Below are 46,429 nucleotides of genomic sequence, written 5' to 3'. Positions count from 1 at the left end.
TATTGCTTGCGATGTGGAGAACGAAAGCCGGAAGAGAAATCTTGCTGCCACGATGATGGCTGCTTTGATTGCGGCCCATGCACTTGTTCCAATGTATGACCCTAGCCCACTCAATTGAGTGGGCTTTTTTTTATGCCCGCATTCACCTATAAGTGAGAGCACCTAGCGAGAATGAAAAGGTGCGCTGCATGGAATTTCCGGCGCCCAGAGGGTGAGGGACAATGAAGCTCAAAAAGGCCTGGCTCATCACATTGGATGACGGGTACGAATACATTGTGTTCGGCCGATTCACAACCGATGCTCTGAATTGGGCGAAGAAGCGCAATTACAAAATCACGCGAATCAAATTGCTTCTCCCAAATTGATTCACCCATATGGGTGATACCTACCCCTAACGGGTGAAGCGTGACTTTCGCGCCTCTATCCGACTTTCGTGCAAAATCGGACATTTACACCCCCATGTCAACATCCCTGGACCTCACAGACAGACCGACTGAAAGGAGTGTCAGTCTGACTGTGAGTCCGATGACTTTTACAGTTGATCAAGCTCTGACCTGCGACTTTTACACTTTTCCAAAATGACAACGGGTAGGGTAGACTACCCGTTGACACCCTTACGAGATACCCGGAGAATGGACATATAGTGCACACCGGCCATGGGTCCGGCTCAGTTTCAACTTTGACAGGGAGGTGATTTCAAATGGCAACGCCCTCACAAATCGCTTTGTCCAACCAAAGCCTTGTGTTTGAAATGTTTGACGAAAGTGAAAAGCTCACCATTCGCGAGGCAACTGATCGGGTGAACGTAAAACTTCGGGAACTTCAGCAGCCAACTTTGAGTGAGCAAACGGTTCGTCGAGCTATCACCGGTTTGGTGAAAAGTGGCTTCCTGCGTGAATATGGGAAGCAGCACAATGCAATGCTCTATGGACGATTGAGCGCAAGTTGGGCCGCTTCAGAAGAAGGTCAGCCGCTTGTTCCGCTGGCTGGAAATTTGGTGAGCGTGCCTGATTTTCTGCGCCTCATGGTAGACGAGGAAGCTGAGCCGTATCCGTTCATTGTCAAAGTGAAGCCTGAGAATTGGGCGATCACTGATGAATTCCAGCGCAAGCTTCGCAAGCGCATGGCGCACGTAATTCTGAACACGTCGCCTGGCTACAGCGACGCTCTGGAAACTCAGCGAAACTTTCTCAACAACCACATCACTGAATTGCGACACATGATTCAGGTGATGGAGAGTTTTCTCGATAGCCCAATTTGGTACGCTCAATACAGGGATCGCATGGCGTACGAAGTTCGACGTACGCAAGAAAAGAATCCTGAGCTTTTCAAGCTGGCTGTGGAATATGTTACCGGAGGAGATAAGTGAGCGACGAAACCAACACAACCAACATCGACAAACTTAACGAGGGAATCAATTGCGCATGTAACCCAAATGAGGGCGTGGTGTGCACGTTCCATTACGATCTGGACAAGCACATCATTGAGGCCGCCCTTTCCGTTAAGGATGTTCACTCGAACGAGTGAACCCTAAGTTTCACCCTACTGATCTAGTGGCCTGGTTTGGTAGGGTGAAAAGTCACCCCCCACGTTCATGTCACAACTCACGAACCTAAGGCGGTTAAAAGTGACTGAACTTTCTGACAATAAGGTGTCGGTGGGCACGACAAGCATTTCGCTTGCGAAGCCCACTAATTTTGCGGTCAATGCAATTCAGCCCGGCCGGTCAAAGTGGTTCGAGGCTCACATTCACGAAATGAGCATGCAGGTTCTCAAGCGGCACCTGATCGAATACGAAAACATGCTCAACTCTTACCGTGAGGGCAATCTCCCACTGACGGTTTCTGACCGCATGGAAATTGACGCTATCGTCACTCTGCTTCAGGACCGGCTTGACGAAATCATGCCGAAGATGCCTGCGGACATTGCCGACCACGATTCTACACGCGGCTGGCGTACGGCCTTGGATTGGCCTGCGCATCTTCCCCAGCACACGCTGAAGATTCACTACCATTTCTGTGAGCTTCTTACGGCGTGGAACCTCAATCCCAATCGACGTGACACGTCGACGGTTACGATCGATGAGAGCGCTGAAGCCCTGGGTATCACGCGTTTCGTGTTCTGCTCCAATAAGGGCAGGGATGATTTCCTCGATTTCTTCAGCCTCGATGACTTTGTCGTTCGACTTTGGGACGACGGCACTTACGCGTGGCTTGAGCTGACCAACAAGTTCAATAAGGCGGAAGCAGAGCAATTCCTCACTACGCTGCGTGAGTGCGTGAACATGCTCTCTGTCATTCAGGAGGAACGTAATCGCGCCATAAGGAATGACAATGGAAAGATCGGCTACGTCTTGGTCGAGCATTTCACCTCACGCGAATTCGACGTCCTACTCCGAATTAAGCAGGCGCGATCCATGCTCGGAATGGGGGTTGAATCTCGTGGAGGAAAGTAGTGGGGCGGGGCAAGCATCGGAAGCCGAAATCGAGGTCAGAAAAGCGAAGCGGCGAACGAGTCATTTCAATCGTGCCATTCGGACGCAAAGTTTTTTCGCGAGTGTTCGTGCTGGTCGCGTTTCTGCTTGGCGCTTGCATGATTGGTTTCGCGGTTCGTGATGTGCACGTTGAGATAACAATGGAGCCATGATGCGATGCGCAAGCTGTAAGGAAAAGGTCAGGTTCGATTCGCGGCGTCACAAGTGGGTTCACGGAAACGGTAAGCCCGCAGCGATTGTCATTTCGAGCTAGCCTTTGAAGGGACGGGCATCTAGCAAAATGTTAGGTGCCCGGCCTTGAAAGACTAGACGAGGAGGGGAAAGTAAGTGACTGACGAAAACGAAGAGCCTTGCTGCGCAGGTCAATTGATGATGGGTGAATGCGATTCGAGCTGCGAGAACTTTATCAGCGAGGCTGACCTAGGGGGATGACATGGAAACTTGCGAGCGTACCGGCTGCAATAGAAAGCCATTCGCCTCCAAGGATCAATTCTGGTTCTGCTGCATTGGATGCCAGAACGGAAATGAGCACACGGTAAGGTGTGATCAGCGTCAGGAAATGTTGCCTGCCATTTGGTTGGACGACGATTATGCGGACGCCGTCCTGGTTAAGTACAACGGAAAGGACCAGACTCTAGACATTGGTCCTAACAATTACACCAAGACTGAAGCGTTGAAGCTTCGCGACTTCATCAATGCACATTTCGAGGATGATGAATGAACGTTGAGCAGGTCGTCGAAATGATCGACGCGATTACCGAGGGTCGGGATTACGAATTGGACGTGCCCGTACTCGTCGAAGAAGATTCACTTACCCTAAAGTTCAATGAGGATGAAATCTCGATCCTCGGTTCACTAGGTTTCGCCACTGCGATTCGCGACACCCGCACGGCTCGTGAAATCTGCGCCGCTCTTCTCACGTGGGCGGATCGTAAGGACGGAAAGCCTCACTACAACGTTTTCAACACGACCGAAAAGCTCGACTACCAGAACGTCACCGACCCCACAAAGGAGGGCGAGTAATTTGTTCGAGTACCATCTACATGGTGTAGAGGATGGTGATGGGCCACCTTTCACACATAGTGGGGTGACAGCTGACTTTCTGGAACTTTGCTGCCAGATAGCAAAGTGCTTCAGTACTGAAATCGCAGGTAGGTTTGTTCAGGCTTTGCTCGATAAGCATAACGACAAGCTTGATTTCCTGCGGATTGACGCTGGCTGGAATTTCGAGGGTGAGTTTGCTGAGTTTCCCACCCCCGAAAGTTCGTTCATTATCAAGCGCATCGAACTGAGAAAGGTTGCCTAGGCGTGTCAGATGAAATGTGGGTAGACAGTATTTCAGGTCCGCCGAGAAGGGTTTTCGCCAGCACGGATCCTGATCCTGAGCCGGATCCGACGTGGCCGACAGTCATCTACATTCTCCCTAATGGGGATGTAGTCGCACGCCGTGAAAGGCCGCAGCCCCCCGAGTGCGTTCCTTTCGCGTCGACTCATTTGGCGCAGCGCAGTGAAATGGTCCTGCGCATCTGGCCGAAGACGGATGAGCACGAATTCCGCTTCGAGATTCTGAAGCGACGCGTCCCGCTCGATGTTCTCCTGAAGCAGATTGTTGCTGGGTTTGTCATGGAGGACGACCCGGAAATGTCGGCTAAGCTCAAGTACCTGATGGGGCACTAAATGAGTGACGAGTGGGCAACAATCGAGGTCACCGCAAACGAGGGCGAAGACAACTTCGGCTCGATTCACATTCCGGCGCGACTTTTCGATGAAGCGCAAAGCGTCGGTAGTTGCACGGTGACGTGGGGGGAGGAGGGGAATCACATTACCCTAAACTTCGCTCACTTTGATGGGCTTGAAATTCGCATCACAAAGAACTGACCTCAAACACCAGGCTGGGGTGAACCCTACAGAATAGCACACGCTTCGCGTGCGCCTTTCTTACAGGCGTCACCCCAGCCTTTGAGGCCAAAACAACGCGGAGGGGAAAAATGGAAAGTCACGACGCAGAATTCAGCAGCGCTTTCACGAGCGCCGAAAGCAAGGAGCCTGAAAAGGTCATGTTTCGGGTGTTCGTGAAGTACCGCAACAACGTAGCGAATGACGGGAGCAACGGTCATTCGTACATTGTGGAAGCAGTAAACGAAAACGACGCAGTCACTAAGGTGCTGGAATACGGTGACGCGCCAATCAATTTTGGCAGTATTCATGTCGAAGCCATGCACGATGTGACGATTGTCGCGTAAGGGGAAAACTAAATGCATATCAAGCCGCCGACGAGTCAGATCAACGTCGAGTTCTCCTGCGATGCGCGGGAGGCGGGAGAAATTGCCGCTGACGCAGCAAGGGTTTTTCACTCGGTGAACAGCGACACCTTTTCTGAGCCTTTCAAGAAGCTGCTCGAAGTTCTTTCCATGCTGGGGGATTAAAGTGCCCAGAAAGTTCTACGACGACACAAACCGAGACGACAGCCTTCCCGACGAAGAGCTTTGCCTTGATGAGGTTGAAATGTGGGATGGTCCTGGCGTTTGCATGCGGCGAAAGGGTCACGAGGTAGACGAAAGCAAGGAAGCCCACAGTAATCCTGAAAGCGAATTGCATCAGGAAGCTTTTGAAGGCTGGACGTGGAATGCAGTCGGAATCAGCTGACGAAGAAACTCACGAGGAGGATTGCGACTGCTTCTCTTGCGTGCCGTTTGACTGGGCGCGCGATTCCCCCGGCTATTGGAGGTGGTGAAAATGAATTACAACTACGACCTTGTGGCTTTCGGTGGCTGCGGTCTAGGAAACAAGCCGTGCGCTAATTGCGAAACAGAGCCGGTCGAAGACAAATCTGGTGAAGAAGGAGACCCGATGTTTTGCTCGGCTGAATGTCGGGCGGAATTTGAGGGCGTCGAGGACGAAAGCACGGCGCCGGAAAAGTTCAGCGAAAGCGATAGCGCAAGTTAAACTTTCGAGTGGTCGGACAACCCGGTAAGGAAAAGTGGCAGGGCGCATTTGAAGCAGGCTAGGACGGCAAATCTAAATGGCTGTTTCAAAGGGTTGGTTGGGCGCCTTCACTCTGCCAGGCTGCCACTTTTCACCCTCACCTCAAAACTAAGGAGAGGCCAAAATGATTGCTTACACCGGTGACGACATTCATCTTATGAGTCGACTGAACCGAGTTAAGACGCTTAATGGTAAGTCGCGGCTGCATCATTACTACGCTCAGAATGGTGTGCGTCGTTTGACGCCTGCGCAGAAGCGACGTGACCGTAAGAAGGTCAACAAGTTCATGAAGAACTGGCGTTAAGTAACAAGGCCCCGCATGCGGTGCAAATTGAAGCGGAAACCACCCCTCCCAACTTCATTTTGTTTCGGGTTCGACTCCCGACGGGGCCACTCCACGCTAAAAGAAAGGGTTCAAAGTGGCCTTGAACAAAGACGAAAAGGAACTTCTGGCGCTAGTTCGCTACTACCACACGCAGGTCCAAAAGAAGAAGGTGATTAGGCTCGTCGGAAAGCTTTTCAGTCAGTCGGGTGGGGGATTGGATGTGCCTGACATTTCGGCTGTCACCGGTATTCCCGAGCCTGAAGTTCGGGCGATGTTGAATGAGCATCTTGCGCCTAAGTCGAAGCCGAAGCTGAAGAAGTTTGAGCCGAGCGCTGAAAAGGTGAAGGCTGAAATTATGCAGCCTGACACTTTCCCTGAACTGGACGAACCGACTGGGCCCGAACTTCCTGAGCAGCCGAAGGAAATCAAGTTCGGCTCAATGCTGGCCGATCGCGTAGCGAAGGACATTTACCACAAGCACGTTGAACCGATGGCGCCTGGCATGCCGCTTCCTTCGGGGCGTGAATTGGCTGCTGAGTTTCAGTGCGGCAGCAGGTCAATTCGTGACGCTATCAAGATTCTTGTGGGCTACAATCTTATTAAGCCCATTAACCCGGACAATCTTCGCCTTGGTTATGAAGTCGCGTGAAAATTGAAGGCCTGACGAACGGTGAAAGGGAGCTTCTTTTCGCCGTTCGGACGGCACATCAAAACAAACAGCGAACGCCTCGACTGAAAGAATTTGAGCGGCTCGTTGTGAAGCTGGTGAAGCGTCGCAACATTTCACCCGGTGATGTGGCGGAACTTTTTGGCATCACAGTTGGTCGGGTGAATGGAATTGTACGGCGCAAAGGTTTCCTGTCCGAGTTCCTGTGAGGGTGTGGCGTAATGTTTCTGGTCTTTCAGAAGGAGCTTTCTAATGGGAAAGTCCATCTTCACGCAGAAGAAAGCTGGGACCATCTAAAGATTCAGCTCATCGATGACGATAGTTTCCCAACCGAAGAATGGGAAGCAGCCAGATACGCGTGGGAAAAACTTCGCGACGGTCACATCGTGAGCGACGGTACAAGCCTTTGGCAGCTCATTGAGCATTCTTACGAGGGCGCTCAATTTTCTCTCTTCGAGGGAAGTGTTGTGCTTTTGAGCGAGATTGACCCGATTTTTGACTAGCTAGTAAAACATCGGGCGCGACCTTGACAAATGGTGGTAGGCTCACGAAAAGGTAGGCTCAGCCGACGAAGGAGGTTGGGCCTGCCGGTGAGCCTACCAAGCCACCATTTGTCAGGGGAGTGGGGACCCGATGTTTTACGGAGGGAAGTGAAATGAAGTTCAAGAGGGGTCACAGGGTCCGTTACATTGGCGGCCGAATTCCAGCAACGGTTGTCAGCATTGACGATACGGCAAAGCGGGCAAATATTCGGTACGACAATGAGACTTATGAGGTAGAGGACGATTGGTATTACGAGGACGAGCTAGTGTTTTATGAGAAGGAGATGCACCCTGGAGACATTTTCTCCAGCGACAGCATGGACATGGTTCGTGTGGTAGGTTTCGGGGATGACAATATTCTCTGGGAGTACATTGGTACTCACGGAACGCACATGACAAGCAAGGATAACTTTCTAACGAATTTCCCCAACAAGACAACCTGCGGTCTCAAGGCTGAATCGGAGTAGTTTTCAAAATGGCCGACGAACTCGACATGTCCGCGTTTGAGGCACAGTTCGATCCTGAGCCCGAGGGACCCTGGACATTCTACGCCAAGTTTTCGAGCTTGATGTCGAACGAGGATTTCGAGCGTTTGGCTTTCCTGAGGGATGCAATTGCTGATCTCAACGAAATGGGCGACATTCGAAAGCTCATTGGGTACGACCTTGAATTTGGTCGGCTTGAAGTCCAGGACGTTTTGGATCGCGTTCGCGCTGTCATCAATGCTTTGCGCGTGCTAGAAAGTGTTCTGCTCAATCGGCGACGGCCAATTGACGAAAAGATCGCTCACAACGATCAACTTATCCGTGAGGACAGAAAGAAAAAGGAAGCTTACGAACGTGAGCTAGCTAGACTTTTGGAAGAGCTGGCTTCGCGTAGGCGGCTTCAACTCGAAAGAGAGCGCCTCACAAATCTGGCGGAAGATTACCCTTGGCGAAGGGGTGTTGACGGAAAGAAGGCCCTTCCTCACCAGGTTGAGGGCGCATTTCGTCTGGTGTCGGCAGAACGTGCATTGCTTGGCGACAAGCCGGGTCTCGGTAAAACGCTTCAGGCAATCATGACGATCGACATGCTGCGTGCAACAGGGAAGGGCAAGAAGGTTCTCATTTTCACGCCCAAGCCTGTCATTGCAGATTTCAAGCGGGCTTTCGAGCGCTGGACTAACAAAACTTTCGTGCATGTTCTGAATCAAGCCGTCAAGGGCGTAAGTATCAAGACGGAGATTCTTGAAGTTATCCGTCACATGCCTGAGGCTATCGTCATTACCAACTATGAGGTGTGGCGAAAGGATCGAACGATCCTTGAAAAGCTCAAGGACTGCGCTTTCGACACCGTGATTTTTGATGAGGCGCATGTCCTAAAGGGCGCCAAATCAAAGACGACGCAGGACATTCAGGAACTTGTTTACGCCGAGAATCTTTGCCCGAAGTGCGGCAGTCAGGATTTCGTAAGCACTGTCTACGGCACATTGTGCAAGCAGTGCGAGCATCGCCCTGATGAATTTGGCGAGTTCTGCTCGGTGAAGAATGTGTATCCTATGACGGGTACGCCAATCCTGAATAAGCCTCAGGAACTTTGGCCGCTGCTTCACATGATCGACCGTGTCGGTTTTCCGTCGGAGAAGGATTTCCTCGACGACTACTGCGAAAAGCGATACGACTACGAAAACGAGCGCTGGTACTACACTTTTGGTTCGGGTGGTTCCGAGCGACTTTTGAAGAAGCTCGGCATGAAGTACACGGCGCGTACGCGTGATAGTGCTGGCGTGAAAATGCCGCCGCAGGAAGTCAAGCACCATTGGCTTGAGCTGGATCCGGAAAAGTATCCGCGCCAAAGCAATTTCATTCAGCAGCTGCGCGATAGGGCTCGACTCGCTTTCTCCGAGACCGAGCAAATGACGACTGACGCCATTCTTGCTTGGTATACGCGAATGCGTCAGGCCGCCTCATGGCCGGATGGAATTCGAATCCTTGGCTGCAATCACGATCCGGTTTGTACGGATGAATTGGGGCTGCCCGGGGTCTGCATTAAGCCGTCTGTTGTTTTCCCGAAGCCGGGGACTCCGCCAATTGGTGAGTCGGTAATGATGGACGCGGCCGAGGAAATTGTTTCTGAGGCTGTTGAAGAGGGCGACAGAATTGTCGTCTTTTCGATGTACCGTCCCGTGATTGAGGAATTGGAGCGCCGCGCCAAGGAAAAGAATCTCAGGGTCGGTAAGATTTACGGTGGCGTTCCGGACAAGCTCCGTCAGGAATACATCGACGATTTCAACACCAACCACACAAAGGTTGGCGAGCATAAGTACGACGTGCTCATTTGCCAGTATCAAACGGCGAGCGTCGGCCTGAACCTTAACGGTGCGCAGCAGGTTCTATGCATTGAGCGGGAATGGAATCCAGGCAAGGAAGAGCAGACGTTTGACCGTGTGCGTCGAATTGACTCAGAGTACGAGTCGATTGTGCACGTCCTCCATTGCGCTGGCACAGCAACAGAACTTATCGACGCCATCATTGACCAGAAGGAAAGAATGCTCAAGGGCTTCGAGGATGACGTGAATCTGGTAGAGGCTATGCGAAAGTTCCTGGAGGGTTAAATGTTTGTGTATCAGGATGGCAGAAAAGTATGCGCAATCCATCCTGATACACCTATAACCAAAAGGCCAGTCCGCTTCAAAAAAGGCTGGCGCGCCGCCGATGGATGCGAAACGTGCGACAAGTTGGTTGAAGAACTCCGCAAAACTAACGTGACGAAAGACAGGTACATAAAGTGAGCGACATTCATTCCACCGAAGAAGCATATGAGCGCATTGCCGAGGCGCTAAATTATCTCGAAGGGCATGGCGCTGAAATTATGGACGTTTCCGTTTACGGAGCAATTGACGGCCAGGTTCACAGAGTTTTGAAGGACCTTGATTCTGGAAAGTGGTTCGTAAATAAGTACCCGCAGCGAATTCGAGAAAGTTAGAAGCTTTTACCTTTGATCACCTAGCGTACTGGTGGCCGGTGCGCAAGGTGACTACTCTGGCCGAGTGATCTACTCCGCTTGACTTCTGTCTGGTTTCTGACGGTCTGACAGGCTTGTCAGGGGTTTCTATAGGCACTCGGTAGGCTATACTGATGGTGAGCGGCTGAGGGGTGCGTGAGTCCCTGAAGTTGCTTCCCCCTATGTTCCCGCCAGTCGCTTTTCAGACACCTTTCGGCGCTGGCGGGAAAAAGGGGAAAACCTAAGTTAGCGGCTGTTTTTGGCAAGTGCGAGCGCGGGTTGAAATTGGGAAGGCCACCCCGATTTCCCCACGCTGGAAGTTTCAGGTTCGCCCTCGATCCTGAAAATTTCAGCAAGCGTGTCGCAGACTCCCAAAGGCAGCCGCTAATTTTTGTATCGGGACATATAGGGGGCGTGGCCAAATGGACGAAGCGCAAATCGAAAAGCTTCAGTGGATCACTTTTAACATTTCCTTGCTCTGGCGAGTCGTCACCATTCTTTCTGCATCTGCTTCAATTGCTTGGTTCGTCATTGAGTCTTTCATGGGGGGGCTGTGAAATGACCACCTGGCTGGATTTTCGGACGGAGCCAATGAGTAAGGTGCCTGAGGTTCACATTGTTGCACCATCGTTTGGGGATTGCGGCTTTCTCGTCGATTGTTGGGACCTCAAGTGCGGTTTCAATGACGTGGTGAACACAAAGGAAGAGGCTGAGGAATTGAAGACTCAGCATGAAGAGTGGCACGAGGATGGAATGCCGGAATGACAAAGTACCCCATCATTGAAATCAAGAAGAAGCGAGCCCTGATTTATCGTGGGTTCGTAATCTTTAGGGCCAAGCCAAATGGTGGCCCATATCTGAAGCATGAGGCGAAGTGGTGGAAGGGGATCAATGGCTGTATGATTCAATTCCGCAATACTCGTATCACCTTTCTTTTTAGGCGTCGCAGCCTGAAGGGTTAGTCAAGCGTAAAGAGGAGGATTTTGAAGTGCATCGCTCACCTTCTAGGGCTCACGTGGGAATGTCGGGATCCGGAATCATGCACGGAGGACGATTCTGATGGACGCAGTGAGCCTACTCTTTCTGATTCTGTTTTGGGGGATAGTTTTGTTCCTGATTCTGAAACGGAGGAAGAAGGGGAAGTAGAGCGACAAACTTACAAAGATGACTCCACTTTGCGCGATCAGCAAAGTACCGGTCGAAAGCGTGCCGCACGTTGGTACCCGCTAGACGACACAAAACTTTGCGAGTGGGCAGGTAAGAAGAATTGTGGTGGTGGGAAGCATCCAATTACCGGCTGCGTAAACAATTTGCAGCAGGCCCGCCACCACGGCCCAGATAAAAACACGCTCAACAATGAGCAGGGAAATGTTCACCGCATTTGCCACTCGTGCCACAATCGTTGGCACACTTTGAACGATCCTGATTACGTTTGGAATGACGTCTACAACCCGCATTCACCAGTTGAGGCGGAGCTGGACGATTTCGTAAAGAGCGAACAGTTCTGGGAGGGAAGAAAGGTTGTCAAGGCAAAAGACTGAATGCGCGAAGAGTCCAATTCCAAGTAAGAGGTTTGCTGAAGAAATCGCTAAGAGTCTTTCAGAGAAGTATGGTAGGCGATTTCGCGTTTACCCCTGCGCTTTCCATAAGGCTTGGCACACGACAAAAAGAATTGGAAGTGAGTCGTCCAAAGGGAACCCGGAAACAATCAGGTTTAATAAGCTGAAGAATCTGCGCCGCAAGCGCCTCCCGCTCGAAACTTGGGAGAATGAAGGCGGCGCCATTCACCCGAACGGAGATTAAAAATGGATCAGGACGTCATGTCGGAGTTCCTTTTGATTTGCACAAACGAGGGAATTCTTGAAATTGCTCACGAAGCTTGCGGTAAGCGCGTGAGGGATAGGAAGCAACGTATTGAGACCCCTATCAATTTGGCTGAGGCGTATCGAGCGGCTCAGAGGCACATTGATGGTGGTTGTTCTACCTGGGAAAGCTATTAGTTCACCCGAACGGGTGACGAAATATGATAGCCCTGTAACAGAACCATGGATAAATCGTGATGATCGTTTCAGAACCCCTTTTCCGGTTACGCGCACCCTGTCACAATAGGGTGCGATGGAAGGGGACGAGAAATGCAACGCGGGGATGTCAAAGTTAATCGACACGAAAGAAGGATTCGGCATCTCAAAGCCGTTTCAGATCTTATCGAAACATTGATTGCTGATGAAGTTCGCATCGCAACTTCAAAGCCCGAAGATGACCCCACGCGACTTTCGTGGAACGACATAGCTCGCATCTTTGAAAAGTCGAAGACGGCGGTTTACACAAAGTACGGAGCAAAAAAGTGAGCAATGGAGGGATTGAGCTTGAAAAGCTTGCAGCTCAAATCGCTGCTCTTGAAAGTGACCGAGATCAATTGAAGGAACTCATTAGAGAAACGATGGACATGAACAACAATCAAGTTTCCCTTGTACAACTTTGGGAAGTTGTTCAGGTCCTCGCAAAGTGGGCAAATGGTGACGACTAGCCCAAAGCGCCTAACCCTGGAGGAACGCCTACAAGTCGCCTGCTATCACTCATCTGGCTCAAAGCATCCCCTATGGGTGGTAGACCCGGAGCATGGGCATCCTGTATGCTCTTACTGTGGCAAACCCTCACCGAGTTTCGTCCTGAGAACTTGCTATGTATGTGGCGATGAATTCACGATAAAACTCGATGCAAATTGGCTCTCAAAATACTTTGTCGTCGATGACAAAGTCTATGAGCGCGAATTTGTTTGTGGCAAGCCAGCCTGCTTCTAATTGAAACCCTGTGGCCGGGAATTTCATTTAGTGGCAAAACTCACGATGTGCTATTGTTGTGGCCAGCGATAGCACGTGCACAACAAACGAAAAGGTGTCGACATGTCGCATCAAATTGGCGTGTCCAACACTGAAGCTTCTAACGCCGACTCGTGTGAATTGGCGTGGGGTTTCGGTTTTCATCCGGACATGAATTTCCAGCTGCGTGATATGGGTGAAGCCCGTGTGCGCGGAATCATTGGGCACGAAGCTCTGGAGATTTTCTACAAGAGTCTTCAGCAGGGAGAAAGTTACGACGTCTCCAAGGCGAATGCCCTCGCCCACATTCAGCAGCTGCGGGTAAAGGAATTGCTGGCTGGCGAATTCGCGGATCTCAAGCGAATCACCATCCTCAATTACCTGTACGACATTCTCAAGCTCTACTTTGAGACCAATCGGTCGGACGTAGAGAATTGGGAAATTCTCGAAGTTGAGGGCTTTCACGCTCAGGAACAGACCGGTGAGGTTGATTTCTACCTCCCGAGTCGATTGGACTTGGTGGTCTACCACAAGCGTGGTCCATTTGCCGGTGAAACTTCCCCGGTTGACCACAAGTTCACGTATGACTTTTGGAATGAGTGGAAGCTGAAGCTCAACGCTCAATTCCCCCTCTACATTCTCGCCCTGCGTGCAACACGCTATGCCGGAAAGCCTGAGCCGGTCGTACGTCGCGTCATTGTGAATCAGTTCCGAACGCGAAAGCTGAAGGATCCTCAGGTTGAGGATTTGCTGAAGCGCGATGTTCAGGCTTACGAGTCTGATTTCATCGAGTCGGTTTTCGCAAACCACATGAAGAAGGCGGTTCGCCTCGCTTATTTGAAGCGACTTCCGTGGGATGAAGCGGTGACCGAAATGAAGGCATCGCTCGGTTCGATGAACTGTCAGTATTGTGACTTCAAGGAATTGTGTCTCGCTACTTTCGAGGGACGCGATCCGAAGAACGCGATTGACGCAATGTACAAGCGAAACGAATACGGCTATCCGCCACTTGAAGAGATCAGGCGCGAACGTGGCTGACAGAATCGTTTTCGACCTACCGCTCTGGTCTGCCGAGATTTACCATTCGGAACGCGGAACAGTCGGGGTCTGGAATCGAGTCTTCAATTTGGTAGAAGTTGAGGACGAGGAAGAAAACGAGAAGCAGGCCGTCAAGGAAGCCGTGAGACTTTTCGTAGACGATGGTTTGGACGCCATCACTATCTACCGAATCGAAGTCTCAAAACTAATGACTTTGGAGGGGGGCGAGGATGCCGACCTATCCTAAAGAGGATTTGCTGAAGTGGCTCGAAAAGAAGTCACGGAAGCCCGAGGAGATTACCGCTAAGGTAATTTCAATCTTCTCTGAAGCTGGCGTAGGCAAGACGGTTCTTGCCTGTCGACTCGGCAAGAGGGTTTGCCTGATCACGGATGAATTGCAGGGCTCTTCTTCCCTCGCAAATCACCCTGAGGTCCAAAAGAACGTCCGTGTGGTCCCGTGGCGAGATTGGGATTTCACGGCGCAGATCATTCCGGTGATCGAAGCAGGGGAGTTCCGTCATTACGATGGTGAACCCTTCGACGTGATTGTGCTCGACACAATCTCCGGAATGATCGCCGAAGAACTCCAGTCAATCGTAAAGACTGGAGCCGCAACTCAGCAAGGAAAGGTGTCCGCTGAAGTTGCTGGCCGCCCCGACTATCTTGTGTCGGAGCAAAGAATCATCCCCGTAATGAAGGCCATTGCAAATCTCGAAAGGTGCATGGTCGTCCTGTTGTCGCATCAGCGGCTAGGGGATAAGCTCACGCCCGGAGCAAATACGCGAATGGATGCGCACGCCGCAGCATTCCGAGTCATCAACAAATATGTCTCGGTAATGGCGTATCTCCGAATGGCCGGACCAAAAAAGCGTGAGCTAAAGGTGTTGCCGACAGGTGACGGTATCGCCGTGAAATCTCGGTACCATTTTCCGAGTGAAGTCGTTTCCGATGACGACTTTGTGGCCCACATCGAAAAGTGGAAGGAAAGCAAGTAAATGTCTGACGAGAACGAGATTGAGTTCGAGGGCGGCTTTTTCGAAGAGGCCGACGTCAAGGTCAACGACATTCCTGACGACCCGTTCGGTTTCGGCAACGACTTCTGGCCGATCTATGTTGTGGAGGTCGGCCCGGCAAAGCTGACCGCCAACAAGGACAAGGTCGGAATGATGGTGAAGTTTGCCATTGACCACCCCCGATTCGAGGGGAGCGCTTTTGCGGAGAAGCTCGGAAATGGTCACTGGTACCGTCTCCCGGTTCCGCTCGCCCTCCGTTCTCAGGTTCCGTGGGACCCGAATGGTGACCAGGAAAAGCGCACCCTGTTCCAGCTGAAGCAGCTTTACAGCGCGCTCGGATTCAAGGCTGACGAAATGCCGAAGGTCAACGGCGCAATGCTCGTCGGCCGAAAGATGATGGCGAAGATTAAGCCGGTTCAGGACGACATGGGCTTTTACCAGTTCCGTCTGAATTCGATGAAGCCGTACGTTCCGGATTCCGGTGACGGTGCAAGTGAATTCACCAAGTCGGGAACTTCCAACCCTTCGCCGCAGGATCTTCTGAAGGCGGAGCTTGAGGACTAAGTCCTCACCAAAATCGAGAGGGGGGAATTGTCCCCCCGGTTCCCCCCTCTCTTCTTTTCAAAATCTACCAGACGCAAAGGTGTGAAAGAAAATGACGAACATCATCCGTTTCGAAATCGCGACCGACGCTCCCTACAGCGAGGATGAGAAGGACGCTCTTCTTGAGGACTTTCTTGACTTCATGAAGGGTGCCGACGGCGACGTCATTGAGGGCACCGAGAGCGTAAAGATTGTTTCTAAGGATGACGCAAAGAAGCCCGTGATTTCGGACGAGCAGCGCAAGGAAATCATTGGCGAGTTTCTCGCTGACACCACCATTTCTGTTTCGGTGGTTCTTCAGGATGGCGACGGGCTTGTCGTCGGCAAGGCGAACTTCAACGACTAAAGTCTGACACCCCAAAGTCTGACCCCAGAACCAAATCCCGCGCCGACAATTGGTTCTGGGGTCACTCTTTTAGGTTCAGCCTTTCGGGTAAAAGAGGGGACCTGATTTGTTTGATGAGGAAATCCTGATGGGTTCAATTGGACCTGAAGATGAAGAAGACCCACAAGTCCCCTTCATTCCAGCGCCGTCACCGCCGGTAGATGACCAGATCATCGAAAAGGCGAAGCTGTCAAAGGAGGTGGGAAACCGAAAGACAATGTCATTCGTCGACGTTTTCGACGATGACGAGAAGCTTGAATTCATCATCCAGGATCTTTTGCCTACCACGGGCATGATGTATCTGGGGGGAATTTCTGGATCCGGAAAGACAATTCTCGCCACTCAGCTTTCCGTCGGCATTACTTTGGGTCAGCCAACAATGACGTGGCAATTTGGCGGCGGATGGCATGATCAAATGAACGTCGGCATGCTTTCACTTGAAATGGGCAAGAAGCAGCTTCAGCGTCGACTACACGACATGTACCCAAACCTTTCGGAAGAGGATCGAAAAGCTCTCGATGACAGGTTCACCGTTTATTGTGAACCTGAACCTTTCAAGCTTTGGGACCCAATCCACGCTGCGGAACTTGCTCGACTTATCAAGGCTCACAGCATCGACGTTTTGATGATTGACTCTGCTTCGGTAAGTTTTGGCGCCAGTCTTAAAGACGACGCTCAGGTAAACGAATCAACGCACAACTTGTACATGATTCGAAATCGCCTGGACGTCGCCATGATTGTGGTTGCACATACACGAAAGCCACCTGTGGGGATTGCGTCAAACCCGGAAGATGTGACCCTGAATGAACTGTTCGGTCATTCGGGAGTTGCGCAGACTGGTGACTCCATCATTATCATGATGGAGGATGAGAAGCAGCGAAAAGCGACAATCAAAAATGGAGAAGAAAAGAAGACCGAAAAGCTCGTTCACATCATCAATGCCAAGTCCCGCTTTGGTGCAAACGCTGGGGCCTTCAAGGCTCATTTGACTTCGAAGCACGACGTCGAAAATGGCGAACCTCTTATGTTCCGTCGCAACGCCATTCCGATTGAAATGACGGAAGAGGCGCGGCGCGAAATCAACAAGAAGCTGAAGCGTGATGATGTTCTCGCCGAGGCGTTCAGGGATATTTCATTGGATGGTGACGAATAATGCCACCACAACACCTCCTCTTTCTCGAACTAGACGAAATGATGAGTCTACAAATCTTGACCAAAATGTTGGTCGAGGCGAAAGGGGAGGTTCCACCTGTCCTGGAAAAGCTTCCGCTTTCGCCACTTTTTGTAGAGCATCTCGCAAGCATTGAGAGAAAGCTCAGTCAGAAAATTGAAGAGGTTTCCGATTGACTGGAAATGAGCTGACCTACGATTGTGAAGGCTGCGGTCTGGAAAAGTTCCTGGATCAGCTTTCACAGACTGACTTGAAATGCATCTCGTGCATTAGGAGAGAACTTTGGTCGTTCGGCACATCATCTCAGTTGACCCCGGAGATGTTCACAACGGTTTCTGCTACTTCAAGCACAACGACGAAACCGGAAAGGCTGACCTGAAGATTAGGGAAGTTCTTTCAGGTAAGCAATTGAGCGACATGCTCAAGGTGATTTGGGGCATGGCTCAGGTGAAGGAACCTGGGGAGAACGAAAAGAACCCGTTCAATATGTTCTTCGTCGTTGAGAATTTTCGGGTTGACACCAAGTCTCGGGGCGCCATTTTCCAATGGAAGGAAATGCTCACATCCGAGGCAATTGGCCGTGTGAAGCTGTGCGCAGAATGGGCTGGCGCTCCCGTCATTATGCAGGAACCTTCAATTCTTCCCATGGGCCGAAAGTACAGCCCTTGGCCAGTTCCGAAGGGTCACATTCCTGACGACATTTCAGCCTTCATTCATGGCACGCATTTCATGATTACCAAGAGGCTGATTCGAACCACGGACGATATCACACTCTTCGGGCAGGACAGGCTGTGAAAGACAAGCGTGACGAATGCGGATGCCACAAAGAGTGCACCACGCTAGAGCACGCATGTAAAAATAAATGCGTCTGGCCGACATGCTTGACAGCGGACGAACAGAAGGAACTTCTGGACAGCATTTCCCCTGAAGACTTCGTCTAAAACCAAAAACCCCCTTGTGTCGGCAAGGGGGTTTTTCTATTTTAAGTTAGATTTCCTGCGACGCTGAGGCCACTTCAGCTATGACCGTATAGGGGCTCATAAGTCCCCATCTCTTCCAAGTCATCTCGCATTTCGAATCTCTCTTCTTTTGGATACCGACGGGAACGTTTCCGATCCGTGGTATTCCCCCATATGCCTTCGGCGTCGTGCAGCACCGAAAACTCTAGGCATATTTCTCGTACCGGGCAATTGGCGCAGTAGTCCGCTGCCTTTTTTCCGATGAAAAGCGGATTCTCTTTGAATCCTTCTTGCTTCATCTCTTCAGGGAAAAAGAGATAACTCGGGACACCTTTGCACGCTGCGCCTGCTTGCCACCTGAATTGGCTAGGCACGTATTCAATGTACGGTCTGTGACCCTCTTGTGCAAGCCTGCGACACGTGTTGCGACCACTTTTTTTCGGGAATGAACTTTACCCAGGTTTGCCTGATATAAGGTTCAGTTAAGGGCTAAACCAAAGGGTTGCAGAAGCTTCCCGTTCTATTTTTGGAACACCCAACCCAGGATCCCGCCTACCACAAGGGAAGAAACCATACCAGCAACCCACCAAATCACTTTCTGCTGGCCTTGTTTGATTTCGCGAATTCCTTCACGGAACTCACTTCGTGACTCCGTCATTTCGTCGCGCAGGTTCGCCAACATAATTCCGACTTCACGAAATGTTCGCGGGTGTTCGTCGCTAATGATCCCACCTTTTACTTTGCCCTGTTTAGAACGCTCATAACGTAATCATACATCGAAGGGTAACCGGCCTGAGGCTTTCGATCGTACATGTGCTTGTAGCCCCAATCGCCGCCGTACCAAGTTGCGGCAGCTCCAGCCATTCCACGTGAGGCCAAATACTGGCCCAACTTATATTTTGCAATCTGATCCTGAATCTGAGGTGAACTCATGAATTGTGCATAGGTAATGTCGCGGCCCAAAGCTTCGCGATCCCAACCACCCGCACCCTCGAAATTACTCCTGAGAATTTGATACGCTCCCGAGGCCCCTGAGGGGTTGGTGGCTCCGTAGTTGCCCCCGGACTCTTGCCCTCGGATGGCACGCATGAGGCGCCCGATATCGCCACCCACGGCCCCTGTACCGGCGGTAACCTGTGAGTTGGCACCAAGGCCCTGAGGCAGCCCCGCGAAGCCCTGTAGGACGCTCTGAGGCTTCGGCTTCGGAAGCTTCATTTCGGGGGTGTATGTCCCACTTTGTCCGATCTGTTCCAGCCGGTTCAAAAAGGAATTCAGTGGACTGTTCTGTGAAAAACTTACCGCCATCTTCACAACCTTTTCAGTAAGGCCTCAAAACTAGAATAGGTGCACCGTTGCTATTGTTCAAGTTCGACTGAATTACGCCGAGCTTTGAATTGGCCGCGTGAACGATTTTCCCGTTACCCACGTAAAGTCCAACGTGGCCCATATTGTTGTAGAACACCAAATCGCCGGGGCGGATTTCGGAAACGGGAACCTGCTTACCGCTTTTAGCCTGCTCATAAGTGGTGCGAGGGACGTTCACGCCGAGCTGACGGTAGATTTGCTGAACAAGTCCAGAACAATCTACGCCAGTCGAAAGTGAGTTACCGCCCCAAACATAGGCCGTATGGTTTTTGGCAACCTGCATTGCTTTCGCTGCTGCTTGAGCCCCAATGTTCCCGGATTTTGCGCCGGGAATGTCGGAACCTGAGTAGCTCGAACCTGCGTAGCTGCTGAATCCGTACGACCCAATGTTTTGCATGTCGGTGGCCTGCTGAAAAGCTTTCTTGGCCTCTTCAGTCTGGGTAGCCAAATTGCCTCGCTGGGTAATGTTGTCCAGTCTAGGCTTTGAGGCTGCCCCGAAATCAGCTAGCTGAATATTCGGCTTTCCGAATTCGTCAAACTTCAGACCGGCCGATTTGTTGATCAAATCTGTGGCCAGACGGTTTGTGTTTTCTTGACGACCCGAGGCGTAAAGTTGCTGCCCCGTTTCCTTTCGGTTGCTGAGCTTGTCTAGGAAGTCCTGTCCGACGTCATTTCCCTGCTGGAGAATGGTGGGGGCATAGCTGTAGCCCACGCCCTTTTGCGTCGGATTTCCGATGCCTAGCTTGGCTCTGAACTGTTCAAAAGGCGAAGCCATACAACCCCTTCTTCAAAGCCGTTTGCAAATTCACAATCAGGGTCTTGACAGGCATGGACGTTTTGAGCTTGATTGTAAAACAATGGATTCATATCTACAGGGCAGACACATTCATCTCCACATACATGCCTTGGTTTCATCGTCCCTGCTGCTCCTTTTTCTGCTTCAGATAATCCCGCAAATCGAACTGAGCGCTCTTCTGATACTTCCCAGTGTCCACCTTTTTGGCACCAGTCAGCAAGTTCAGAATGTTAGTCCAGTTCGGGAAACCTTCAGCCTTAGTTGATTCCGAAACGCCAAACTGCCCCGAGGCCCGTCCAGCTTGAGAGACGATAGGAATTTGCTTAGCGAAATAGTCCGGGTAGTTGTCAATTGGAATGCTTCGGCCAAGGGTAGTACCTTGATTGGTTTCAATTGGTACCTTAATCATCGGGTTCAACATGTCAATTGAACTTTGACCGGGGTGACCCAAAAGGGTGAGCGTGTCGAGAACCGGAGTCGACGGGTTAATTACCGAATAATTTCCAGGCCCGCCAAGGATCGGACCAATACCGCGATCCCGAATCCAATCAGGAAACATTTGATCATTCGGAAACGGATCTGTGACTCCCTGATTCGCGTCCACCCCGTTTGCGAGAGCGATTGCTTCCATGAGTCGCGGATAAGCCATCACCTTTGGTCCAGCAAAAAGGGTTGCCTCAATGGCGAGTGGAATTGCTTTTCTCGTCCAAGAGTAGAACGGGAAAACTCGCTTCATGAAGTTTCGTTCGAACTTTGTGATATCGAGTCCGTCAGGGTGCCACTTTCGAACAGATCGAGCGGCGGCAGTGGCTGCACTTGAAAAGCTTCCCTTATTCTTGGCAATTCCATCAATGAATTGAGCGAGGCGTGGAATGTGGTCTCGAATTTCGGCGACTTCATGCACAGCTCTCTGACCGCGTCCGCCGAGAGGCCTGAATTTGTCGAGGACTGTTGATGCGTCACTTGTCACGTCCTCCAAAACTCGGGCGCTCGGAAGAATGCCCTCGCGAAATGCTGCCGTATAAATCATGTCGGCCGTCACCTTGGTGCCATTTTGCATTGTGACAACGACCTTATTCCCTGCTGCCGGAATGTCCAATCCAGCGTCAGGCTTGACCAAACTTCGTGCCACGGCTTGCTCAAGCGCTTGCGGTCCAGTCAATTTTTCGAGACTGGCGAAATCTCCATACCGACCCTTTTGGGCAAGCATAACCTTTACGGCCTGCTCATATCGGATTGGCTTGTTGACTCCAGCAATCCAGTTGTAATACACGTCACCAATCATGTTTGTCATGTGGTGACCGGGAATGTAAATCGTCAACGCGGCCTTGAGCTTTGAGAGCACGTGGTCAAAGTGCTGAAGCGTCTTGGAATTCGGCGTTGAAAGTTCTTCTAGCATGCGCACAAAAGTCTGCGCCTGCTTTGCTCCCTCCTGCGTGAAATAATATCCGCGCAGTCGAGGATGTTCTACTCCATATCGCACGGGCCCCTTCTTAACGGGGCTGGCAAAACGCGAAATAATCTCGTCGAACATGTTCTTTTCGCGAACAGTGAATTCGACCGCGTTCTGCACTCTGTGCAAAAAGTCATACGGCTTGTCTACTTCCCAAATTTCCCACGACTTCAACCAGTCGATACCACGGGAAAAATCTACCTTGGTGCCGTCTTTCAGCTTTTCAACCTTGTTGCTGAATTGGTACTTACCAAGGCCAAAACGCTTCAGATTTTTGTTGAGTTCATCCAGTAGAATGCGATTACGCCCAACGACAGTGCTATCGCTGATTGCGCCAGAGCGGAGGCCAGTCCCACCAAAAAGGTTCTCCATGACCTTTCCGATTTCGGACTGTAGTGCCGCAACTCTTCCACTGGATACCCCATTCTGCTGCGCTGAACGAAAAGCCTCATGCCAAAGGTCAACGTCACTCGGAGGAAACTTGCGACCCAAGTCATTTATAAGTTTTGCCCTCCGTGCTGTTGTGCTGTAGGCAGAAGACTGTTCACGAAGAAAGATGGGGTGCATATCCTGCACGCCATATGCTGCATTAAATCGAGCGCCAAGCCATTCGGCTACCTTCGCGCTGCCAAGTGATGCAGGTGAGGGAAGATTAGCGGCCTTCGAAATTGCATTGGTGACGCTGCGCACAAACTTAGGATCATTAACAACGCCATCTGCCGTCCGTCCAACCTTGCCCAGCCAGGCCTCGGTCTTCAATTTGTTCACGTTGAGAATTTTATTGATGGGGTCACCTTTTCCAAGAAGGTTCCCCATATATTCCCCGGCAACATGCGCGCCAACATCTCCACCACCCTGAGCGGCGGTGAAGACCTTTACGTCGCGAATTGCTTTGTTGATTGCGCTCTGCTTTCGCGCAACGCTGGCAGGAGTCTTTGCCAGGAGATCCGCGATTTCAGTTCCTGCGCGAATTCCCTCATTGACGGCAGGCGCTACATCAATCGCCGCATTCGCACGGAGTGTCCGCAGAGCTTCAATCTGATCAGGGGTGAGCTGGGCGAGAGCTTTAGGATCACCACGAAGAATTCCCGTGATGAAGGCGTGCGACTTTCCGAGAACCTGCGGACCAATTGCTTCAGCGACCTGGGAGAGTCGGAGAGGTACGCTTTCAGCTGTCTTTGCGGAAGAATGAGGAATCGCTCCCTTGGTGATGAAATAGTCCTCAACGGAACGCAGAATCTTGACAGCCTTGTCAAACTTTCGAGCGTCACCAAACTTCAGAGAACTTGTAATTTGATTCCACATTCGGGCCTGCTGTGGACCGGAGTAGCGAACATTCGCCCCTCCGGCAATTGCACGAGCAAGTCCTTCACCAGTTCCAGGCGCGCGACCCTTTCCGAGAATTTCGTTCTCAAACTTTCGAACGACTCGGTTTGCGAGACGCGCGTCATGAACTTTCAGACGGAGTGCCTGTCGGCCATTCTCGGAAGCAATTTCACCGCCGACGACAGAAGCACCCTTCACCTCACCCTCAGGATTCAGAACGCGACGTTCAATCTCCTTTGGCGCAGCAGTCTTTGGAGCAGATTCGAGGTCTTCCCGAATCCACTTCATAAGAGCCGGTGCCATCTGCTCAAGATTGTGTCGCTTGCCAGCTGCCTTTACAGCCTTGTCTGCGCGATTCAGAAAGGCGGCAGTCTTTTCCCAGTCGAGGGTTTCATCAACAGAATTCAGATACTGGTAAGCTCTACCAATCCAATTTTTCTCGCCAGATGCCGCCATCTTGGCAATTTCGATCGCAACTCGCTTTTGATCGCGAGGCGTCATCATTACCTTGCTGGCCTCACGATTTTCACGAAGGCCGAGGTCGGCAAGCGTCTTGAACTTGCCCTTTTCGATGGCAGCACCAATTGAACTAATCGGAACTGAAACGCCCTCAGGAACTTCAGCAATAGGCACAACCGGTGCAGGTGTATCAATCGTCGGCTTGAACTGAACTTCCTTGCCGGTAGCCTTTGAGTTTAGGCCAGAGAGAATTGAATCGACTGTGGACTGATTTGCCCGAGCGGCCTCAAGTCCCTCAGTGATTCCCTCAGTTGCTTTTGCTCCAGACGTCAGCTTGCTTGTTGCGCCAATTCCAGGAAGAATGTAATTGAGTGGGTCAGCGCCAATGTCGACTGGAATTCCAGCAAGCGCCTGATTACGGAAATACTTTTCCCTAGCCTCGGGGTCTTCCAAATCATCAGGAATGAAAAGCTCGAAGAAAGTCTTGTCCATGAGAGGCTTGTTTTTCGCCTCTTCGAGCTTTGGCTTGACCTTATCCCAATTCTTCATGGCGTCGACAGTTGCCATGCCGGTGTTGCGACGAATCGCTACATCCGAGAAATGGGTTTTGTCGGTGGGATCAGACTGCCATTCATCATTGATATCGACGCCGGGGAGTGCATCAACAATTCCCGAAGCCCCCCGCAAACCCGCACCGACTCCACGGAATAGCCCCGTTCCGACTCCTCCCGCAGTCTTTGCAATGTCTTCGAGAACAGAGTCGTCATTGTCTTCCTGGTGACCCGCGAGAGCTTCATCAAGTGCATTCGCTACCCCGTAAAGTGGAGTCTGAAGCAGATCGAAAACACTGCTCAGAAAGGTCTGACGATGGGCAGCATTATAGGCCTTCTGCGCCTTTTCTTGCGCCTCTTTGAATTGCTTCATGGCGATTTCGGTAGGCTGGGACCAGCCTGAATTCGCCATAATCATCGCAGCAGTGCGACGAATTTCATCCTGCTCGGGCGAATAGCGCGCTGCGAGAAAACTTAGATCAAGCGGCTTGTACGCCATTTCACCTCGTCTTTCCAAGATACGCCAGAAGTGCGTTCATTGTAGCGTTAATGTCTCCAGTAGTGTAGCGGTCCCCCTCCTTTTCAAATTCATGACGCAAAAGTTCCATCATTTTTTCTTGCGTCATGTCAGCGTACTTTGGCGCCTTACCCATTGCGGGGTCACCGGGCTCAAGAATGAACTTTCCATTCTTAACGTCCGGATTTGCAAGGACGTCGTTGATCTGATTCATCAGATTAGATGCCAGAGTTTCCTGACCAGGGTATGCCTGAGCAAGATAATTCTGCGCACCAGCAAGGCCAGTTGTCATCCGAGTCGGATCAAACGGGTTCTGAACGTTCGACTCAGCAGCATTTCTCTGAGCCGCGTTTGTGGCAGACAGCTGGAAATTGAATAGCTTCATCATGTTGTCAAATTCCTGCTGCCGCTGCTGCGAAACTCGCTGCGCATCCTGCTGCTGCATTTGTGCAAGCAGAGCCTCGACCGCAGAACCCTTCTGACCCTGAAGAGTTGCAATTTGGCCGCCCGCCTGCTGAGCGTAATCCTGAAACTGGCGCTTAAAATCTTCAGCAGTGTTTTCACCAGCCATCCGAGCATTGTTGCCAAGATTTCTGGTGTAATCGCTTTGAGCAATCTGCTGCTGATCTAGAGCGTTTCGAGCCGACTGCTGGTCCATTTCCATCTGATTCTGGAAATAGGACTGATCATCGCGAGCCTGCTGCGAAGTGTCAGGAAGTGCAGCCTCAATTCCGAGACGACGCAAAACAGCTTCCTGATCCGCAGCCTGCTTCTGATACTGCTGCGTCATTTGCTGCTGAGCCTGATCGTATCGGGCGTCAGTGGCTTTATCCTCAGCAGCAAATTGCTGAGTCAGTTCAGGAAGCTGGGAAAGATAATCCTTTGCCAGAGCGCCATACATTCCGCGAGCTTCTCGTGCGGAACTTGCAGCTCGCTTGCCGTGGATTTCAACATCACGACTCAGTGCATTGATCTGAGGATCAAACTGAGCAGCAACCTGCTGCATCGCCATTTGCCTAAGCTGTTCAAGCGGCGTCGGCGCTACATTAATGTTGTTGACGGCATCAAAAAGCTGACTCTGGAGCATTTCATAAGGTGAAGGCGCCGGAGTGAGCGTGGATTTCATTGCAGCAACATTCTTCTGAGTCGCCGCCTGACGCTCAAGATTCTCTGCAATGATATCCGGATCAGGCCCAGCGAGACTCATTAGGCTTCCGCCCGAGCCGCTAGCCTTCTTCTTCTTTTTCTTCTGCATATCCTTCTGGCCTCGCAGTGGAGGCTCAGGAATAGGAAGCTGAGGAAATGCCATTAAATCCCCAATTTAGCTGCACGTCGACGAATTGCGTCCTGTCGAGCATTGTTCATTTCAGTCTGAAGCTGAGCAAGAAAACTCTTCTGCTGTGAAGCCAAATCGCCAAGCTGATCAGTTTTGCCAGTCGTCAACGCTTTCATTCTTGCGTTGAATTCTGTGTTGTAATTACCCAAGGCCTTAGCGAAAACGCCCGAGTGCAGAATCCCTCGTCCAGCGAAATCGTCCTGCTGGTCGAGCCTGTCTTGCGCTCCCTGTCGATTGAGGGCTCGCTGACTTTCGGCGTAGTCTCGATTGACGATTCCGGCCTGTCGGGTGTAATTCGCATTGTAGTCAGCCTTCGTCCGATTGAAATCGGCAAGTTGCTGCTGGTAAGTTGTGTCGCCAGCAAGATACTTGTCAGTTGCCGATTGCTTCTTAGGTGGCGACTTCTTTTTCGGCGCAGGCTTCTTTGTAGATGTAGGCTTTTTGACGACAGGCTTAGGCGTAGCTTTTGGTGGGGGAGTGGCACCAACATTTGAAACAATTGGATGCAGCGCACCCTGAAGCGAGGGGTTAACGGCCATCACATTCCCCTCAGTCGGCGCCTAATTGCTTCGGTACGCGGATCGGCTGGCGGCTTCCACTGAGCTGTGCCATTTGGCTTTGTCACTGGAAGACTGAACTTTGAAACCTTCTTTGTGGCCTCGCGATACGGTTCGCCAGGACCAAGCTCCTTGCCAAAATCAGGACGAGCATTGTTGAAAGTCTGCCAGGCAGTGTAATTCTGTCCAAGAATTTGAGGCCCGCGAAGCCAGTCCGGGGGCTTGTAGAGCATGTTTTTCAACTTGCCCTTAGTTGATGGGGCTTGCCTCAGAACCGCCATTTACACCACCCTTCCCAAATCTGAAAGCATAATGTTTGCGCTCATTGGATTGCCAGACATTTGACCCTTCAGTCTGCGAAGAATGGCAGCCTTTCGAGCTTTTGCATTATTGTCTCGTTCGTTGTAGCCCATTTGGCCAGCGCCCGAAACTGCTCCAATGTTGGGCATTGACCGTCCGCCGCCGTAAACTTTTCGTCCGGCGGCATAGGGGTTGAAACTTGTGAATCCGGGCGGTTTGTTGGGGACTCTCCTGTTTCCGAATGCATCCACTAGTTCACCGCCTTTCCAACCAATTGCTTTCCAGCAATAAAAGCCGTGATGGAGTAAATTCTAGCAGGACCATCACTTGTATTACCAGCCGACTTCATATCGACTTTGAATTGAATCAGACGAAATCGTAGGCTCTTTCCAAAGCGAATGAAACGGCGCGCAATTCCTGCACCCTGAGGTTGCGAAACTACAATGTCGGGGATCTCGAAAAGCGGATAAGCCCACGTATTGAGCTGCGACCATTTGTAGAGGTGGAGCTGCGCCCATGTCACCTTGTAGGCGATAGAGAATGGGTACAGCGTCCCTGTGACGTCCTTACCGGTGATGCAGTCGATTCCCCAGTGCAGGAGTCGCTTGAAGCGGTGAGAAATGCCTACGTCATAGGCCTTCGTCGTCATCGAGCAGTCAATGTCTTTGTAGACCGGCGTAATTTGCCCGTTCTCCAAAATGACATCTTCGTAGCGATCCTGCATAATGAAAATCTTCAGGTAAGCTTTCCAAGCTCCTGAGGATCCAAAGCCAGCGTCATCAGTGACTTTTCCGAGAGCTGAGCAAGCGATGAAAGATTCATAGCCCCGATTGAGGTCTGTATTTGTGTTGTCGAGCCGAATTGCGTGACCAATGTATTGAATGGCTTCGTCGTTGCTTTCGTACCGCGTCCAGGCCCGAAGTCGTAGATGGTAGATATAGAGACGATTGAAGAATCTGGCGTAGAGTCGGTCACCAACAAGTGAAAGACTCTGGGGAAACTTCCACCACTCGTCAACCGTCGAGGTCTGTCCTTCGAATGGGGTGGTGTGGTCATATTCAAATGGCACCTTCACCGAGATTCGAGTGAATGTGTAATTGGTCATTTCGTAGACTTCGTTGTACTGCAAGAGAAAAATTGAATTCTCGTACGGCACAACACAATTTCGACCCATGACACCAATGTCATTGCTCACCTGCTGCAAAACAGCCTGAGCGGGACCCTGGTCATAGCTCAAAACATAAGTCTTGTTGTCTTTGAAAATGAGCAAATTGTCCTGATAGACAATCAAATCCTGGACCGCATCGCCGTCACCGGGATTGATATCGAAAAAGTTCGAGCCCGGAAAGCTTCCGAAACTAGCAAGGTCGGAGAAAAAGAGGCGAGAATTAGGCGTGATACCTCGCCTTCCAGAAATCCATAGACGGTCTTTGTATACGCATGCAGCATAGCCTCTCGGCATATTTGGCAGAGAGGTGACCAATCCGGTCCCGAGATTGTAGCTTGCTCCTGTGCCCAATGAGGCTGAGCCACCTTCTGGACCGGGCGGCAAATAAACGACGTCGCCGTACCTGATGGCCGCTTGAAATGTTCCATCAGCGATTTTTGCGATCGTACCGTCATTGGGGCCGCCGAGATAGTAAATCCACGCCGCATAAGCTCCAGTATGGCAAGAATTGAAGATGATGAATTGTACTGTCTCGTAGACGAAACTTCCGAGCATGAGTTGATGTGAGTCTGGCGGAAGTGTACCCGTTGCAATCGTCGCCGAGGTTCCATAAAGAAGCGTCCACGGGGGTCGAGATTTCAGTGAACCGTCAAGGTCAATGTCAAAGTTGACGCAGTCGGTCAATTCATTGTCTGCAATTGCCGACATATCAGAGTAGCGATTCATTCCCCCGGAGTAGGGGCCGATTTTGAGTTCCTGAACGGGACTCTTAGCCATCAACTACCTCTTCGTAAGTGTCGGCGAAAATGTCAGGCTTGCAGGGGTAGACTTCACCCTGCACTCCTCGAATTAGGTAGTCTGTGTAATTTCCGACCATACTTCCTTCGAGCGTAGAAATCACAATGTGATTGTTAGAGAGAAGAATTTTTCCTTCCCCGTAGGCCTGCTGAACCCAATCGGGAAGTGCAGTCCAATCAGTCATTGCCTGATTGAGAAGCTGTCCAATCGGCATGGCTTCAATCTCAACAGGCTTCTTCTTGTATTTACCCATAAAGCCAACCCCCCTCGTCGTAAGTGCTGTCTTCCGGAAGAACTGTGATGCGCGGGTAATATTCGGTTGAGGTCGTCTTTTCCTGGTTCTTCAACTTCATGATCTGATTTTCGAATTCACCCTTCTTGTAGTTTGCCGCATCAAAGTTCTCGTCCATTTCGTACGCCATCTTGAGGCAGTACTCAACAACGGAATTGTGATATCGGTCAGGAACTCCAAGACCATCTGCAAGATTCCCCACAGACGGAGGGTGCTTTGCGTAGTAAATTCGAAGTCCACCGACGAGCGAAGTATCCGGCGTAGGGAAAAGTGTAATCACCCCGCCGTACACCATGAAAACTTCCGGCGTGCCATTTCCGTAACTGTTAGGACTGCCAGCGGGATTTCTGAAACCGTCAATGTATTCATTGAACTCGGCAAAGCTCAGAGATCGCAAACGTAGATTGTTATACATCAGCGAACGCAGTGTGTTCATATTGGACGGAGTCGTGTAATCTGCCTGACCGGCGACAATGTCTGACGTCGCTACAGTTTCAAGAAGCTCCTCATTATCAACCGAAATTTGGAGCTGCGCATCATTGATCCAACGAAAAATATCGTCATCAATGATTTGAACACCAGCATCATCACCAAATGTACGTCGTACGCGATTGGCCACGTCCTGGACGTTCAAGGTCAATCAACTCCCCTCGGTGGTCGTAAATCTTGTACGACGACTTTTCATTTCGAATGACAGCCTGTGCCATTTCGTGTGCTTCTTGGAGTCTTTCTTGATTAATCTTGGCGTTATAAATTTCCTTCGCACGGTTATAATTGTCAAGCCAATTCAGCAAACCCTCTCCATGCTTTTTCTGGTCGGAGGCGAAAACGGAAGCCAGCAAACGCTCGTCTGCCTCCATTGCTGTGCACACGAGATAAGGGCGGCCATTCGGTGGAAAATGAACGACACGGAACGGCTCATCCTTTTCATTGCGACGCCCCGGGGGAATCCACTGGAGCTGCAAATTCGGATCATAGTCCTGAAGAATTTCATTGATCCGACGCTGCTTTTCTGATATCCAGTTTCCATCGTTCGTCGGAAAATAGATGTGACCGTCATCAGTGAGATCCATTAATAGCCAACCTTGTTTGCGACAATTGACGCCTTATAAACGGCTCCGGTCGTTCCTGCGGCACCGGAGGCAACACTTACAGGGGAGGGAGCGGGAAGGTTTACCCTCATGCGAATTTCCCCAGTATCGGTTGCGCCGGTTGTTCCGGGAACAGGATTGATGATTGTTGCCACAGCCGTAGCGCCAATCTTAAACTTCATGTTGTCGCTTTCAAGTGCGGCGACAGTTGTTCCCGTGATGAAAGTCTTGGCTTCGATTTCCCATGTTCCGGCCGGAAGAGTTGCCGTAGTGGCAATTGCAGCATCAGCGCCAGGGGAAGTTACGGAACCATTTGCCGTGGTCGAAGTTGAAGCCTCCACACCATTTGCTGCACGGGTTGTCGCAATTGCGCCAAGCAGTGGAACATTTCCCTCGACAACAGCCTGATAAAATTTGTTCATCAGCGAGTTCGTGGAATCAGGCATTTTCCTCCAGATAAAATTAAAGGGGCGGACTATGGGGATCTACACCCATAGTCCGCCCCACCACCGGACGCGAAAGCTAGTTTAGCCTTCGATCACGTCGCGCACCAGACCCTGCGAATTACGACGGTGGCAACCAAGCTGACGGTAAGTGTAAAGCGTCGCATCATAGGCGTCGAAACCAATCACGCGCTGCCACTTTGAACCGTCACGGTCCATGAACGACCAATCGTTCTCGCGGTAATACTTCAGAGCCTTTTCGTTCAGGAAGTACATCCGGTTGGGCTGGCAGTCAATATCCGAGATCAGGGGAATGTCACCATTGTCAGTGGTGAACTTCAGACCTCGGAAACCACCTTCAAATTCGGTGGTGTTGGAATACTGCCGCTGCTGAACAAGAAGGTTAAAGTAGGATCGACGAACACCAAGAGTGGTAGTAATCAGCGTGGTCTTTCCACCCTGAGTACGAATGTCGTCGACCATCTTAATCATCAGAGACTCAGAAAGTGCACGGTTCGTGCCGCCATTTGCGTTGACCGTGGACTTCCACTTTGTCTCGACCGTCGGGTCAATGTTGTAAAGAGTGCCGACGTCAGAAACAATCTGCTGGAGACCAATCGTCTCACGGTTCAGGTTTCCCTGTCGGACAACAATATCGCCGGAAGCACCAGCAGCAATGTTAGCACCATCAAGTACAATTGAAACACCAGGGTTGACGGCGGTAACATTTCGGCCAGTCGCGCGCTGAGTGACGCCAGTAGAATCGTAGACGTCGACGAACATTCCAACTTCCATGTACTGCGTATTAGTCATGGGAATTGTCGTGTTCGTGTAAGCGCCGGTCGCAGTTCCAAGAGCGCCAACCGAGGTACCAAATACCTGGCGGTTCATATCCTTTGCGACGTCGGTTCGGAGGCCATCCATTTCCTGGTCCAGAACCGAAGCGAAAGCCTGAGCATTCGTCTTTGCCAGTTCCATGGTCTGACCGGAAAGACGCACCGCGCCATAAAGGTAAGCGAGACCAACCCGGGCAGATGCATAGCCCTGATTCTGAGCAGTCGGGAGCTGTTCCATTTCAAGTCGGGCACCAATTCCGTGGTTACGCCGAACGTGAATCGGAAAGACAACGTACTTTCCGCCGACTTCAGAAGTGACGCCTTCAGAAGTAGATTCAAGCCGCTTAGAAGTGACCAGCTCATTCTGAAGCTGATCCTGCATCTTCGGCTCGTAGATTTCCTTAAGGATGTTTGAAGCTGTAGTGAGAGTTGCCCCCACGGGCCTCCAATTTAGCTTTCGCGGTTAGCGGCATTGAGCATTTGGACAACCAAATTACGAGTGTCCTTGCCGGTTAGCTGCCGAGGGTCAATTGCCTGAGAAGGGAGACCCGTTCCACCACCAGAAGTTCCCATAACCTGGGGGGCAAATGGGCGGGGATTCTGCTGGAGGACATTGTCGACCAGAGCACTGTACGCTTCAGCGGCTTCTTCCATCGTTGCCCCATTGGCAACCAGTGAAAGCACGTAGCGTTCGTCAAAGTTTGGATACTTTTTGCTCAGAGCATTTAGTTCAGCCTCAAGTTCAGCGTCAGCCTTTGCTGCGGCTTCCCTTTCCTGCTGCTGAACAATTGTCTGAGCGACCACATCCAAATAGCCTTGAAGCTGGTCAACGCGCGGGTCTTGAAAAGTCTGAGGATTTTCTTCCTCTTCCTCTTCTGAAGCTTCGGGTTCATTCACTGGATCGAAACCGTAAGCTTCGCGGAGTGCATTGTAAACAGCCTGAGGATTCGTGTTGATTTGGTACATCAACTGAAGCCCCTGCTCCACATCCTGGTAGCCAATCCCATTTTCCACCAGAGGCTTGAAAGGCTCAAACTGCGAAAGCTGCTGATTGACGCTTTCAATTCTCTGCTGGGCGGACTGGTCCCACTTTTCAAAATGTGGAGTCAAATACCCATGAAACTGTTCCGGAATTGCACTCAGAGCCTCGCCCCATGCCGGATTCAGCCCTGGAGAACTTTCACCCGTCGGCTCAGTTCCCTGTACCTCTCCGCCTTCAATTGGCGTGCCCATCTTTTCCCCTTTTCCGGCCCGTACCCTAAAGCCCCCGCCCACCGAATCCACATTTTGTGGTTGCCAAGACGAGACTTATAGTCCCTTCAGTGGGCGGGAGAGCTTGTAGGGCCCTAGACCCGTTTACAGATTACTGCGTCGGTGACTGTGGCACAACTTCATTCGAATTACTATCGCAAGCAATTGCTGCATTCGTCCACATCATTGCCTCCCGCAGACGAATAATTGCTTGCTCCCGAGCGTATCCTCTTGGCGCATTCTCCACAACCCAGTGAGCAAGGGAAGCAAAGTTCTGTCTCACGGAATCGTGAAGCTCCGCCATCATTCCAGTCGCAGGGTGATACGCAAAATCATTCGTGACTCGTTCATGCGACTGGTGCATATTACTTGCCCGTCTTCTTCTGGGCAATCATCTGAATACGACGACGCGCCGCGTCAGACTTTGCCTTTCGTACATCCTCATTCGGAGCCTTTCGGCCCTGCATGAAAGGCGGAAGCTTCTTGTCTTCTCCCTTGGGAGGAGTAATCATTTCAGACTCCTACGGCTGGTAATTCGAAACGGTCGTCTTGTCGTCTGCCAGACGCACGGCGTAAACCATGTCGTTGACCGTCATCTGGTCAAGCAGCGTATTCGTGTAGTACGCGGCATTAATGGCCTGGAGCCGAGAACGCAGGGCAGTGATGGAAACGTAATTGCTCGCGTTCGAAAGATTCGAGCCGCTTCCACCCTGGTCTGCAACAGCCTTGAGACTGTTCACAAAACCAACATTCGGCGGACGAGTCATTGTGTTAGCCATTTGGCATACCTCCCTCCGGAGACATTCCTCTTCCAGGTTGCTGCTGCTGAGACGGATCCATTTGTCCGCCAGCAGCAATTGCCTGAAGCATTTCTTCAGGAACCTGACCGCTTTCCATGCCACCTGATGTTACCGCATTCTGACCCTCTTGAGGAGCTGGCTGCCCAGGAATTTGTCCGAGCGCCATCATATGCTGATTGACGTGCTGCTCAAAAAGCGCCTTGATTTCCTGAGGCAGCTGTTCAAATTCCTGAGACTTGCGATAGGTGTTGTGGACGGAAATGTGAGCCTGGTGCGCGTCGTAAGAATTGACTGGCACAATGAGTGGAGGCTCTGTCGGATTCCCAGCCTGGTCCACCAAAGGCTGACCCGTATTCGGATCGACCAAAGGTTGAGTCGGATCAGGCATTCCAGTGAGCGGATCCTTGGCGACAAATGTTTGAGCGTACTGCGAAATCTGTTCCTGTGTTACGGACGCCATCCGCATATTTTCGCGAGTAGCCTGCGCATAGTCCACACGAACTTCATCATAGAGTCTTTGTACGCCGCCCATGTCCATAAGCTCAAGGCCCTTTTCTGGGGGAACAAAGCCCTGAGTCATTAGGTCCATTATGAAAGCCTGCTTGGCAGCCTTTGAAGTGGGGAGCGCACTTCCAGCCTCAACGCGCAAATCTGTGTTGTCTCGCAGATCTGAACCGCTGAAACTTATGACATTGAAAGTTCCATCCTTGCCAGTCACCTTTACCTGGCGAGGCAGATCCCAATACTGCTTGACGTAACAAAGCGTCTGATAGCCAATCTTTTCAAACGCTTCTTCAACGCCAGCATAAGTTGTGGACAGCATTGATTCATCCTGCTCTTGCAGGAAGTTAATTGCTGTCGCGGCAGTAACGCCAGAAGGAACTTGACCCTTTGAAACTTGATGCTGACCTGAAATGTCTTCGAAATCCATAAGAAGACGATCCAGCTCCTGCAAAACATAAGCAGGAAGATTTTGCATCGGGAGCGCAGATGGCTCAGGATAGCCCAAGTTGTATTCAATTACCTGACCCGGTTCGGTGGTAATTTTACTGGCTGTGATTGAACCCTTGGCGGCAAGAAGTCGCTCATGCCCCATTCGATTCTTGTTCTCAGTGATCTGCCCGCGCGTACGATTGTACTCACGCTGAATTGTCACTAGGTCGGTAATGACACTGTCAGCGTAAAATCGTCCAGTGGGAATGTGAGGCACCCTAGTGAATGGGTACTGCTGGTGAATGTAAGGATTACCCTCAACGAACTGGACCAGCTTGTCGCCAACTATTGTGAACATGCCACCATTCGGCATGAACTCAACATTTCCTGGCTTAACCCAAACTTCGTAGCAGAGAACGGAATCGTTCTTGTAATCGCTGGCGCCAACTAGATTGAGGAAGCTGTCATTGAGAATGTCGTTTGCCTCAACAGTGTTGGGCGCGACATTCATTTTGTAGTTCAGCCTAATCCATTCAGGACTGCGCGTCTGAATCTGAATGACGTAAGGCTGATCCTCAATGTCTTCCTGCATGAGATCCGGCACGAAAATATGGAAGGGGGTCACATTTTCGTAGCAGAAATCACCGTCAGGCGGAGTTTTGGGACCAAGAATTGCATTTGGCTGCCACTGCTTTGACTTCTTGTTAGGATCCCAATAGGTCTTCATGAAGCCAGTACCGGTGCAAAGCGTCCAGAGGATTGTCTGGCGGAACTTTGAACCAATCTTCTGGCTTCGGTAGACCGAATCCCAAATCTGCTCACCAGCCTGAGCGGCAGCCAAATCCTTGTCTTCATTCGTAGACGGCACAACTGTTGCGCTAGGCTTCTGTGCCGTCAGTCGAGAAATCTCTGTACGAATGATAGGGCGGATACGGTTAATAACAGGCCGAGCACGATAGTAGGGAGCGGGAGGGATATAAAGACGAACGCTAGAACCAGAACCGTTAGAATTCTGGACAGGTACCAATGTGACATTTTGCTTCCCTGCGTAGAATGCAAGGTTCAAATACCACTGACGTTCAAGCTGCTGTCGAATTGACCTGCATCGGAGGTGAGCGGATTTCGTCCACGCGATTACTCGGTTTTCGAAATCCTTATTCTTGGAGCGACTCGCCAGCTCTGAAATCTGCTCCTGAGAATAAGGCTCAGTGTTTCCTCCGGGGACGACGGAAGATGTTGCTGCCATTCACCTCCTTTTTAGGTCAGTGGGTACGGAAAGCGTCCGGACCGCCAAATTCAGAAAGGAATTCATCATCCGTCTGCGCAAAGGCAAGAGACGGATCCATCCCTTGCTCCCGATACTTATTCGCTAGACGAAAGGCCATCTGCTGATCGTCCAGCACTGGAATTGGATCGGCGTCGCTTTGGTTTGGTGACTGATTCGTCAAACTCTGAGTTGTCGTCCACTGAAGATTCTGAAACGTCTGCAAATCCTTCGACGCTACCAGATTCGTCACTGTCATTAGATTCTGAGTCTGTTCCTTCAGGATCCGACTCATCCATTGGAACAGAAGAAGCATTGCTGCTGTCAGGATCAGAACTACCGCAATGACAGTTGCTGAGAAGTAGGCGGGCGGCACGAAGTTGCTCCCTAGCTTCGATCCAACGATCGTCACCCCGTGAAATTTCTTCCTGAAGATTCCGCTCTGCGAGAACCCAATCAGACTTCAGGCCGTAACCAAGAAGATCAGCGATTTCGCCAATGCAAAAAGTGCAGAGGTAAATTACGCCATACCAATCCTGAGTTTCGCCCCACTCTACAAACTGTCGCCCATCCCCACCGGCGCCCTTGCAAACAATGCAGACGCCAGGATTGAGGATAGCGACATTTGTCAGCCGGTAGCGAGAATTAGGATTCTCCTCAGCGAACTTCTGGACGTCGATAGGGCCTGTCGGAGATTCAGTTTCCTCAGGCTCGGGATCGACGCTTGCCTGCTGAATTAGATTCTGAAGATCCTGTGGGATTGCCCCACCCGCCGAGACAGCGAATGGGGCATCAACGTCATTGTCTTCCGTAATCATTGGTCGATCGGGGTCACCATACATTCCCCTGACCAAGATTTCGGGGTTATTTACGTCCACTGCGTGGAATTACCTTCCTCAGATGAATCAGTTCCATCCGACTCAACATAGGGTTCCTCGGCGGTAGACATTTCGGAAGTATTCTCTTCCACGTCGCCGTCAGAAACCTCCGTTCCTTCTGAATCATTAACGTCCGCGAGACCGGCCGCAGTTTCCTCGGACGGGGCGGAATCAACTGGGACGTCATTCTGGTTTTCATCCGCGTAGTGTACCGTGCGATAATTCGAGGGAACAGTTCCCGTACGCTCCTGAACTTCAGGAGTCCAACCCGGGTAAGTATTGTCTACGACAACTTCCCGAGGTTCACGATCCTCAAGTCGCGCCGCACGATCCTCATGCTGCTGAAGTTCGAGCCGGTCGAGACGCTCATTGTGAGCAGCAGCACCAAGAGTGGGGTTGTCCCAAATTGCGGGATCGAGGTCAGTCACTTTCTACCGCCTTTCGGTGAGCACAATCACAATGCGTGTGACCGTGACAATTGTCGTGATCGTTTCGCGCACATCTCGGACAGATGAAACTACATGTCATCATTGAGAACAATCCGCCAATCTGTTTTCGGTTGGCTAAATCTCGGGTTCAAATTAGGATCTGTATTCCAATCACCCAATCCCGGGAGTTTAGCCGACGTGCCTCCAATTTGTGGCAACGCAGTTCGTTCTGGAAGTTTGACCGATTGCTTCAGCTCGGGCATAAAACTGAAGAAGTAGCGACATTCGTCGCAAGCGTGGTCATCCTTCTTGTGGATTTGATCGTACGGATTGTTTTGACTCTGTTGTTTCTTCGATGCCCAAGTTTTCCATCGGAGCCTGCTGATTTCACGAATCAGGTTAGCGCAGTTGCGCGTTATGCGCCAGGACGGTGTTCCGTCTTCCCGCAATGCGAGGTACTGATTGACTTTCGCGACACCGGTTAGGACGTCGTTATTGCCCAGAACAAAACCAATTCCCCGAATCGCGTATTCCGTTTGAATACTCGTTCCCGTGACCGCCTGCTTTTGCGCAAGGGCAGGGTCACAGATATTGACGTCTGGTAGCCTCCCATGCTCTTTGTTTTTCTGGTGAATGACAGCCGCATGATACTCAATGATTCGTCCCGCTTCATAATGTTCGTCAAAAGTGATGACTTCATTGTCAGGATTGACCGCGTGCCAATGAACCGCTGTCGGGTTATTGAAACCATGATCAAGTGACATGTAATGCTTGAACTGGGGGCCGCGAAACTCTAGCGGATCAATTTCGTCAATGACGTGAATCTTTGGATTGAAGGCCTTGTAGACCAAACCACCCATCTGAACAAACTTTCCGGAGCCACGAGCATTTCGCTCGTCCTCAGAAAGTGAATTCAGAAACTCCTCAACCTCAGTTTTGTCGAGGTGAGGATTCTCGGCCATGTCAACTTCAGTGATATCAATGTTTGGGTCGCCAAGAACACCTTTTTCGTAAATGGTGTCGTAAATCCACGTCATGCCCTCGACGGGCGTCATTGTGATCCAGAGGTGACCCTTTCGGTCAATGAGGCGCGCCATATTTTCAGTGTAAATTGTTTCGGGCGGCTCTTCGTCAAAATGCACGAAATCTCGTGAGGTTCCGGCAAATTTATCGAGGTCCTGATCGTAGGACATGAGTTCAACGAAGGAACCGTTTTCCAAATATAGTGTTCGCGTAGACGCTTCGTAAGCAGTTGTCCAAGCGCCTCCTCTGAGCTGAGAAGGTGGAAGCCATTGCTTGAGTTGAGGCTTGATGATTTTCTCAATTCCATTGAGAAAGTCAACCGAGATGATTCGTCCCGCAATTGGTCGGTCTGGAATTCGCTGGAATGGATGACTCCTGGTGAGCCACCAAATGTCTTCAACGATTCCTCCCGTAGTCTTCCCACTACGGTTTCCACCAATGTAGAGACGGATTCGTTTACTGCTTCGATGAAACTTTCTTTGCTTGGAATGAGGTACGTAGGAATTGATATCTGGGAAATCAGCAACACGCGCAAGATTTTCACCTAGATCTCGAAATGCATCCTGGATAGAAGTAATCTTCTTTCGAGGCGGCATATCCTCCTTTTTAAAGTTCGAAAACTTTAAACTCGCCCATTTGACGCGGGTCCCTAGCTCCGCAATACGGCAGGCACTACCGGCCAGGCCCCTCCGCTCCTACGTCGCTCCAGAAACCTGTCCGGCAGCCCCAGCCTACATTGCTACGCCCCGCGTCAATCGGTCGAGTTCAAACTTTTCTCACGGATCCGTATATTTGCCGGTTCCGGCAGCGTATTGAATTCCACCCAGGTAAATTCGATTAAAGTCTGCGGTTCCACCAAATCCGCGCACAGTGGGATTTTCAGTTGTGTTCTCTGGGATGTAAATGCGCGCACCCTGGTAAGAGTTTGTGTTCGTGCCGTCCGTCCCGACGGATATAGGTTCATGCCCCAGCATGAAAACAGCTTTCTGTCGAGGTAGCAAACCTTGCGGGAGTGGTTTGAGCACGGGCAGTGAAGTGTTTCGTGCAAAGTTTCCCGAAGTTGGTCCGATTACGCCACGCCAGAAAACTTTACCCTTGTTGTCATAGGCGATGGCGAAAGGGTTTGAGCCGGTTGGATTGAGTGACCACGTGCCATCATTGAGGCAAGTCGTCGGTACAACTTTCCATGGTGAAATGCCGTCATGAATGGGGCGCCAATGCCAACCCCAGTTAGCATCTTTTACCACGAGGAGATAAATAGATTGGGTGTCGCTCTTATAGAAGCGGTCACCAATGTTGTAGCTTCCTGAGGATGGCAAAGTTGTGCCGGACGGGGGAGCGGGAATGTCGACAATTTTATCCCAGTTCGGATTGAACCAAGTATCGACTGCTGACATTGAATCCGTCGGTTCAGGTTTTGCGAGTCCGTAATTCGACGTAGGCGGTTCAGGCATTTAGTACCACCAACTCAATTGGTCTAGCATGATGAAGTTACCGCCGCCCGGTCCACCCATATACTGGACTGAGATTCTGACGAAGTCGGTGGAGACGTCAACTTTCGCCATGGCGGAAGCAACTACCGTAGTCCCTGCCGATAGCGCTGCTGCAATTGGCTGTACGTGAATTCCGCCAACGGGTGCAAATGAAATGCCAGGTGAACCGGTCGTAGAAAAGTTCATGGCAAAGTAGCTGCCAAGCGTCCACGGGTTTGCCGCAGAGTCAAATTGGTAGCCACCTGCACATTCAATTTTCCTCAGGTAGCTATTGTTACGCCATTTTGGCTGGAAGCCTGGACGGATAGCCCGTGGCGATACGACTGGAAGATTTACCCATGCTCCCCAGCCAGTTTGAATTGTATCGTCAGGCGTCCGCCCGGCGGATCCGTTCCAAACATTGTACCGTCCACCGGAAGGGTATTCCTGTCCAGTTTCAACGTTTGGCAGGAAGCCACCAACAATGTACGGCCCGACCTTGTTGTCGATTTCGTCCCAGTTGAGATTGATCTGGTTGACTTCATCGACATTTGGATCGCCGGTAATTTTGTTGAGATTGAGGAAAGCCATTATCCCGTCACCTCAACATTGTATTCGATCCCGTAGAGGTCAATTCTGTTTTCGTCCGAGCCTGCGGTCGGATTGCCGCCATACCTTTTATACTGAACGTCGACTGAAAAGAAACCCACACGAGCAATGCTGTAGGGCGCAGCATTGCCAGCATGCATGGTGAAATACTTTCCTGTCGTTGGAATGGTCAGACTGGGCAGAGTGATGATGTTCGTTACATTTGTGTTGAGGGGGAGATTTGATCCGCCGAGCCAAAAGGCACCCGTCCACTCAATTTTAGCAGTGGTAGGGCTTGAGGCTCGGCGAATGATTCTCCACATCACTGGATGGTCAGGATGTTGACTGTAAGGAGAATTAACCGCTACGGGCGTCCATGTGGAAACGAACGCCCATGGATCCTGAACAAAAGAAGTTCCTGATCTGTAATAACTTGGCACGCTATTTGAGTAAGGCTTGTAATAGCGTCCGTACGGAACGTCAATCAGGTCAGGAATCTTTTGATCCGGCGGAACGTATTCGTACTCCAGCAGCCGCTTCAGATTCTTGTCGATGATTTCCCAGTTGCGATTGAGCTGGGTTTCAACGTCGACGAATTCAGTTGGCGCGGGCTTGTAAAGTTTGAAGACGTTTGTGTAACTTCCCACTCACCCTACTTCTTTGGAATAGTGAGCTTTACGCCAGGCTTCAGAACAACAAGGCTCGGATTGGCCTCGACGAATTCAATCCAACGGTCTCCGCTGCCGAGGTACTTTTCCGCTAGTCCCCAAAGTGTGTCACTATTTCCAACGGTGACCGTACCGGTTCCGGAAGGGGCAGGCTTTGGGCGAGTAGGGAGCTTCGGCTTCGGCCCTTCCTGAATTGCCTGCCAAATGTGGCCGCGAGCTTCCTGCATGGGCATTAGCTTGCCACGATAGCCAGGGTCCCACTTTCCCTGCTGCCATTCACCGTGCGCAATTACACTCTTATCCTTCCAACCGTGCTCCGTGCAAATTGCAGCCTGGAGGCGAATGGTGGACTTGTACTGTGCGTCGGTCATTCCAACCTGACCGTCATACATTACTTCCCAGCCGTAAAAATGAGCATTGCCGTCCGTGTCGGCCGGACCGGGCTTCAAAGTTACGGCGCCATAGTCTTCATTGATAACGTGATTCAGAACCGTATGACTGCCAAGTCCAGCGTGATTTGCACGCCCCCAGCCAACAAGGTGAACAACACCGTGAGTGTCAATTCCACCGTGGCAAAGTGGACCAGGAAGTCCGGCGTAGCCATTCCACAGGGTCTGAATCATTGAGTCCTGATTGTTGGACCCGGTGTGGTGAATCATGGAGCCGTGCATTTCGACGCCCCATGCGCCCTTCTGGTTGCGATTGTGGTCACGCCACGAAATCTGTCCAAACTTGTGCTCCTGGAAGGGGATTCCCCACTCCTTCAGGAGTTCTATCATTCTGTTCGCGCTCATTGCCTTGCTCACGTTTTAAATCCTCACGTCGTGTTGTCGGTGAAATTAATGAAGTTCTTGAGCATGTTGATGAGATTGGTCAAAGCAACGTTTCCACCCTTAGCTCCCGTCAAAACTAGCGCAGGAACCGTCAGATTACCAGAGGCATCCATTTGCAGCGGACCAAGCTTTGGTGATGAAACGCCATCATGAATGTGGTTTCCAGGGCTAGCCTGATTTCGTCCAGTTCCCAAAGTGTGATGCTGGCTTCGGGGCCCACTATCTACGTCGCTCTGAGAATGTGACCTGTTGCTTTCAGCGGCAGATGGAACATTTCCCGAGGCGGCGTCTTTTTCTGCGTTGTAAACCTGCCCGAACTTGTCAGGCTTTGTCGTCGGAGAGGGGTCCAATTGTTCGCCAGGCTTGATGCCAAATTTCACTGGCGTCAATTCACGCCCAGTTCCTTCAGCCATTATTCATCACTTCCCAATCCGGGTGGAACTGGAACGCTTTGAAGTTCGCCACTAATCGTCCGCGTGCGGAAATCATTTGCGTTGCTCATCATTTGATTCGTCAGCCCTGTGCTGAAACTTTCCGCAGTCGCTACGTTCGAAAGTTCGATGGCCATGTTGTGCAGAGTGACAGGATCCTTCACGTACTTCTGAATTATCTCGATGAAAGTGTGAAGGACTCGTCGAATATCGATCTGCTGCTCTTCGTTTGGTCGGTAGCGTCCAGTAATTTCGTACAACGCCTTCACGGATGCGACGTTACCATTTCGCGCGCCCTTGAGAACACCCTTATGGGCTTCGAAAACACTGTTCCTCAGCATAACTTCGCTACGGTCTCGCACGTAGGAAGCAAACTGATCGTCCAGAAGCCATGTGGACCATTGGCGCGTCGTAATGCCAATGTCGCGCAGCTTCTTTTCGTCGCTCCTGCGATCGTACGGGTCCAACATTGCAGCAATGGCATGCTGCTGTTCATCCGTGAGTTTGTCTTGCATGGGAGGGTAAACAATTCCCCTCGCCCTGAAAGACTTTTGAACTAGTGGGTTGGCCGCAAATCCCAGCAGCCATTTTTCATCTATGCCGGTCCAGCGCTGCAAGATTTGAGCAACCGTCGGCGATGAGCCGGTCGATGAATGAAAACGCTCGATGAAAAAGATGAGGTCGAGTTCTGTGTCAGAAAGGCTTTCAGTCAATGTTCTTCGGCCCCCGATCGATTCCCCTCAGGCGCTTCTTGCGGTCTTCTTCCAGCCTCACAATTGCCTTGCTAACAAGCTCTTTCGTCGCTTCGTGCTTTTGAACCGGCACAACAAGTTCACGAGCAACATACGCCATGGCAAGCTGGAACGCGTAAATTGAAAGCGTCTTAGCGTCCCAAGTGTTTGAATCTACCGCGTGCTGAACAACCTGAGCGCTAATTGTGAGCACCGCAACAACAATCACTGGATTGTTTTTGATGGACTTCCAAATTGCTCTCACTGAAATTGCCCCCTCCGGGGTCTAGATGAAAACCGTTGTCACTAAGGGGCCGGTTAGGGGCCGGAAATCCATGATCACGCCCCTGGATGCCTCTTCCTGGCCTCTAGATGCCCCTCTCGCGCGTCTGACCCCCTCTTAGGTACTTATGGAAGGGCGAGCGCTCCTAGGCCGTTAGAGAGGCGTCTGCGGCCTCGCCCTCTGGGAGAATTTCCGTCCAACTTTTGTCGATCAAATCGTTTTCGTAGAGCGCATCAAAAACCTGCTTAGGCATTTGCTTTTGAATGCCTTCTTCGTATCGCTGCACCATGTCGGGGTGAACACAAAGCCCAACAGCAAATTGTGTCGGGCTCGACCAGTATCCGCTCCGCCAGCGCTCAAAAATTATGTGTCCAGGTTCGCGACTCATCCGTCGGTTCAATCGCGTCGGTTCAATTCGTTCGACCGTCGCCCTGCGCGATGCCTTCTGAAATTGCACGTACCGTCGGTGAACCGCAGCAGGTTCAATTGAAAGTGCGTTGGCAACCCACTTTTGAAGTGCAGGGTTCAGACTGCTGTATGTTCCCTGTTCGGCCCTCGAAAGATACTGCCTTGAAAGTCCGAGTCGCTTTGCAAGGGCTGGCATTGAAAGCCCCTTGCTCAATCGTCCGTCGGTGATTGGATTCACAACATCGCCAGTGAAACTTGCGTTAACCAAAGGCCTCCCTTTTAAAAACGCCCGAACATTAGTACCATTTTAAGTCTTACCTCGTTGGTTGACAACGCCAATAAAGTTTTGAAAATTTTCGTCGCCGTGGCGATGCCTGACACGACTGGAAGTTCGACGTGTTCGCGAAGTTGCTTTCTTTGTTTGCTGCCTTCTTTCTCGGTTTGTTTGTTGCCGAGCCGGAGCCATTTTATGTGATGTGGGATTTGGTGAGACTCGGGATTGGTTGACACTGGTTTTTTGGTATGTCCATTGCTGGGGACCAGAAGAAGGAAACGCGAGTGGATTTTTGGACAACATCAAATGCACCCTGTTGAATGTGTCTTGTCAGCGCAACGAATCAGGAAATGGAGAAAGAAATGGGCAAGCGAATTGCGGGAATGGCTATCGCACTGATTGCCCTGATTTCTTTCCTGGTCGTCGGCGGTACGATCGTCCACTCCTTCAAGGAATTCCGTGAGCGCACCAATCCTTGGTCTCTGACCAATGTGCGTGCGAAGCAGGAAGAAGAGTTGGAGTGGCATCTGTTTCACGCTGAGGCGTATGCCGAGTACAGCGACGAATTCACTCGGCTCTTTGAGTCGCTCGAATTCAAGCAGGCGAAGAATGGTGCGCCCATGATTCGTCGCGCTGGCGAAAAGTCCTTCAAGTTTGTTTCGAAGGGCTAGTTCAAATCAATCGGGGCGTGGCTGTGGCCGCTGCGCCCCAATCAGAAAGGTGTCAGCAAATGGTGACCATCCCCTTCTCTACTGGCTTCAGCGTCGACGTGAACGTCGTCCGTGAGAATGGCGAAATGATCGTCCTCGCGGATTACGACAGCACGATCGCGACGGACGCATTCGACTACGCCATTCAGGCGCTGGGCTACTTCCGATTCGCCATTCAATCGATGGACGCGCGAAAGATTCAGATCATCGTGCGCCTCGGCAACCAAATCATTCAGGTGACCGAGATCGCAAAGGAAGTCCCCGAGGATGGCGGTTTCGTAGAGACTGTCTGATCTCCAATTGAAGAAGCCCCCGGTTCGCCGGGGGTTTTTTCAGGGCCGCGACTGGAAATGCGAGTGGAATTTTTGCAGCTAGTCGCCCGGCCTGTAGTGTCTTCCTTGTCGCCAAGAGAGGACGCAGAATCGTACTGATCGACGTACGTTTCTCCTTACGGGTTTTACTCCCGACTTGGCTGCTATGACTTTGTTTTGCCTTGCAGCTCTGAATTGGTGCAGTGGGTTAGAGTCCCATGGCCATTTCGGGTCTCACTCGTCGCCTTGTGGGCGATAGATAGACGAACGCTGCCCGTTCTTTGTGAACTGAATAGCGATAGCCCAAAATCCGAGGCGCGCGCCTTTTGAATTGCACTGACTGAGCTTTTCATTCCGCGCCCGGTTGCAAATGTTCGTCACCTTTTGGTGATCCAACGTTTGTACGCATATACGCTTGACAAGTCTCAGCTAAGCACTCGCTTAGTTGGGCGCAAGTTTGGTCACGGATCTGAACCGGGCAAACCGGGGCGGAAAAGTCCACTCCTAGAGTGAGACACCGTGGCCATTCTTGCCCCCACCTATGCTAGAATCTCAGTGGGAAGCAACCCCCCGATCGAAGGGACTCACATCATGGCTGCGATCACCTCGTTTGAGGAAGCTCTTAAGGCGTCTGGTCTGCCGAAGGAGGCGCTGGCTCCGATTCAGAGTGCGTGGGATAACGCATTCAAGCTTATCGTCGAAAACAACAAGCGTATCGCTCAGGTCAATGCGTCTAAGGCGAATGACCCGAACAACACGGAATACCTGGACTCGCTGTGGAAGTCTGCGCAGGCGAACGGGGACGAGGAAATCGCCCCGCTGGCGGACAAGTTCGACGCAGTCTCGGCTGAATACGAGCGGCTTATTGCAGAGCTGCGCGAAAAGGCGAAGGCTCACGTTCCGGCTCAGCTTTCTGAGGACGAGACCAAGAGCATGCGCGCTCTGGTGAATCAGAGTGCTGACGCAATCGACACTGCGCGAAAGCAGGCTCTGGCTCTGGTCACCATCATCGATTCCATGCTCGAAGTTAAGGGCATGGCAATTGAGGGCGGTGTGGCTTCGCTTCTTCCGCAGGCGGATTCGCTGAAGAACACTCGTGGTCGAAAGGGTGCGACTGGTGAAAAGTCGTACTCCACTCGAATCACTGGCTTCGACTTCAACGGCAACAAGGTTGCCAATGACGAGGGCAAGGTGAACTTCCGATTCGCCGCGAACAAGGTGAGTGAGGAAATCGGGGCGACGACTTACCCTGAGAACCGAATCACCGGTGACGAAATCGAGGCGGCGTTCTTCAAGGCGCTCGGTAAGGAATTCCGTTCGGTCAAGTCGACCGAGATTCCGGCCAGGACCGATTTCGATTTCGAGAAGGCGGTCAAGGTTTCGGATGACAAGACCGAGACCCGGGTCCTGAAGTTCACGGTTTACGGTCCGCAGCCTGAGACGAACAACACGAACAACGCTCCGGCCGAAAAGCCTGCTGAGGAAAAGAAGAATGACGCCCCGGCAAATGCTGAGGCTGCCCCGGTCGTGACTAAGCCCGCCGCAAAGATTGACACGCGGACTGAGGCTCAGAAGAAGGCGGAGGCTGCCAAGAAGTAAGGCCAGCAAAACCGGGAAGCAAAACCAGGAAAGCCCTACTCAAATGAGTGGGGCTTTTTTGGGTAGGAGGTAGAAACGATGGACGCTGAAAACTGTGAGCACAGGTACACTGAATACTTCACTCCCGAAAAGTGCGGGACGTATTGCTTGCGATGTGGAGAACGAAAGCCGGAAGAGAAATCTTGCTGCCACGATGATGGCTGCTTTGATTGCGGCCCATGCACTTGTTCCAATGTATGACCCTAGCCCACTCAATTGAGTGGGCTTTTTTTT

The 46,429-nt window shown here is 51.3% G+C and carries 56 protein-coding genes; 30 read left to right on the top strand and 26 right to left on the bottom strand.

The genetic code is table 11. The features are described 5' to 3' along the window. Window positions 1-700: 700 nt before the first annotated feature. The 27 genes from IE308_RS36585 (at window position 701) to IE308_RS36460 (ending at window position 17,819) form a co-directional block, all read left to right on the top strand. Complete coding sequence (locus tag IE308_RS36585; protein ID WP_190221207.1) at window positions 701-1,369, top strand: hypothetical protein; 669 nt, start codon at window positions 701-703, stop codon at window positions 1,367-1,369. Beyond that, the gene (locus IE308_RS36580; RefSeq protein WP_190221206.1) at window positions 1,366-1,527 is read left to right on the top strand and encodes a hypothetical protein; all 162 of its coding nucleotides are present in this window, start codon (window positions 1,366-1,368) and stop codon (window positions 1,525-1,527) included. The genes IE308_RS36585 and IE308_RS36580 overlap by 4 nt, the downstream gene beginning before the upstream one ends. 100 nt (window positions 1,528-1,627) lie before the next feature. After that, complete coding sequence (locus IE308_RS36575; protein ID WP_190221205.1) at window positions 1,628-2,455, top strand: hypothetical protein; 828 nt, start codon at window positions 1,628-1,630, stop codon at window positions 2,453-2,455. A 756-nt stretch (window positions 2,456-3,211) separates the two neighbouring features. After that, complete coding sequence (locus IE308_RS36570; protein WP_190221204.1) at window positions 3,212-3,517, top strand: hypothetical protein; 306 nt, start codon at window positions 3,212-3,214, stop codon at window positions 3,515-3,517. 64 nt (window positions 3,518-3,581) lie between these two features. Next, the gene (locus IE308_RS36565) at window positions 3,582-3,800 is read left to right on the top strand and encodes a hypothetical protein (RefSeq protein WP_190221203.1); all 219 of its coding nucleotides are present in this window, start codon (window positions 3,582-3,584) and stop codon (window positions 3,798-3,800) included. Between the two features lie 2 nt (window positions 3,801-3,802). Next, window positions 3,803-4,171: a hypothetical protein gene (locus tag IE308_RS36560; protein WP_190221202.1), complete on the top strand. Its 369-nt coding sequence runs from the start codon at window positions 3,803-3,805 to the stop codon at window positions 4,169-4,171. Further along, on the top strand, window positions 4,172-4,372 hold the full coding sequence (locus IE308_RS36555) for a hypothetical protein (protein ID WP_190221201.1): 201 nt from the start codon (window positions 4,172-4,174) through the stop codon (window positions 4,370-4,372). Window positions 4,373-4,482: 110 nt separating this feature from the next. Then, entirely contained in the window at window positions 4,483-4,737 is a 255-nt protein-coding gene (locus IE308_RS36550) for a hypothetical protein (protein WP_190221200.1), read from the top strand. Between the two features lie 12 nt (window positions 4,738-4,749). Continuing rightward, the gene (locus tag IE308_RS36545) at window positions 4,750-4,920 is read left to right on the top strand and encodes a hypothetical protein (protein WP_190221199.1); all 171 of its coding nucleotides are present in this window, start codon (window positions 4,750-4,752) and stop codon (window positions 4,918-4,920) included. A gap of 310 nt (window positions 4,921-5,230) precedes the next feature. Continuing rightward, the gene (locus IE308_RS36540) at window positions 5,231-5,440 is read left to right on the top strand and encodes a hypothetical protein (RefSeq protein WP_190221198.1); all 210 of its coding nucleotides are present in this window, start codon (window positions 5,231-5,233) and stop codon (window positions 5,438-5,440) included. 458 nt (window positions 5,441-5,898) lie between these two features. Beyond that, window positions 5,899-6,453 carry a GntR family transcriptional regulator gene (locus tag IE308_RS36535; RefSeq protein WP_190221197.1) on the top strand — a complete coding sequence of 185 codons (555 nt, stop codon included), beginning with the start codon at window positions 5,899-5,901 and terminating at the stop codon, window positions 6,451-6,453. After that, the gene (locus IE308_RS36530) at window positions 6,450-6,680 is read left to right on the top strand and encodes a transposase family protein (RefSeq protein WP_190221196.1); all 231 of its coding nucleotides are present in this window, start codon (window positions 6,450-6,452) and stop codon (window positions 6,678-6,680) included. Before IE308_RS36535 ends, IE308_RS36530 begins: the two co-directional genes overlap by 4 nt. 12 nt (window positions 6,681-6,692) lie before the next feature. Then, entirely contained in the window at window positions 6,693-6,974 is a 282-nt protein-coding gene (locus tag IE308_RS36525) for a hypothetical protein (RefSeq protein WP_190221195.1), read from the top strand. A gap of 152 nt (window positions 6,975-7,126) precedes the next feature. Beyond that, the gene (locus IE308_RS36520) at window positions 7,127-7,480 is read left to right on the top strand and encodes a hypothetical protein (protein ID WP_190221194.1); all 354 of its coding nucleotides are present in this window, start codon (window positions 7,127-7,129) and stop codon (window positions 7,478-7,480) included. An 8-nt stretch (window positions 7,481-7,488) separates the two neighbouring features. Beyond that, entirely contained in the window at window positions 7,489-9,606 is a 2,118-nt protein-coding gene (locus IE308_RS36515) for a DEAD/DEAH box helicase (protein ID WP_190221193.1), read from the top strand. 173 nt (window positions 9,607-9,779) lie between these two features. Then, a complete protein-coding gene (locus IE308_RS36510) occupies window positions 9,780-9,977 on the top strand; it encodes a hypothetical protein (RefSeq protein WP_190221192.1) in 198 nt (65 codons plus the stop codon). 440 nt (window positions 9,978-10,417) lie between these two features. Beyond that, window positions 10,418-10,552, top strand: a complete 135-nt coding sequence (locus IE308_RS37290) for a hypothetical protein (protein WP_268256502.1) — start codon at window positions 10,418-10,420, stop codon at window positions 10,550-10,552. A gap of 1 nt (window position 10,553) precedes the next feature. Further along, the gene (locus IE308_RS36505; RefSeq protein WP_190221191.1) at window positions 10,554-10,760 is read left to right on the top strand and encodes a hypothetical protein; all 207 of its coding nucleotides are present in this window, start codon (window positions 10,554-10,556) and stop codon (window positions 10,758-10,760) included. A 218-nt stretch (window positions 10,761-10,978) separates the two neighbouring features. Further along, window positions 10,979-11,536, top strand: coding sequence for a hypothetical protein (locus IE308_RS36500; RefSeq protein WP_190221190.1), 558 nt, complete (start codon window positions 10,979-10,981; stop codon window positions 11,534-11,536). A gap of 803 nt (window positions 11,537-12,339) precedes the next feature. Continuing rightward, a complete protein-coding gene (locus IE308_RS36495) occupies window positions 12,340-12,522 on the top strand; it encodes a hypothetical protein (RefSeq protein WP_190221189.1) in 183 nt (60 codons plus the stop codon). 376 nt (window positions 12,523-12,898) lie between these two features. Then, a complete protein-coding gene (locus tag IE308_RS36490; RefSeq protein WP_190221188.1) occupies window positions 12,899-13,852 on the top strand; it encodes a PD-(D/E)XK nuclease family protein in 954 nt (317 codons plus the stop codon). After that, window positions 13,845-14,099 (top strand): hypothetical protein, encoded by a 255-nt coding sequence (locus IE308_RS36485; RefSeq protein ID WP_190221187.1) that lies wholly within the window; start codon window positions 13,845-13,847, stop codon window positions 14,097-14,099. Before IE308_RS36490 ends, IE308_RS36485 begins: the two co-directional genes overlap by 8 nt. Further along, on the top strand, window positions 14,083-14,847 hold the full coding sequence (locus IE308_RS36480; RefSeq protein WP_190221186.1) for an AAA family ATPase: 765 nt from the start codon (window positions 14,083-14,085) through the stop codon (window positions 14,845-14,847). Before IE308_RS36485 ends, IE308_RS36480 begins: the two co-directional genes overlap by 17 nt. Then, window positions 14,848-15,429: a hypothetical protein gene (locus tag IE308_RS36475; protein ID WP_190221185.1), complete on the top strand. Its 582-nt coding sequence runs from the start codon at window positions 14,848-14,850 to the stop codon at window positions 15,427-15,429. Between the two features lie 91 nt (window positions 15,430-15,520). Next, complete coding sequence (locus IE308_RS36470; RefSeq protein ID WP_190221184.1) at window positions 15,521-15,814, top strand: hypothetical protein; 294 nt, start codon at window positions 15,521-15,523, stop codon at window positions 15,812-15,814. A 106-nt stretch (window positions 15,815-15,920) separates the two neighbouring features. Then, window positions 15,921-17,006 (top strand): AAA family ATPase, encoded by a 1,086-nt coding sequence (locus IE308_RS36465; protein ID WP_190221183.1) that lies wholly within the window; start codon window positions 15,921-15,923, stop codon window positions 17,004-17,006. Between the two features lie 300 nt (window positions 17,007-17,306). Next, on the top strand, window positions 17,307-17,819 hold the full coding sequence (locus tag IE308_RS36460) for a hypothetical protein (RefSeq protein ID WP_190221182.1): 513 nt from the start codon (window positions 17,307-17,309) through the stop codon (window positions 17,817-17,819). Window positions 17,820-18,039: 220 nt separating this feature from the next. Here the strand turns inward: IE308_RS36460 and IE308_RS37540 are convergent, their stop codons facing one another. The 26 genes from IE308_RS37540 to IE308_RS36335 form a co-directional block, all read right to left on the bottom strand. After that, window positions 18,040-18,357, bottom strand: a complete 318-nt coding sequence (locus IE308_RS37540) for a WhiB family transcriptional regulator (RefSeq protein WP_190221181.1) — start codon at window positions 18,355-18,357, stop codon at window positions 18,040-18,042. A 944-nt stretch (window positions 18,358-19,301) separates the two neighbouring features. Next, on the bottom strand, window positions 19,302-20,123 hold the full coding sequence (locus tag IE308_RS36450) for a C40 family peptidase (RefSeq protein WP_190221180.1): 822 nt from the start codon (window positions 20,121-20,123) through the stop codon (window positions 19,302-19,304). A gap of 136 nt (window positions 20,124-20,259) precedes the next feature. Further along, complete coding sequence (locus tag IE308_RS36445) at window positions 20,260-24,432, bottom strand: hypothetical protein (RefSeq protein WP_190221179.1); 4,173 nt, start codon at window positions 24,430-24,432, stop codon at window positions 20,260-20,262. Window position 24,433: 1 nt separating this feature from the next. Then, a complete protein-coding gene (locus IE308_RS36440) occupies window positions 24,434-25,705 on the bottom strand; it encodes a hypothetical protein (RefSeq protein WP_190221178.1) in 1,272 nt (423 codons plus the stop codon). A 53-nt stretch (window positions 25,706-25,758) separates the two neighbouring features. Next, a complete protein-coding gene (locus IE308_RS36435) occupies window positions 25,759-26,325 on the bottom strand; it encodes a hypothetical protein (protein ID WP_190221177.1) in 567 nt (188 codons plus the stop codon). 568 nt (window positions 26,326-26,893) lie between these two features. Beyond that, window positions 26,894-28,588 (bottom strand): hypothetical protein, encoded by a 1,695-nt coding sequence (locus IE308_RS36430; RefSeq protein WP_190221176.1) that lies wholly within the window; start codon window positions 28,586-28,588, stop codon window positions 26,894-26,896. Then, a complete protein-coding gene (locus IE308_RS36425; RefSeq protein ID WP_190221175.1) occupies window positions 28,581-28,862 on the bottom strand; it encodes a hypothetical protein in 282 nt (93 codons plus the stop codon). The genes IE308_RS36430 and IE308_RS36425 overlap by 8 nt, the downstream gene beginning before the upstream one ends. Further along, window positions 28,855-29,520 (bottom strand): phage adaptor protein, encoded by a 666-nt coding sequence (locus IE308_RS36420; RefSeq protein ID WP_190221174.1) that lies wholly within the window; start codon window positions 29,518-29,520, stop codon window positions 28,855-28,857. The genes IE308_RS36425 and IE308_RS36420 overlap by 8 nt, the downstream gene beginning before the upstream one ends. After that, on the bottom strand, window positions 29,489-29,974 hold the full coding sequence (locus IE308_RS36415) for a hypothetical protein (protein ID WP_190221173.1): 486 nt from the start codon (window positions 29,972-29,974) through the stop codon (window positions 29,489-29,491). The genes IE308_RS36420 and IE308_RS36415 overlap by 32 nt, the downstream gene beginning before the upstream one ends. After that, on the bottom strand, window positions 29,974-30,438 hold the full coding sequence (locus tag IE308_RS36410; RefSeq protein ID WP_190221172.1) for a hypothetical protein: 465 nt from the start codon (window positions 30,436-30,438) through the stop codon (window positions 29,974-29,976). Before IE308_RS36410 ends, IE308_RS36415 begins: the two co-directional genes overlap by 1 nt. A gap of 81 nt (window positions 30,439-30,519) precedes the next feature. Then, window positions 30,520-31,710 carry a phage major capsid protein gene (locus tag IE308_RS36405; RefSeq protein ID WP_190221171.1) on the bottom strand — a complete coding sequence of 397 codons (1,191 nt, stop codon included), beginning with the start codon at window positions 31,708-31,710 and terminating at the stop codon, window positions 30,520-30,522. Window positions 31,711-31,721: 11 nt separating this feature from the next. Continuing rightward, the gene (locus IE308_RS36400) at window positions 31,722-32,504 is read right to left on the bottom strand and encodes a hypothetical protein (protein WP_190221170.1); all 783 of its coding nucleotides are present in this window, start codon (window positions 32,502-32,504) and stop codon (window positions 31,722-31,724) included. 130 nt (window positions 32,505-32,634) lie between these two features. Further along, window positions 32,635-32,886 carry an Acb2/Tad1 domain-containing protein gene (locus IE308_RS37590; protein ID WP_444545361.1) on the bottom strand — a complete coding sequence of 84 codons (252 nt, stop codon included), beginning with the start codon at window positions 32,884-32,886 and terminating at the stop codon, window positions 32,635-32,637. A 157-nt stretch (window positions 32,887-33,043) separates the two neighbouring features. After that, on the bottom strand, window positions 33,044-33,301 hold the full coding sequence (locus tag IE308_RS36395) for a hypothetical protein (RefSeq protein ID WP_190221169.1): 258 nt from the start codon (window positions 33,299-33,301) through the stop codon (window positions 33,044-33,046). Continuing rightward, window positions 33,294-35,501, bottom strand: a complete 2,208-nt coding sequence (locus tag IE308_RS36390) for a portal protein (RefSeq protein WP_190221168.1) — start codon at window positions 35,499-35,501, stop codon at window positions 33,294-33,296. Before IE308_RS36390 ends, IE308_RS36395 begins: the two co-directional genes overlap by 8 nt. Window positions 35,502-35,517: 16 nt before the next feature. After that, a complete protein-coding gene (locus tag IE308_RS36385) occupies window positions 35,518-35,931 on the bottom strand; it encodes a hypothetical protein (RefSeq protein WP_190221167.1) in 414 nt (137 codons plus the stop codon). A 456-nt stretch (window positions 35,932-36,387) separates the two neighbouring features. Next, window positions 36,388-36,825 (bottom strand): hypothetical protein, encoded by a 438-nt coding sequence (locus tag IE308_RS36380; RefSeq protein ID WP_190221166.1) that lies wholly within the window; start codon window positions 36,823-36,825, stop codon window positions 36,388-36,390. An 89-nt stretch (window positions 36,826-36,914) separates the two neighbouring features. Then, window positions 36,915-38,444, bottom strand: coding sequence for a terminase large subunit domain-containing protein (locus tag IE308_RS36375; RefSeq protein ID WP_190221165.1), 1,530 nt, complete (start codon window positions 38,442-38,444; stop codon window positions 36,915-36,917). A gap of 180 nt (window positions 38,445-38,624) precedes the next feature. Beyond that, entirely contained in the window at window positions 38,625-39,302 is a 678-nt protein-coding gene (locus IE308_RS36370; RefSeq protein ID WP_190221164.1) for a hypothetical protein, read from the bottom strand. Continuing rightward, window positions 39,303-39,911: a hypothetical protein gene (locus IE308_RS36365; RefSeq protein WP_190221163.1), complete on the bottom strand. Its 609-nt coding sequence runs from the start codon at window positions 39,909-39,911 to the stop codon at window positions 39,303-39,305. Continuing rightward, complete coding sequence (locus IE308_RS36360) at window positions 39,911-40,555, bottom strand: hypothetical protein (RefSeq protein ID WP_190221162.1); 645 nt, start codon at window positions 40,553-40,555, stop codon at window positions 39,911-39,913. The genes IE308_RS36365 and IE308_RS36360 overlap by 1 nt, the downstream gene beginning before the upstream one ends. A 5-nt stretch (window positions 40,556-40,560) precedes the next feature. After that, the gene (locus IE308_RS36355; RefSeq protein WP_190221161.1) at window positions 40,561-41,382 is read right to left on the bottom strand and encodes a peptidoglycan recognition protein family protein; all 822 of its coding nucleotides are present in this window, start codon (window positions 41,380-41,382) and stop codon (window positions 40,561-40,563) included. Window positions 41,383-41,393: 11 nt separating this feature from the next. Beyond that, a complete protein-coding gene (locus IE308_RS36350) occupies window positions 41,394-41,822 on the bottom strand; it encodes a hypothetical protein (protein ID WP_190221160.1) in 429 nt (142 codons plus the stop codon). After that, the gene (locus tag IE308_RS36345) at window positions 41,822-42,553 is read right to left on the bottom strand and encodes a hypothetical protein (protein WP_190221159.1); all 732 of its coding nucleotides are present in this window, start codon (window positions 42,551-42,553) and stop codon (window positions 41,822-41,824) included. The genes IE308_RS36350 and IE308_RS36345 overlap by 1 nt, the downstream gene beginning before the upstream one ends. Further along, a complete protein-coding gene (locus IE308_RS36340; RefSeq protein ID WP_190221158.1) occupies window positions 42,546-42,836 on the bottom strand; it encodes a hypothetical protein in 291 nt (96 codons plus the stop codon). The genes IE308_RS36345 and IE308_RS36340 overlap by 8 nt, the downstream gene beginning before the upstream one ends. A 163-nt stretch (window positions 42,837-42,999) precedes the next feature. Beyond that, entirely contained in the window at window positions 43,000-43,500 is a 501-nt protein-coding gene (locus IE308_RS36335; RefSeq protein ID WP_190221157.1) for a helix-turn-helix domain-containing protein, read from the bottom strand. 398 nt (window positions 43,501-43,898) lie between these two features. On the opposite strand from IE308_RS36335, the gene IE308_RS36330 reads away from it, so the two are divergent. The 3 genes from IE308_RS36330 to IE308_RS36320 all read left to right on the top strand — a co-directional run bounded on the left by IE308_RS36330 (window position 43,899) and on the right by IE308_RS36320 (window position 46,156). After that, complete coding sequence (locus IE308_RS36330; protein ID WP_190221156.1) at window positions 43,899-44,207, top strand: hypothetical protein; 309 nt, start codon at window positions 43,899-43,901, stop codon at window positions 44,205-44,207. Between the two features lie 59 nt (window positions 44,208-44,266). Further along, a complete protein-coding gene (locus IE308_RS36325; protein WP_190221155.1) occupies window positions 44,267-44,539 on the top strand; it encodes a hypothetical protein in 273 nt (90 codons plus the stop codon). A 609-nt stretch (window positions 44,540-45,148) separates the two neighbouring features. After that, entirely contained in the window at window positions 45,149-46,156 is a 1,008-nt protein-coding gene (locus tag IE308_RS36320) for a hypothetical protein (RefSeq protein WP_190221154.1), read from the top strand. The last annotated feature ends 273 nt before the right edge of the window (window positions 46,157-46,429 follow it).

It is taken from the genome of Streptomyces griseosporeus (assembly GCF_014656055.1).
Classification (GTDB): Bacteria; Actinomycetota; Actinomycetes; order Streptomycetales; family Streptomycetaceae; genus Streptomyces; species Streptomyces griseosporeus.
This window is presented reverse-complemented; position numbering and strand designations above follow the sequence as displayed.

What these genes read in the sequence shown, in the direction of transcription:
- IE308_RS36505 (WP_190221191.1), top strand. Translation starts at nt 10,554, where the DNA reads ATGACCACCTGGCTGGATTTTCGGACGGAGCCAATGAGTAAGGTGCCT.
- IE308_RS36545 (WP_190221199.1), top strand. Translation starts at nt 4,750, where the DNA reads ATGCATATCAAGCCGCCGACGAGTCAGATCAACGTCGAGTTCTCCTGC.
- IE308_RS36480 (WP_190221186.1), top strand. Translation starts at nt 14,083, where the DNA reads ATGCCGACCTATCCTAAAGAGGATTTGCTGAAGTGGCTCGAAAAGAAG.
- IE308_RS37590 (WP_444545361.1), bottom strand. Translation starts at nt 32,886, where the DNA reads ATGCACCAGTCGCATGAACGAGTCACGAATGATTTTGCGTATCACCCT.
- IE308_RS36350 (WP_190221160.1), bottom strand. Translation starts at nt 41,822, where the DNA reads ATGGCTGAAGGAACTGGGCGTGAATTGACGCCAGTGAAATTTGGCATC.
- IE308_RS36370 (WP_190221164.1), bottom strand. Translation starts at nt 39,302, where the DNA reads ATGCCTGAACCGCCTACGTCGAATTACGGACTCGCAAAACCTGAACCG.
- IE308_RS36475 (WP_190221185.1), top strand. Translation starts at nt 14,848, where the DNA reads ATGTCTGACGAGAACGAGATTGAGTTCGAGGGCGGCTTTTTCGAAGAG.
- IE308_RS36395 (WP_190221169.1), bottom strand. Translation starts at nt 33,301, where the DNA reads ATGGCTAACACAATGACTCGTCCGCCGAATGTTGGTTTTGTGAACAGT.
- IE308_RS36325 (WP_190221155.1), top strand. Translation starts at nt 44,267, where the DNA reads ATGGTGACCATCCCCTTCTCTACTGGCTTCAGCGTCGACGTGAACGTC.
- IE308_RS36400 (WP_190221170.1), bottom strand. Translation starts at nt 32,504, where the DNA reads ATGGGCACGCCAATTGAAGGCGGAGAGGTACAGGGAACTGAGCCGACG.
- IE308_RS36450 (WP_190221180.1), bottom strand. Translation starts at nt 20,123, where the DNA reads ATGGCTTCGCCTTTTGAACAGTTCAGAGCCAAGCTAGGCATCGGAAAT.
- IE308_RS36445 (WP_190221179.1), bottom strand. Translation starts at nt 24,432, where the DNA reads ATGGCGTACAAGCCGCTTGATCTAAGTTTTCTCGCAGCGCGCTATTCG.
- IE308_RS36435 (WP_190221177.1), bottom strand. Translation starts at nt 26,325, where the DNA reads ATGGCCGTTAACCCCTCGCTTCAGGGTGCGCTGCATCCAATTGTTTCA.
- IE308_RS36520 (WP_190221194.1), top strand. Translation starts at nt 7,127, where the DNA reads ATGAAGTTCAAGAGGGGTCACAGGGTCCGTTACATTGGCGGCCGAATT.
- IE308_RS37290 (WP_268256502.1), top strand. Translation starts at nt 10,418, where the DNA reads ATGGACGAAGCGCAAATCGAAAAGCTTCAGTGGATCACTTTTAACATT.
- IE308_RS36555 (WP_190221201.1), top strand. Translation starts at nt 4,172, where the DNA reads ATGAGTGACGAGTGGGCAACAATCGAGGTCACCGCAAACGAGGGCGAA.
- IE308_RS36330 (WP_190221156.1), top strand. Translation starts at nt 43,899, where the DNA reads ATGGGCAAGCGAATTGCGGGAATGGCTATCGCACTGATTGCCCTGATT.
- IE308_RS36415 (WP_190221173.1), bottom strand. Translation starts at nt 29,974, where the DNA reads ATGGATCTCACTGATGACGGTCACATCTATTTTCCGACGAACGATGGA.
- IE308_RS36410 (WP_190221172.1), bottom strand. Translation starts at nt 30,438, where the DNA reads ATGCCTGATTCCACGAACTCGCTGATGAACAAATTTTATCAGGCTGTT.
- IE308_RS36390 (WP_190221168.1), bottom strand. Translation starts at nt 35,501, where the DNA reads ATGGCAGCAACATCTTCCGTCGTCCCCGGAGGAAACACTGAGCCTTAT.
- IE308_RS36525 (WP_190221195.1), top strand. Translation starts at nt 6,693, where the DNA reads ATGTTTCTGGTCTTTCAGAAGGAGCTTTCTAATGGGAAAGTCCATCTT.
- IE308_RS36440 (WP_190221178.1), bottom strand. Translation starts at nt 25,705, where the DNA reads ATGCAGAAGAAAAAGAAGAAGAAGGCTAGCGGCTCGGGCGGAAGCCTA.
- IE308_RS36550 (WP_190221200.1), top strand. Translation starts at nt 4,483, where the DNA reads ATGGAAAGTCACGACGCAGAATTCAGCAGCGCTTTCACGAGCGCCGAA.
- IE308_RS36430 (WP_190221176.1), bottom strand. Translation starts at nt 28,588, where the DNA reads ATGGCTAAGAGTCCCGTTCAGGAACTCAAAATCGGCCCCTACTCCGGG.
- IE308_RS36375 (WP_190221165.1), bottom strand. Translation starts at nt 38,444, where the DNA reads ATGCCGCCTCGAAAGAAGATTACTTCTATCCAGGATGCATTTCGAGAT.
- IE308_RS36540 (WP_190221198.1), top strand. Translation starts at nt 5,231, where the DNA reads ATGAATTACAACTACGACCTTGTGGCTTTCGGTGGCTGCGGTCTAGGA.
- IE308_RS36515 (WP_190221193.1), top strand. Translation starts at nt 7,489, where the DNA reads ATGGCCGACGAACTCGACATGTCCGCGTTTGAGGCACAGTTCGATCCT.
- IE308_RS36585 (WP_190221207.1), top strand. Translation starts at nt 701, where the DNA reads ATGGCAACGCCCTCACAAATCGCTTTGTCCAACCAAAGCCTTGTGTTT.
- IE308_RS36490 (WP_190221188.1), top strand. Translation starts at nt 12,899, where the DNA reads ATGTCGCATCAAATTGGCGTGTCCAACACTGAAGCTTCTAACGCCGAC.
- IE308_RS36470 (WP_190221184.1), top strand. Translation starts at nt 15,521, where the DNA reads ATGACGAACATCATCCGTTTCGAAATCGCGACCGACGCTCCCTACAGC.
- IE308_RS36425 (WP_190221175.1), bottom strand. Translation starts at nt 28,862, where the DNA reads ATGGGTAAATACAAGAAGAAGCCTGTTGAGATTGAAGCCATGCCGATT.
- IE308_RS36570 (WP_190221204.1), top strand. Translation starts at nt 3,212, where the DNA reads ATGAACGTTGAGCAGGTCGTCGAAATGATCGACGCGATTACCGAGGGT.
- IE308_RS36365 (WP_190221163.1), bottom strand. Translation starts at nt 39,911, where the DNA reads ATGGCTTTCCTCAATCTCAACAAAATTACCGGCGATCCAAATGTCGAT.
- IE308_RS36320 (WP_190221154.1), top strand. Translation starts at nt 45,149, where the DNA reads ATGGCTGCGATCACCTCGTTTGAGGAAGCTCTTAAGGCGTCTGGTCTG.